Here is a 56,955-nt window from a genome sequence, read left to right on the forward strand (position 1 = left end):
GCCGCCGCCGCCGCGACGTCACCGTCGTCGCGCCGCGCAGCATGCACGCGTTCGCCGCGGTGTCCGGTGACCACAACCCGATCCACACCAGCGATGCCGCCGCCAAGCTGGCCGGGCTCGGCAGCCCGATCGTGCACGGCATGTGGCTGTCGGCCGCGGCGCAGCACGCGGTTTCGGCGGTCGACCCGGAAAGCACGGTCCCGCCCCGGACCGTGACGGCGTGGACCACCCGCTTCCTCGGCATGGTCCGTCCCGGCGCGGAAATCGACGTGCGCGTCGAGCGCATCGCCGTCGACGCGGGCAGCGAGATCGTCGAGGTCTCCTGCCGGACGGCGGGCGACCTGGTGATGACCGCGACCGGGCGCACCGCCGCGCCGAAGACGGTCTACGCCTTCCCCGGCCAGGGCATCCAGCGCAAGGGCATGGGCCTGGACGCGCGCACCCGCTCGAAGGCCGCGAAGGCGGTCTGGGAGCGGGCCGACAAGCACACCCGCGAGGCGCTCGGCTTCTCCATCCTGGCCGTCGTCCGCGACAACCCGACCTACCTCAAGGCCCGCGGCGTCGAGCACCGGCACCCCGACGGCGTGCTGCATCTGACCCAGTTCACCCAGGTCGCCATGGCGGTCCTCGGTGTCGCTCAGGTCGCCGAGCTGCGCGAGGCCGGTGCGTTCGTCGAGGGCTCGATGCTGGCCGGACACTCGGTCGGTGAGTACAACGCGCTCGCCGCGGTTGCCGGCGTGCTGCCGCTGGAGGCGGTGCTCGAGGTGGTGTTCCAGCGTGGCTCCGCGATGCACGAGCTGGTGCCGCGGGATGCCAACGGCCGCAGCGACTACCGGATGGCGGCCATCCGCCCCTCGCAGATCGGGCTGCCCGACGACGAGGTGATCGACTTCGTGACCCGCATCGGCGAGCAGGCGGGGGAGTTCCTCGAGGTCGTCAATCTGAACCTGCGCGGCTCGCAGTACGCCATCGCGGGCACGGTGGCCGGACTCGAAGCGCTGGAGACCGAGATCGACCGGCGTCGTGCCGAATTCGGTGGTAAGCGGGCGTTCATCCTGGTGCCCGGCATCGACGTGCCGTTCCATTCCACGGTGCTGCGCAAGGGTGTTCCGGAGTTCCGGCACAAGCTCGAGCAGCTGCTGCCCGAGGACCTGCACCCGGAGATCCTGATCGGCCGCTACATCCCGAACCTGGTGCCGAGGCCGTTCTCCCTGGAGCGCAAGTTCATCCAGGAGATCGCCGACCTGGTGCCGTCGGAGCCGCTGGCCGCGGTTCTCGCCGACTTCGAGGCGTGGTCGGCGCGACCGGTCGAGCTGTGCCGGGTCGTGCTGGTCGAACTGCTCGCGTGGCAGTTCGCCAGCCCGGTGCGCTGGATCGAGACGCAGGACCTGCTGTTCACCGACCCCGCGCACGGCGGCCTCGGCGTCGAGCGGTTCGTCGAAATCGGTTTGGGCGCAACGCCTACCGTGGCGAACCTGGCCACCCAGACACTGAAGCTGCCCGCGTTCAGCGGCGCGACGGTGGAGGTGCTCAACATCGAGCGCGAGGCCGCGATCGTCTACTCCACCGACACCGATCCCGCGCCGGTCGACGAACCCGCCGACGAGCCGAGCGAAACCGCTTCGGCCGCAACGCCTACCGCCGCTCCGACGGCGGCTCCGGCGCCCGCGCCGAGCTCCGGCGGACCGCGCCCGGACGACATCGCGTTCACCGCCGCCGACGCCACCCGCGTGCTCATCGCGCTGTGGACCAAGCTGCGGCTGGACCAGATCGGCCCGGTCGACACCATCGAGGGCCTGTGCGACGGCGTCTCCTCGCGACGCAACCAGCTGCTGGTCGACCTCGGCACGGAGCTGTCGCTCGGTGCCATCGACGGTGCCGCCGACGCGGACATGGGTGCGCTGTCGGTGACCGTGGAGCGGCTTGCCCGCACCTACAAGCCGTTCGGCTCGGTGCTCTCCGATTCGATCGGCGACCACCTGCGCAAGGTGTTCGGTCCGTCCGGCAAGCGGCCCGCCGCGATCGCCGAGCGGGTGAAGAAGGTCTGGGAGCTCGGCGACGGCTGGGCCAGCCACGTCACGGCCGAGGTCTCGCTCGGCACCAGGGAAGGCGCCAGCGTGCGCGGTGGCGACCTCGGCGGGCTGGTCCCCGGCACGCTGGGCGATGCCGCCTCGGTCGACGCCGCCATCGACGCCGCCGTCCAAGCCGTGGCCGCGCGCCGCGGTGTCGCGGTATCGCTGCCCTCGGTGGGTGGCGGCGGCGGTGGCACCGTCGACGCGGCCGCGCTCGGTGAATTCACCGAGCAGATCACCGGCCGCGACGGTGTGCTCGCCACGGCCGCGCGGGTGGTGCTGGAACAGCTCGGCCTGACCGAGCGGGTGTCCGCGCCCACGGCGACCGACGACTCGCTGGTCGACCTGGTCTCGGCCGAATTGGGTTCGGACTGGCCGCGTTTGGTCGCGCCCGCCTTCGACGCTCGCAAGGCCGTGTTGCTCGACGACCGGTGGGCCACCGCCCGCGAGGACCTGGCCCGGTTGTGGCTCGGCGACGACGCCGAGACCGCGGAACTGCCGGTCACCGGGTTCCTCGGCGCGGGTGAAGCCGTTGCGGCGCAGGCCAACTGGTGGCGTGAGCGGGCCAAGCACGAGGCCCGTTCGGTGCTGGCCGGGGTCTACGAGCGCATCGCGACCGCAGCGCTGAGCACCGAGGATCGCGGCATCTGGTCCGCGGATATCGCGGTGATCACCGGTGCCAGCAAGGGTTCCATTGCGGCGGCGGTGACCGGGCGGCTGCTCGGCGGCGGCGCGACCGTGGTGGTCACCACATCGAGCCTGAACGACGATCGCCTGAGCTTCTACCGGAAGCTGTACCGGGACAACGCCCGCCACGGTGCCGCCCTCTGGGTGGTGCCCGCGAACATGGCGTCCTACCAGGACATCGACGCGCTGATCGAATGGGTCGGCACCGAACAGGTCGACAACGCCGGTGGCGCGAAGATCAAGACCAAAGACGCGATGACGCCGACCCTGCTGCTGCCGTTCGCGGCGCCGCGGGTGGCCGGTGACCTCGCCGACGCCGGCGCCCGCGCGGAAATGGAAATGCGCGTGCTGCTCTGGTCGGTGGAGCGGCTGATCGGTGGCCTGTCCACCCTCGGCGCCGACCACGACGTCGACGCGAAACTGCATGTGGTGCTGCCGGGTTCGCCCAACCGCGGCCTCTTCGGCGGTGACGGCGCCTACGGCGAATCGAAGGCCGCGCTCGACGCGGTGGTCGCCAAGTGGCGGGCCGAGAAGTCGTGGTCGACCCGGGTCACCCTGGTGCACGCGATGATCGGCTGGGTGCGTGGCACCGGGCTGATGGGTCACAACGACCCGATGGTCGCGGCCGTGGAGAAGGCAGGCGTACACACCTGGTCCACCACCGAAATGGCCGACGAGCTGTTGAAGTGGTGCACCTCGCGGGCCCGCCAGGTCACCACCGCCGGCCCGCAGCAGATCGACCTGACCGGTGGATTGGCCAGGGCCAAGCTCGATCTGCCCGCACTGGCCAAGCAGGCCGCGGAGCAGGCAGCCGACGAGGACGTGACAGCCGATGCGGCGGCCACGATTCCGGCGCTGCCCGCGCCGCCGACCATGTCGTCGGTGCTTCCGGTGCCCGAATGGGGCACGGTCACCACCGATCTCGCCGACATGGTGGTCATCGTCGGTGCCGGTGAACTCGGCCCGTACGGGTCGGCGCGCACCCGGTTCGAGATGGAGGTCGAAGACCAGCTCTCGGCCGCAGGCGTGCTCGAGCTCGCCTGGACCACCGGCCTGGTGACCTGGGAGAACGAGCCCAAGCCCGGCTGGTACGACGCCGAAACCGGCGACTACGTCCCGGAACACGAGCTGGCCGACAAGTACCACGACGTGGTGGTCGCCCGCTGCGGCGTGCGCCGCTACGGCGACGACGGCGCCATGATCGACAACAGCGCGCCGCTGATGACGTCGGTATTCCTGGACCAGGACCTGACGTTCACGGTCGGCGGCGAGGCCGAGGCCCGCGCCTTCCACGAGGCCGACCCCGAGCACACGGTCATCGTGCCGGTGGCGGATTCGACCGACTGGACGGTAACGCGCAAGGCGGGCACCGAGATTCGGGTACCGCGCCGCGCCAAGCTGTCGCGCACCGTCGGCGGCCAGATCCCCACCGGCTGGGATCCGACCATCTGGGGCATCTCGGCCGAGATGGCGAATTCGGTGGACCGGGTCGCGCTGTGGAACGTCGTCTGCACGGTGGACGCGTTCATCAGCTCCGGCTTCAGCCCGGCCGAACTGATGAGCTGGGTGCACCCGAGCCTGGTCGCCAACACGCAGGGCACCGGCATGGGCGGCATGTCCTCGATGCGCTCGCTCTACGTCGACAACCTGCTCGGCGAGTCGCGGCCGAACGACATCCTGCAGGAGGCGTTGCCGAACGTCGCGCTGGCCCACGTGGTGCAGTCCTACGTCGGTAGCTACGGCGCCATGGTGCATCCGGTGGCGGCCTGCGCCACCGCCGCGGTGTCGGTGGAAGAGGGCGTCGACAAGATCCGCCTCGGCAAGGCCGAACTGGTCGTCGCCGGTGGCTTCGACGATCTCGGCATCGAGGGCATCGTCGGCTTCGGTGACATGTCGGCCACCGCGGACTCGGCGGCCATGCGCGCCAAGGGGATCAGCGACCGGTACTTCTCCCGCGCCAACGATCGCCGCCGCGGCGGGTTCGTGGAATCGCAGGGCGGCGGCACCGTGCTGCTGGCCCGCGGTGACGTGGCGGTGGAGATGGGTCTGCCGGTACTCGGTGTGGTCGCCTTCGCGCAGTCCTTCGCCGACGGCGTGCACACCTCCATCCCGGCGCCCGGCCTCGGCGCGCTCGGTGCGGGGCGTGGCGGCCGCGAATCCCGGTTCGCCGCCGAACTGCGCAAGCTCGGTGTCGGGCCGGACGATATCGCCGTCGTCTCCAAGCACGACACCTCCACCGCGGCCAACGACCCGAACGAGTCCGAGCTGCACACGCGGCTGGCCACGGCGATCGGCCGGTCCGAAGGCGCACCGCTGTTCGTCATCTCGCAGAAGAGCCTGACCGGGCACGCCAAGGGCGGCGCGGCCGCGTTCCAGCTGATCGGCCTGTGCCAGGTGCTGGAAAACGGTGTGGTGCCGCCGAACCGGAGCCTGGACTGTGTCGACGACAAGATGCGGGCGTACCCGCACCTCGTGTGGGCGCGCGAGCCACTGCGCTTCGGCGACCGGTTCGCGCTCAAGGCGGGTCTGCTGACCTCGCTCGGCTTCGGACACGTCAACGGGCTGCTCGCGGTGGTGCATCCGGAGGCGTTCATCCAGGCGATCGACCCGGAGCGGCGCGAGGAGTACCAGCGCAAGGCGCAGCAGCGTCAGCTCGCGGGGCGGCAGCGGTTCACCGAGGCCATGTGCGGCGGGGCACCGCTGTACGAGCGTCCGGCGGACCGGCGGCTCGGCGGCGACGGCACGCCCGCCAAGCAGGCGCGTCAGCTGGAAGCCGACGTGCTGCTGTCCACCGCGGCTCGGCTGAACGGCGACGGTGCCTACCGTGCCGACGGCTTCGGTTGCGGCGCCGGACAGCTCGCTGCGGACGGTTCGCGCGCGGGCGACCAGAGCACGTCGTAGGCTCCCCGCCTATGACGATCCTCGGTATCGGCCTGGACTTGGTGACCATCTCCGAGTTCGCCGAACAGCTCGAACGTGCCGGAACCACCATGCTCCGGGAGAGTTTCACCGCGGGCGAGCGGCGCTACTGTCAGAGCAAGGGGACCGATCCGGCGCGTAGCTACGCGGCACGGTGGGCGGCGAAAGAGGCGGTGCTCAAGGCATGGGCATCGTCTCGCTTCGCCCGCCGCCCCCAGATCGGTGACAATCCGTACCCGCTGATCGAGGTGGTCAACGACGCGTGGGGCCGGCCGAGCATCAAGCTGCACGGCCTGGCCGCCGAATTCCTGCCCCGCGCACGGGTTCACCTCTCGCTGACGCACGACGGCGATACGGCGGCCGCCATGGTGGTGCTGGAGGACCCCGGTGAGCTAGCGGACCTGATCGAGGGCCGCGAAGGACAAGGCTGACCGGTCACTCCCGGTGCGCGCGTTGCAGCCGCCTGCGCTGCAACGCCCACCACGCTTCGAGGGCGCGATCGGGATCGGCCAGATCGATCCCGATCAACTCTTGGAAGCGGCGCAACCGGTAGCGCACCGTATTGGTGTGCAACCGCATCTCGCGGGCCGTCTGATCGACCCGCATGCCATTGCTCAAATAATGCTCGGCCGTGTCGAGTAGCGCTGTGGCACTGTCATTTTCGCCGAGCGGCGTGATGTAGCGGCGGACCATTTCCTCGCCGACCTCACTATCGGCGAGCACGGCGGGCAACAGTCCGAGATCGGCCAGATCGTGTACGCCGGTGAGTTCGAAGGCATCGGCGGTCGCCATCGCCCGGGTGGCGCGCCGGAACGACGGCTCCATCCGGTCCAGCCGCGCGGCCGGGCCGATCCCCACCGCGGTCCCGATGTCCCCGGTGGGGGTGCACGCCACGATGCCCGCGATGTCCCCGTCGATCACCGCGAGCAGGCTGCGCGGCCGATCGCCGGTCGGCGGCTCGAGCAGCCGCACCAGCCGGTCGGCGGGCACCGCGGACCTGGGGCGGGCCCGGATCGCCCGGTATTCGCGGTCGGAGTCCACGCCGTACCGCTCCACCTGGATGCGGATCTCGCCGGGGCCGAGGGTGCCGAACAGGATCCCGCGGACCAGGTCGGCGCGGCGTTGCTGATCGTGGCGGGCCAGGTCGAATTCGGCATCCAGGTGACCGCGCGCCATCGCGAGAATCGCGGCATCGGTGAGCGCGACCAGTTCGTTGGTCAGCTCGAGCAGCCGCCGGTCGCTGATGCCGAGGCGACGGCCCGCGTCGACGACCTCGTCCAGCACCATCCGGACCGCGAGTCGCCAGCCGCGGAACATCTCGGTCACCGGAACCCCTTGGCGGCCACGGGCTTCCCCGTGCCCGGTGAACACGGCGAGCTCGCGCTCGGTGAGCTCCCGCCCCTCCGACGCCGTCCGGATCAGCTGTTCGATGGTGCGGACGGCGTCCGGCAGTAATAGCGCCGGATCCAGCCGCGCGTACGCGGGGATCTCGGCGCGCATTCGTTCGATCGCCGACGCCGTCAGCTCGGCGGCACGAGCGGATATCTGCGCGTAGAGCGCGGGCAGGCCCGCAGGCGGGTAACTGGCCATGATCGTCGAAGCATAAACCCCCACCTTTGGACTCAGCGACAAAGAGGCGCCCAGAACTTCGACTATCGCTCCATAGTCATCCGGCATAGCGCTGCGTAATCCTGAAGTTCAGGCAATGTGGCCTGGCTGTGCGGTTGGACAATCAGACAACGGTGTGGCTGGAACGCGCTACGCCGAGACAGTTCGAAGCACGCTGTAGGACCCTAGGAGTTGGCCGATGACCGGATGGAATCGCATCGAACGAGGCGACGGCCGTCCACTGGTTCTGCTGCACGGCGGTGGCGCGTCCGCCCGCTGCTGGCTTCCGGTCCTCGACCGGCTGAGTGCGCGGCACCGCGTGATCGCGCTGGACTTTCCCGGCTTCGGGCACACGCCCGCGCCGGCGTCCGACGTCCATCTCGACGTGAACTGGATCGTCGACGAACTGGCCGTCGAACTGCGGCGGCTCGGCATAGACGGCCCGGTCGACCTGGTCGGCAACTCCATGGGCGGTTTGATCGGCTTGGCAGCGACCAAGCGCGGCATGGCGAGCTCATTCGTGGGTCTGGCGCCGGTCGCGTTGTGGCACAAGGAGATGCCGCTGCCGTTGCGGATGCAGTTCCAGGTCGGACTCGCCGCGGCGATGCTCACCCGGACCGCCGCGCACGGTGTCGTCGGCCGGACTCGTGCGGTCGGCCTGTGGTTTCCGGTGGGTCATCCAAGCCGGATGACGGCCGAGGAGGCCGTCGAATTCGTGCGGGATTTCGACCGGTCCGCGCCGACTTTGCGGCGCGCGCTGCGCATTGCGAAGAAGCTGCGGTTCGAGGGCGGGCAATCGATCACCGTGCCGGTGACCATCGCGTTCGGCACGCTGGATCGGATGCTGCCGCCGAGCACCAGCCAGGTGCGCGATCAACTACCCGCGCACACCAAGTGGGTCACGCTGCCCGGCTGTGGTCATGTGCCCATGTGGGACGACCCGGAGCTGGTCGCGACCACCATCCTCGACGGAATCTCGCAACGATCAGCCGACGAGCGCACCGCCTGAACATTGAATCACCGAGCGTTGAATCACCGGGCGCTCGGCTGAATTCTCCGGCCGTCAGCGCCCGCTTGCCGAGCGCGACTCCTTTTCCGCGACCAGCAAATACGCGACCATCAGTCGTTTGAGTTCGGACACGGCCTCGGCGTTGCTCTGCTCGTCCTGGACGGAGAAGTTCAGCATCGAATAGACGACGTGCACCAGCACCTCGGCCATCATGGTGCGCCGTGCCCGCGGGGTCCGTGGCGTCAGCGGCCGCAGCATCTGCGAGACGACCTCGGCGAACTCCTTCTCGTGAATCGCGCCGGTCGCCCGGGTCGAGGGGGTGGATTGCATGGCAAGCCACACCTCGCGCCGGGACGGGTCGGTCATCCACAGATTCGCCAGGTGGTCGACGAACTGGTTCATGTGCCGCAGCCAGTCCAGCGACGGGATCTCACCGTGGAAATCGGCGAGCTCCTGCGAAACGGCAACGAGGTCTTGTCGATTCAGTTCGCAGACGATGACGTACTTGTTGGCGAAGAATTGATACAGCGTGCCGATCGGTACCTCGGCCCGCGCCGCCACCTCTTCACAGGTGAACGATTCGAATCCGACCTCTACGAGCAGTTCTCGGGACGCCTGCAAGAGGGCGTCGAACTTGCGTTTGCTGCGTTCCTGCGTCGGCCGTCGCCGCGGCATGAGCTCCTGTGGGTCGTCCTGCAGCTCCAACGCAGGGTCCAGACGTTGCTTCGACCTGGTCTCCGCGCGTACTTCCACGTATCCAGGCTAACGGTACGGACACGCGCACGACACGCGCACGGCTTCTGCGTGTTCGTGTTCTGTCCGATTTCACTACCCATCCGTAACGAATGTGGCGTCGAACACATACCGAGCGCGCGTGGCTTCGGACGCGCGAACGGACCAGGAAGGCGCGATCAGTGGTAGCTCGATCAGTGGTAACTCTCGGCGTTTCCACCGAACGTGGCGCCGTGCACGCGGTAGCTTTCGCCGATACCGGCGCCCGGCTACCCGAGCGCGTGCTGCTGCATCGGGTGAAACGGACGGTCGGTGACAGCAAGGCGGATTTGGCGGAAGCGGTCGAGACGGCGATGGACGACCTCGCCGCCGAACTCGGCCGGGACCAGGAGATCGCGGGCGCCGCGGTCACCTACCGGGATGCCGCCGAGCGGCGCGCCATCGTCACCCGCCTGGCGTCCGGACGGTGGCACACGGCCTCGCTCGTTTCGTCCAAGTCGGCCCACCTCAGTGTGGCCGGGATGATGACCTGGCTCGACGAATTCGACGACCTACTGGTCTGCGAGGTGGTGCCCGGGTATCAGGCATTCACGCTGATCGACGGCGACCGCCGCCGCATTCTCGCCTCGATGAGTCAGGCGGGCGGCACGACGGCGGAGTCGATGGGCGCCGCGGTGACGGCGGCTTGGGATCAGTTCGAGGCCGCGGCGGTCCGGCCGGACGCGGTGGTGCTGATCGGCTCGGCGGCGGGCAAACCCGCGGTCGTCGCGGCCGTGGACGGCTTCGGCGCGCCGGTGATCCCCTGCAAGACCGCGGCTGCCGCCTCGGCGGCCGGGGCGGCGCTGTACGCGATGGCCGACATCGACGGCCTCGGTGAGACCGAGGAACGGGTGCGTCGGGTGCGTGGCGGGGCCGCGGTGTTCGCGGCGGCCAGCGTGCTCGCGGGCGGGTTGGTGGTGGGCGGGGTCTACGTGGCGGGTGGTTCGTCGCGCGTCGCTCCTGGCGCGATCGTCAAGGACGCGCACGTCACCGCGGAGTCCAAGGTCGTCCGTAATGACGCCGCGGCCGCGGGCAAGCCGACCGAGGTTCGGGTCGAGACCGATTCGCACGCTGCCGACGGCCCGGTGGTGGACCGGGTGGTTCCGGTCGCTGTTCCGGTGGACGACATTTCGGTCGTCACGATCGATCCCGTCATATCGACTCCGCAGTACTCGGTCCAGCGGTGGGGTAGTGGTCCGCAGGAGCGGCCGGAGGCATTGGTACCCACCGAGCCGGCACACGAGGCCGAGGCGGGGGCCGCGGCACCGCCGCTGACGTCGGGATCGGGTGTCCCGGCAGCCACCAACAAGGTCGGTGCCCCGAATGCGGCGCTGCTCTTCCCCGGGGAGAAGCCGCCGCCCGCGGCCTTCACCCCCGAGTCCTACCACTGGTGGGACAACCACTTCCGGATGATGGTGCAGTGGGCGGCGCAGCAGATCATGCCCACCTGAACGGAACACCCCGATGATGAACAGGGTCCGGCGCCCGTGTGACACCGGACCTTTCATCGTGGGCTCAGCGTGCGGTGCGGCGCCGGAACAGGGCACCCGCGGCGAGATACCCCACCAGCGCGATCCCGGCGCACCACAGCACCGCCAGCAACGCGCTGTTCCCGATCGGCGTGCCCATCAGCAGACCGCGCATGGTCTCGATCACCGGAGTGACCGGCTGGTTCTCGGCGAACCAGTGCAGCGCGGTCGGCATCGACTGCGGTGGCACGAACGCGCTGCTCACGTAGGGCAAGAACATGAAGAAGAAGCTGAATCCGTTGGCGGCCTCGGGATTCTTCGCGAGCAGTCCGAAGGCGGCCGCGAGCCAGGACAGCGCGAGCACGAACATCGCGATGATGCCGTAGGCGGCGAGCCAGCGCAGCGGGTCGCCGGTCGGCCGGAAACCGACCGCGACGGCCACCAGGATCACCAGGGTGGTGGTGATCAGGTTGCGCAGCACACTTTCCACCACATGCCCGGTCAGCACCGACGAGCGGGCAATGGCCATGGTGCGGAATCGATCGATGATGCCGTTGGACAGGTCCGTCGAGAGGCTCACCGCCGTTGTCGCCGAACCGAATCCGGCGCACAGCAGAATGATGCCGGGCACGACGTAGTCGATATAGGCGCCGCCGACGTTCATCGCGCCGCCGAACACGTAGGTGAACATCAGCAAGATCATGATCGGCAACGCGACGGTCATGATCATCGTGTCCGGACTGCGCAGGGTATGGCGGAGATTGCGGCCCAGCATGGTGGCCGAGTCCTGTGCGGCGAGCCGCGTGCTCATGATGGTCACAGTGCTGCCGCCTGCTGCGTGGTCGGATGCCCGGTGAGTGCGAAGAACACGTCATCGAGGTCCGGGGTGTGGATGGCGAGTTGGTCGATGGTGATCGCCTGATCGTCGAACTGATCCAGCAATCGTTTGAGGTCGCCGACACTGCCGTCCGACGCAACCTGCAGCTCCAACTGCTCGGCGTCGACCTCCGCGCCGGGAACAGCCAGGGCCGCCGCGGCCAGCGCCTGCTGGTCGGCGAATCGCAGTTGGATATGGCCGCCGGGCGCGAGCTGCTTCAAGTCACCTGGCGTACCCGCGGCGACGATCCTGCCGTTGTGCAGCACCGCGATCTGATCGGCGAGCTGATCGGCCTCCTCCAGGTACTGCGTGGTGAGGAAGATCGTCACACCACTGGCCACCAGGTTCCGGATCACCTGCCAGAGTTCGCGGCGGCTGCGCGGATCGAGTCCGGTGGTCGGTTCGTCGAGGAAGATGATGCGTGGCTCGCCCATCAGGCTCATCGCCAGATCGAGCCGTCGGCGCATGCCGCCGGAGTAGGTCGCGACCCGGGCTTCGGCGGCGTCGGTGAGTTCGAATCGGTCCAGCAGATCGGCGGTTCGGCGGGCGATCTCCGGCTTGTCCAGATGCAGTAGGCGACCCATCAGCCGCAGGTTCTCCGCTCCGGTCAGCACGTCGTCTACCGCGGAGTATTGGCCGGTGACGCCGATGAGGCGGCGCACGGTGTCGGGTTCGTGCGCGAGATCGTGCCCGGCGATCCGGATCTCGCCGCTGTCGGCGTCGGTCAACGTGGCCAGGATGCGCACCATGGTCGTCTTGCCCGCCCCATTCGGGCCGAGTAGCGAAAAGACCGTTCCCGCTGCGACTTCCAGGTCGATGCCGGCCAGCACCGGCCGATCGCCGAAGGCTTTCGTCAACCCGCTGATACTGACGGCGGGAGTGGATGGGACTGTCATCGGGTTCCTCGAATCAAAACTGTGTATGGCCTAAACTTTGTTTAGACGGTACACAGTTTCTGGCGCGAGGGGCAAGAGGGTATCGAGAAGAAGGGTTCGACACTGATGGAAACGCCGGACAGCGGCGCTGAGGCGCTGGCCAAGTCCTTCGCAGTGCTGTGGGGGATGGACGAGCCGGGAACTCGCGGGCCGAAGCGCGGATTGAGTCTCGATCAGGTCGTCGACGCGGCGATCGAGGTGGCCGATGCCGAAGGGCCCGCAGCGCTGTCGATGAGCCGGGTCGCCAAGCAACTCGGCTTCACCACCATGTCGCTCTACCGGTACGTGGACAGTAAGGACACGCTGCTCGCCCTGGTGTCGGACCGGGTGCTCGGGCTGCCGCCGGAGCTACCGGTCGGCGTCGACTGGCGGACCGGGATCGAGGCGTGGGCCTGGGCGGTGGCCGCGGCGATCAAGCGGCACCCGTGGTTCCTGGAACTGCCCTTGGCCACGCCACCGGTGGGGCCGTGCAACATGGCCTGGTTGGACGCCGGGCTGGCGATGTTCGCGGAAACGCCCATCCCCGAGTCGACCAAACTGCAACTCGTGATGAACGTTTCGCTCTACCTGTTCGGGCGGATGCGGGTGGCCCGGGAGATGCCGACCGGCGACGAGAACGACGAGTACCCGACCCTGTTGAGCCGGGTACTCGATCCGCAGCGCTTCCCGGCGCTGACGCGCGCACTCGCCGGACGGGCCTTCGACGAGACCGAAGCGGACTGGGAGGACGTCGATGTGCGGTTCGGGCTGGATCGGCTGCTGGACGGATACGAACAGTTCATCCGCTCGTACGAGCAGCGGTCCTAGACCGAGAGGTCACGGCGCAGCTTGGCGACGTGGCCGGTGGCGCGCACGTTGTACTGGGCGACCGCGATCTTGCCTTGCTCATCCACCAGGAAGGTGGAGCGGATGACCCCGGTGACGGTCTTGCCGTACATGGTCTTCTCACCGAAGGCGCCCCAGGCGGTGAGCACCTTCTTGTCCGGATCCGACAGTAGCGGGAAGGTCAGCTGCTCGGCGTCGCGGAACTTGGCCAGCTTCGCGGGCTTGTCCGGCGAGATGCCGAGGACATCGATGCCCGCACCGTCGAGGTCGGCGAGGTTGTCGCGGAAATCGCAGGCCTCTTTGGTGCAACCCGGGGTGCTGGCGGCCGGGTAGAAGTAGACGATCACCTTGCGGCCGCGATAGTCGGCGAGCGACACGTCCTTGCCGTCGGCGTCGGGCAGCGTGAAATCGGGGGCGGTATCGCCGGGGGAGAGTCGTTGGTTGTCGGTCACGTCCTGCACGGTAACCGAAGGCTCGGACGCGGCGCCGCCGGACGGAACGACACTGTATGGACCGACAGGCCGACCCCGCGCACAGCCCCGGAGCACTGTAAGGACCGACAGAACACCGCGCGCCCGGGGACCAGCTCGCGTGGACCGATAGACTCGTCCGGGAGCTGAGGGTGACCCCGCGAAGGCCGAGGACGCACCGCGATTCGAGCCCTGGCGCGGCACATCAAACACAGGAGGCCTGAACGTGGCGAAGGATACCGAGCGGATCGAGCAGGAGATCGAGGCCGCGCGCACGCGGCTGGCGAGCACGCTCGACGAACTCGCGGTGCGCGCGGATCCGCAGCGGATCGCGAGCGACAGCAAGCAGATCGTGCTGCGGAAGCTGAACGAGCCCAAGGTGAAGTACAGCCTGATCGGCGCGGCCGCCCTGGTTCTCGGGCTGGTGCTGCTCAAGATCTTCCGCTGACTCGCCGCACGGCCGGACCGAGCCGAAAAAGCAGAACACCCGGTGTGCATGTCACACCGGGTGTTCTGGTTACACGGGTATCAGACCGTGGGGCAGGCGAACCCGTCGCCGTCCGGGTCCAGGTGCGGGCCGTAGCCCGGTTCTCCACGAAAGAGGGGAGCCCGGTTGGCCCGCTTGGCCTCTTCGCAGTTGGCGAACGCGCCGCCTGCGGAACCGGTCTGCGACAGACCGGCGGAACCGGTTGCGGCCGAGCCGGTGTCGACGGCGGACGAGCCGGTTCCTGAGGAACCGGAAGGAGGCTGGGCCAGCGCGGTCGGCGCCGCAAGGAGGGTCAGTCCCGCGACGGCAGCGCTGAGGGTGAGCCGGCGAACGTTCATGTATTCCTCTAGATAGTTGCTGCGGTGGAAAGGCGCCCGACCGGACGCCGCATCCACTGTTGTGACGGCTCGCCCTCTTGTCAACCGCATCGCCGCAGAACTAGGGCATTAGGGGATGCCCAAAACGGTCTCGATCACTCGCCGAAGCGATGGCCCGCCGAGGGCTCGGCGGGGATGCTTCCCATGCGTCCTGCCTGGTAGTCGTCTATTGCCTGGATGATTTCGGCGCGAGTATTCATGACGAAGGACCCGTAGCCGACCGTGCCACCGCCCGACAGTACGTAGGCCATCGCCGTGAACTGTTGCGGCCATGGCGTTTCCAGCTGTACGCCGGGGCTGATCGAGGCGTGCGCTTAGGCGATCGGCGGGTAGGTCGAGACGGGACCCTCGAAACCGCCGATCGCACCTGCGATGAGCCGGACCAGCGCGCCACCGTCGTGCGAGCTGGTGATGGCGGGCATCGAAACCTCCTGGAAGGGATTTGGTGTCCATGTCAACAAAACGTGGTTAGACTTCATTTCCATGGAGTGGCTGAGTGATGAGGAGCAGGCGACGTGGTCGGCCTACATTCGGCTGCGGCAGCGGCTGGATGCGGCGCTTGCCGCGGGATTGACCAGGGACGGGCTGTCCCCGGCGGACTATGAGTTGATGGTCGCGCTGTCGGCGGCGTCGGGTGACTGCCTGCGGGCGAAGGATCTGGCGGCGGAGGTGTGCTGGGAGAAGAGCCGGTTGTCCAAGCACCTGGCTCGGATGGCCGCGCGGGGGCTGGTCGACCGGCAGCCGGTGGCGGAGGATGCGCGGGGCGTGCTGGTCCAGTTGACGGCGGAGGGGCGCAGGCTGCTCGAACGCGCCGCGCCGAACCACGTGCAGCTGGTTCGGGGGGTGTTCATCGATTGCGTCACCCCCGCCGAGGCGGAGGCCATTCGGTCGCTAGCGGACAAAGTTGTTGTCGCAGTGGAGGAAACGCGCTCGGCCCTTGGTGCTTGACCTGTGAACGCTGTCCCAGCAAGGACTGCTATCGCGGGGTCTTCACTGAGTAGTGCTGGGCGCGTTGGGTGGGGTTCCCAACTTTCTCTTCCGCGGCGTTGGTTGTGGAGGTGGCGGTTCCAGCGGGGGGACTGACTGTGGTGCTGTTCTCGCGCTTGTATTCGGGGCAAGTGGGCGTCAGGTGGTGGCGGGGGCGCGTCGGAGTTGGTCTCACAGAGGCTTCGTACGGTTCACAGGAGGTACAGACCCTGTGAAGAGTGTGGACGGTCTGTGAGATCAAATGTGTGCGGCGGGTTGGGGTGCGAGGTGGTCCTAGGTGTGCGTGCGGAACAGTCGGTGCCACCAGCGGGTGGGAGCGGCGTCGGCACGATCGGGTGGCGGGGCAGTGGTCGTGGCTGCCGTCGCGGGTGCTCGGCTCGGTCGACGCTCCGCGCGCCACTGCGCGACGATCTCCTCGGTATCGACCGGCGCGACCCGAACGTACGGCCCGTGCGGCAGGCGCAACCACTCGACGATGCGCTTGTTGAGCTCGCGCACCGTTTCCCGGACGGCCTGTTCGGAACTCAGTTCGCGCACGGTGGCCGGTAGTCGCTCGATATCGCGGCGTAGCAGCAGTGACGGCGGCAGCAGTGCGTCGCCGCTGGCCCCTTCTTTTCGGAGGTAGCCCTTCAGCCACCAGTTCTCGTCATTGTTGCCGTGCGGGATCGGTTTGCCCGCTCCGGGCAAATTCTCGAATTCACCGCGTTCGGTCGCCTCGCGGATCTGCTTGTCGATCCACGATTCGAAGTCCAGATTCGACGGTTTGCGCTCGGTCATCGCGTCACCTTTGACGGCGGGTGCATACCACCAGTCTATCGAGCGCCGTCGGCGTGCTCGCCGAAGCTGCTGTCCGGCAAGAGGTTCGGCGTTACGACCACGGGGTGATCGGCGGCTTCACCCACATCAGCTTCTCGTCGGTGTGCGTGCGCCGCGCCGCGGGATGATCCGGATGCCGTGCGGCCCACTCGTCTTTCTCGGCCAGTAGATCCGCGACCGTCACCCAGGTTTCCTCGGTGCTCGGCGGGTTCGTGTCGGCTGCCCTGGCGAGTTTGCGCCGCACGGTCGCGGGCATCGCCAGCAACTCCGGTCCGGTGATGCCCAGGTGCCAGACATAGCTCGCGAGGCGCCGGGCCTTCTCGGCGCGGCTCTTGGCCGCCGCATCGCTGTGCGCGTAATCGGTCATCGCGGGAGTCCAAAAGGGTCGGGTGGTGAACGACCCTAGTCGGAAGCGGGGGTGTACGCGACGACGCCTCCCCGCGGCCGGGCGGGGAGGCGTCGTCGGTGCGTGGGTCAGTACGCGCTGTTGACGTTGTCCATCGAGCCGTAGTTGTGTGCGGCGTAGTTGCACGCGGCGGCGATGTTGGCGACCGGGTCGTAGATGTCCCAGGAGGTGCCCTCGACGTGGTATGCGCGGAAGGTCGGATCGATCACCTGGAGCAGGCCCTTGGACGGGATGCCCGCGGCGGCGTTGGAGTCCCACAGATTGATCGCCTGCGGGTTACCGGTCGACTCGCGCATGATGTTGCGGAAGATGCCCTCGTAGCTGCCGGGGATGTTGTTGGCCTGCAGGATGTCGAGGGCCTGGCGGATCCAGCCGTCGAGGTTGTCCGGGTAGACCGGGGCAGGGGCGGGCATGGGCGCCGGGATCGGTTCGGGCGCGGGCGCGGGGGTGGGCAGCGGCGCGGGCATGGGTGCGGGCGCGGCCACCGGTGCGGCGGTCTCGTGCTGGTCGGCGACCATGGCGATGCGAGACGGGACGCTGTCGTCGGCCACCGATACCGCGGAGGACGCGGCAACGGCGACGACGCCTGCGGCGGCGATCGCGAAGGTCACGCCCTCGCGGAGCGTCGAGCGGCGGAGCGGGAAAAGGCGTCTGTCAGGCATTACGAAATCGGTTCCTTCGTCGGGGGACAGCTTTCGATCCGGGCGCGCGGCAGCGCGGATCCGAGGCGGTGCGCGGTGGGCGCTCGCCTGGTACGGGTAGATGTGCTGTTGTGAGGTTTTGTTGTGGGGGACGCTTTGGTCCCCGGAACGCGACCTTCAGTGGTGCGGTGCCGGGGCGCTCACTGCGAGCCCGGCCGCGATGTCGCGCGGGACTCCGCATCCTCGATGCGGAGAGATAGGCGCTGCCTCGACTCAGCGAGGCTCGCCCATTCGGCGGAAGGTTAGGTTCGCGGGTCCGTTGCCGGATCCCGATCCGCCGACCGTGGCGGGAACAATGCCTGCCATTGCGGTCGTTTTCCGAATGTGGGTGAACAACTCCTCGGTGTAACCAAACTCCAGGTCGCTTTATGACCTGATTGCAGAATGGTCACAGTGGGTTAACGTGAGGTGAACGAGTGCTGAATGAGAGGTGCTGGTGATCTTGTAACAGCACCCTGGTCGTTGCCGAACCGTTACCTATGCAGGGAGTTTGCTGCTAAACCCAATGTGCGACACGTCACAGAAATATTCGGCTGACCAGCCGGATTTCTCCTGTCGCAACGGGGTGTTGGTCCGAGTTGGGACTCGTGATACTCCGTGAAATCGGCCGCAAGATTTCGCTCGGGAGAGTCCGATCCATGGTGTCCGCGGGACCGAATACAGGGAGCAGCTAGCCGCAGACGCCCCGCCGCCGGGGAGACAGGGAACCTCCGGACATGAACCGAAACAGCCTGGTGTGTCGTACGGGCGTCCTTGCCACCGGGACCGTTGTCGCGGTGCTGCCGTCACTCGGGGTGGCGACCATGACGCTCGGCACCATGGCCGCGGTGGATTTGCCCGAAGGCGCCGGACGCGACATCGCGGTTCGGCAATACCAGGTCATCCCGATCGAAACCGTCTCGGACTTCTGCGCGGGCCACAACAAAGGCGACGGTTACTACGCCCATCCGCATGACAAAGCCGTCTTCTACCGATGCATAGATTCCGGAAACCAACGCGTAGCCACATATCAGTTTCGTTGTCCCGATAAAGCCTGGTACGACGCGGAGCGGTTGGTATGCGTCGCCCGTCTTCCCCGGTGAGGACGACGGTGGCCCCCTGAGGCGGGCGTTAGGGTGGCCCTCTCCCGGCCTCCCTACGACCTGGCTGGGTGCCGCAGAATGCCTCGCATGATGCGATACCGACTTTTCGGCCGAACCGGACTGCGCGTGTCCGAACTCGTGCTCGGCACCATGACGCTCGACGACGCCGCCGAGTACAAGCGGGTGCTGGATACTTTCGCCGACGCCGGCGGCAACTTCCTCGACACCGCCTCGGCCTACGGTTCGAGCGAGGAACTGCTCGGTGCGGTGCTGGACCGTCGCGACCGGTTCGTCATCGGCACCAAGTACACGTTGACCCGGGATGCGGCCGACCCGAACGCGGCGGGCAACCATCGCAAGAACCTGGTGCTGTCGCTCGAGCAGAGCCTGCGACGGCTGCGCACCGACTACATCGATGTCTACTGGGTGCACGTGTGGGATCGGCTCACCCCGATCGAGGAAACCCTCCGCGCGCTCGACGACGCGGTCCGCGCTGGCAAGGTGCTGCACATCGGCATCTCCGACGCACCCGCGTGGGTGGTCGCGCAAGCGAATACCCTTGCCCAGTACCGTAATTGGACGCCGTTCGCGGGCTTGCAGGTACCCTACAACCTGCTCCAGCGGGATATCGAGCGAGAACTGCTGCCGATGGCCGAGGCGTTCGGGATGAGCGTCACGACCTGGGCGCCGCTGGCGCAGGGCGTGCTGTCCGGTGTCGCGGGACGCCGCTCCGATCCGGCCGAGCGCACCGAACGCGAGCAAGCCGCAGCCGCCGCCGTCGGCCGAGTCGCGGCCGAGTTGGGCGTCCCCGCGGCTCAGGTGGCGATCGCGTGGACGCGGCACCGTTCGTCCGCCGTGCTACCGATCATCGGCGTGAGTAGCGCCGACCAACTCGCCGCAAACCTGGCCGCAGTCGAGTTGGTGCTGCCGGCGGACGCCGTACACACCCTGGAGTCGGCCGTCCCCTTCGAACTCGGATTCCCCGGCGATTTCATCGCCGAATGCGACGAGTCCCCGTTCGTCTACGGCGATGCCGCGACCAGGGTCGGCCCGATCACCCGGTGAGTGTTTCCACTTGGGCCACAAGCGGTCGCGCGGCGGCGTCTCGGCCGCGGATCCGACCGGGCGGGCGACCATCGACCGGTGCCGCTCGAAGCAGCAACCGCCCCAACTGATCTCGTCTCGGAAATGAGCGCGATGTGGCGAGCGACACATCTGCGGGGAAGTGCCGACGACTTATCCATGTCCTGCCAGAATGTGTTCTACATCACAGCTGCAGCCGATTGCGAATCATGCGGTCAGCACTGGTAATTCGGGCAGCGCGACAGTGACGAGGGGACATGGCGACCGGTTTCACGCGTCAAGCGCAACGTGGAGAGGGTGCGACCCCGCTGATCGCGCTCGAGGTGGACGTGGCAGATGTTCGGCGGGTCATCTGGCTGAAGCTGGAAAGCAGCAATGTGCGGGGGTCGATCAAAGACCGGACGGCCGCCGCCCTGTGGAGCTCGGTGCGTGCGCGGGTGCATCCCGAGGAGGGTGTCATCGAATCGACGTCGGGAAACCTGGGTATCGCGCTTGCCGCGATCTGCGCCGGCCACGGGATCCCGTTCACCGCTGTCGTCGAGCCGCGGATCAGCCGGGCCGCTGTCGACATGATGCGTCGCGACCACGCTCGGATCGTGATGATCGATCGCCTGGACGCACGTGGCGGCTATTTGCTGAACCGGTTGGCCTACGTCCACGAGCAGCTGCAGGCAAGACCCCAGTTGATCTGGACCAATCAGTATGAGAATCCAGCCAACCCGCAGGCGCACCGCACCGGAACGGCGCCCGAGCTGTGGCGTCAACTCCCACGACCGGCGACAGTTCTGGTTGCCGTTTCGACCGGTGGCACGCTGGCGGGATTTCGTCAGTTCAGCCGGAGCGAGCAGGTGCCGTGGGATGTCGTAGGGGTCGATGTGGAGGGATCTGTCGCCCTGGGCGAAGGCGTCCCCGGCCCACGAGTCCTCCCGGGAATCGGGTCGAGCCGGCCGACCAGCTTCCTGCCGCCCGAGCAGCGGCCGCCACGAGAGGTGGTGTCGTCCGCTGAGGCGGTAGCGACGTGCCTGTGGCTCGCGGAGCAGACCGGCATCATGGTGGGAGGCAGTTCCGGGGCGGTACTCGCGGCGGCGCTGCGCCGAATCGAGGGCGGTCGGGACGAGACCGATCTCGTCGTAGTCTGCCCGGACGGCGGCGACCGCTATCAGGACACGATCTACTCCCCAGCGTGGCGCCAGGACAATATCGCCACGCCTGGCCTGGTGCGACCCGTGAAACTGATGGGCGTGCGGCGTCGGACACCGGGTGGTGCCCGATGACGGAGAGCATGTTGTTTCTGGACCGGTCCGCCGTCATGGATTGTGTCGCGGGCATCGACGTGGTGGCCGAGGTCGAGCAGGTACTGCGAGATCATTCCGCGCGGCGCACCAGGATGCCCGAGGAGGGATACCTCTCCTGGACCAATTCCACGGAAGCTCAGTGCCGTTCGCTGGCCATGCTGGGTGGCGTCCTGCGTGATTCCGGAGATCTCTACGGGCTCAAGGTGATCAACGCGGCGGTGGACAATCCCCGGCGCGGGCTCGAGCGTGCGGGCGGGGTGGCGTTTCTTTTCGATCCGGAAACCGCCCGCCCGCGGTGCATGGTGGAAGCGAGCTATCTCAGCGCGGCGCGAACCGCCGGGTACAGCGTGTTGAGCATCGAATTGCTCGGGCCGTCGACGTGGAACTCGGCAGCGTTTATCGGCTGCGGCACACAGGCCGCGATGCATATAGAGCTGATGGTCGGTCGATTTCCGACGTTCGGCGTCGTGTACGTGTTCGATGTTGATCGTTCGCGGGCCGAGGCTTTCGCGGCCGCGACGGCGCGGAAGTTTCCGCAACTGCGGATTGTCGTCACCCAGACGGTCGAGCAGGCCGTGCGGTCGGCTCCGGTGATCATCACCGTGACCACCAGCACTACGCCTTACATCCCTGGCGATTGGATCGCCGACGGCAGCTTCGTGGCGCACGTGTCCCTCGACGACCTGACCGAGGACGCGCTCGTCGGTGCGCGGGCGCTGTACGTCGACGACATCGACCTCGTCCGCGACAACCCCAGGCGCATCCTGGGGCGGATGCTGTCGCAGGGACCCACGATCGGTGTCACCGGAACTCTCGGCGAGGTGCTCGCCGGAGCCTGCCCGGTGGTGCGGCCCTCGACGAGCGGGTACGTGGTCAGCAATCCGTTCGGGATGTCGATCCTCGACGTCGGCCTGATCGCGGCCGTGGAACGTCGGGCGCGGCAACTGGGTTCGGGTCGAATACTGGAACTGCGGTAAGGAGCACGATGAGAGCCATGCGGGGCGCGCCGGAGGTCGGCGTCGAGACCGGGCTGCTGTCACTGCGCGACCTCGACGAGGCCGAATTGCAGCGACTCGTCGAGCGGTCCGTCGAGTTGCACGAAGACGCGCGTGCGCATGATCGCCCGTTGGCGGACAGTGTGATCGGGGTGTTGTTCACCAAGACGTCCACTCGGACGCGGACGGCGTTCTCCGTGGGGGCGCGCCGGCTGGGCGCCGCGGTCATGTCCTATGGCCCCGGCGATCTCCAGCTGAACACCGGTGAGTCGCTGAAGGATACGGCGCGCATCCTCGGATCCATGTTGGACGCCGTGGTGGCCAGAACTGCCGGGCCCTTGCACGACCTACGCGAGTTCTCGCGGCACGGCCGGATTCCGGTGGTGAACGCGATGGCGACCGAGGAACATCCGACCCAGGGAGTATGCGATCTGGCCACGATGCGACTGCACCTCGGCACGGTGCGCGGTGTGAAAGTCCTTTACATCGGTGAGGGGAACAACTCGGCGACGGCGCTGATGCACGGTTTGGCGAAGGTGCCGGCGAGCACCCTGACCATCGCGGCGCCGGACGGTTACGGCGTTCCCCCCGGGGACCTGGCCGCGGCGCGCGCCGCCGGTGCCTCCGTGGTCACGACCACCTCGATGGACGAGCTACCCGCCGACGTCGACATCGTCTACACCACGCGCTGGCAAACGACCGGCACGTCCAAGAGCGACCCGGACTGGCGAGAAGCGTTCCGCGCCTTCCACATCGACGAAGCCCTGCTTGCCCGGTGGCCGTCGGCATTGTTCATGCACGATCTGCCGGCCTGCCGCGGTGACGAGGTGTCCGGCGCGGTGCTGGACGGGCCGCGATCGATCGCCTGGAGCCAGGCCGCCATGAAACTCAGCAGTGCGATGGCCATCTTGGAACAGTGCGTGGCACCCGGTCGGGCCGCCGCCCCCGTATCGGCGCAGCGGGCCGCCCGGTGAACGCACCCGCCCGCGACATTCTCCGGATCACCCGGTTCCGTCACCTCACGCCACCGGACCTGCGCCGACCGCGCCTGCCCAATGTCTTCTTCGACCCGGTCGACACCGAGGTCGGGATCTGGGCCACCGTCGACCTCGTCGAACCCGGTTGCACGGTTCTCGACCTCGGATCGGGTAGCGGCGCCGCGGCGCTCGCGGTCGCGCGCGCCGGAGCAGGCCAGGTGCACGGCGTGGACATCGCCGAAGACAGCGTCCGCTGGGCCACCGACCATTACGCGGCGGCGACGGACGGCGCGCAGGTCAGCTTCTCGGTCGCCGACTACAGCGCGCTGACCACGCGACAACTCCAAGCCTGTTGCCCGTTCGGAACGGCACCCACCGTCGTGACCAGCAATCCTCCCTACGTTCCGCTCGCAACAGCCGAAAAACGGGTCTCCATCGACGGCGGACCCGACGGGCTGCGCCTTGTTCGGCACGTCGTTCGGCACGCCGGAACCTTCGACTCGGACCTGGCCATCACCATCGGCAGCTACACCACGCCCCGCGCGGCGATCGCGCTGCTGTGCGCGTCCGGCTATCGAATCGCCGGTGTCACCCTCGGCGCGCTGCCACTCGGCGACCACACGGTGCAGAATTTGCAGCGAGTCACCGAGTTGGCGGCCAGCGGGGAAGGGCCGCTGCTCGACGTTCACGGAGTTACGCACTATCTCGTTATGGGCTTGTCGTGCCGGCGGATCCGGGATTCGGCGCAGCAGGGTCCCACTGCGGAGGACGTGCTGGCTCTGCTCCACCTCGCGTGCACGTCTACCACGACACGACTGGAAGCACTCGACAACGCTTCCCTTGCGGGCCTGGTGCCGTTGCGCGTGGTGACGCTGAGCGACACGATCGGCCGCCATCACCATTGACCGACCGAAGAAGGGCCACTATGTCAGAGCTGCTGACGATCGGGGTCGAAGAGGAATTCTTCGTCATCGATCCGCGGAACCGACGTCCGGTGAACGACATCACCGCGTTGTTGGAGTCCGCCCATGGGCTCTCGGATGGCTCGGACAGCTACAGCGCCGAGTTGCGCACCTGCATGGTCGAGAGCAAAACCGGTGTGTGCCGGACCCTTACGGAGATACGCGACCAGGTGGGGCACCTGCGATCGGGATTGGCCCGCGCCGCGGCGGAGACCGGCACTCGCATCGCCGCCGCCGGCACCTTCCCGCTGGCCGACTGGCGACATCAGGGTTTCGACACCCAGCCACGGACCAAGTTCATCGTCGATCGCTATGCGCGCATGGCCCGAACACACGTGATGTGTGCCTGTCAGGTGCATGTGGGGGTGGCTGACCCGGACACCAGGATCCGGGTGATGAACCGGGTCCGGCCGTGGCTGCCGCTGCTCAGCGCGTTGTCGGCCAGCTCGCCGTTCTGGATGGGCGAGGACACCGGATATGCCAGCTATCGGAGCACCGTGTGGCAGAGCTGGCCGATGGGGGGCATACCGCCGACATTCACCTCGGATAAGGAGTACCGCGAGCGTATGCGGACCCTTGTCGCTACCGACACTATCGCCGATATCGGGCAGATCTATTGGGACGTCCGTCCAGGTACCAACTACGACACCGTCGAGTTCCGATCCGCCGATGCCTGCACCACCGTCGACGACACCGTCCTACAGGCCGCTCTCTGCCGCGCGTTGGTGGTGCACGCCCTGGGCGAGCTCGATCGTGGTGACCAGGAGCTCGACGTCCGCGACGAGTTGCTGCGCGCGGCCAAATGGCGCGCGGCCCGGTATGGCCTCGCGGCCGATCTACTCGACCCCCTCGCTGCCGAACTGGTGCCGGCTGGTTCGCTGATCGACCGCATGCTGCGCATGCTGCGACCCGCGCTGGAGGATGTCGGCGACTGGGACGAAGTGCTTCACCTCGTCGACCGCAAGAAGATCGAGGGCACCTCGGCGGAGCGGCAACGAGCGATCATCACCGGCGGCGGCACTGTCGAAGACGTTGCCGATTCGCTTGTCCGGCAGACGGTTTCACAGCAGCGATAAGGGAGCGTGCGAGTCGATGAGTAGCGACGACACACCGGTGATCATCACGGCCTACCCGGACGGGCCGTTACTCGTGCGCGGGCCGTTCCGGCTGGTGGACGGCGACGATCAGGAGATCGCCGTACCGCGCAAAACCGTAGCGCTGTGCCGCTGCGGTCGCTCCGGCCAAAAGCCGTGGTGCGACAGCTCGCACAAGCTGGGACGCCGATCCCGGAAACCGACCGGTCCAACTGAGTCTTCCAAGGGGTGAGAGCCATCATGGCTGTCTCGACATTCGAGTCCTCGTCCAATGCCTCGCAGCGCTGGGAGCCGAAGCTGCCGCGGCCGCGTGGTCCCATCACCGAGATGCTGCTGAAAACCCTGGTGGGCGCCCCGGGCACGCTCAGCGATGTCGCGATCCCTACGGGAAACCCGCTATCGGACGATGATCTGCACCTTGCTCTTTATCTCTGCTACGAACTCCATTACCGGGGTTTCGCCGGAGTCGACCCGCGTTGGGAGTGGCATCCGGGGCTGCTCGCGCTGCGTGGGCAGCTCGAGGCGCCGTTCGAGGCCGCACTCCGCGAGCAGTTCCTCGATGACACGTGCCGCGGCAATCCTGACGTGCGTGCGGCGCTCACCGAAATCGCCGACCGCCCTGGGCCCGCGCTTTCCCGATATCTGCGAGACAACGCAACCGCCGAGCAGTTCCGCGAGGCGATGGTGCTGCGCTCGGCCTACCGGCTGAAAGAGGCCGACCCACACTCCTTCGCGATCCCGCGGCTGGAGAACAAGGCCAAGGCCGCACTGGTAGAGATCGAGTACGACGAATTCGGGTCCGGCCGACCGGACCGCATCCACGCGGTCCTGTACCGGACGAGCATGGCCGCCATCGGCCTGGACGCGCGTTACGGCGCCTACCTCGACGCGATCCCCGGGATAGCGCTGGCCACAGTCAACCTCATGTCGCTGTTCGGGCTGCACCGTCGCCTGCGCGGAGCGGCCGTCGGGCACCTGACCATCGCCGAGATGACGTCGGCGTTGGCGAACAAAAAGCAGGGCGACGGCCTCCGCCGACTGGGGTTCGACACCGACGTAACCGGCTTCTTCGACGAGCACGTGCTCGCCGACTCGGTCCACGAACTGATCGCGCTGAACGACATGGCGGGTGGCCTCGCGGCGCAAGAACCCGACCTCACCGAAGACATCCTGTTCGGAGCCTCGGCAGCCACCGGATTGGACAACATCCTGGCCCAGTACGTCCTCGATCGCTGGGCGGCGGGCCAGTCCGCTCTCGACACGAAGTCGTCGAACGCGACGGCGCGGCGGTAACCGCGCTGCTGAACATCACCGGCGCGCGCGACCGCACAGGATGCTCAGCAGAGCGTCGAGCAGCGCGCGCGGAACTCGGCGGGCGCGGTCGAGTCGGCCCCTACGACTAGCAGGTCGCGGCATCACTCACTCTCGTCAACTATGGCCAGCCTGTTCGATGGGTAGGCCAGTCCGCGGCTCGAGTGGCAGTGGCCCCCGATAATCGGGCCTGTTCTTATGGTGTGCCGGGTGGGTACGTTCCCACGCGTGTTTGTGCGTGCGGGGGATCCCGGGTTCAGTCGGCGGAAGTTGTTGCAGGGTGGGGCTTTGCTGGCCGCGGCCGGGGTTGCGGCGGCGTGTGCGACGCAGGCGCGGGGCGAGCAGGCCGAGCCAGGGACGGTGGCGTGGCGTTATCCGGTCGAGGGTCAAATGCTGGCCGGGCTGCGAGTAGTCGGCGGGGTAGTGCTCGTTCAGACGCTCGACTCACTATCGGGGCTCGAGGCCAGCAGCGGTAAGCGGCTCTGGCAGGTGCCGATCACGATCGCACCTTCGGGGATCGATTACTACGGGGGCCTCGGTGACGGGACGCTGTATGTGTGTGGTGGGGATCCGCCGTACTCGAACGAGCGGGTGCTGGGCGTCGATATCGCCACCGGGCAACGGAATTGGTCGTTCGAACCGCCGGAGGACGCCGTGCTCAACGGTGTCTTCGGCGAGCGGGACGGAGCGGTCTTGCTCACCGTGCTCAATCAGACGACCAGGCGCCGCGAAGCCATGGCAGTGGATCGCGCCACCAACGCCGTGCGCTGGCGCGCGGAATGCCCTGGTGATAACACCCGTCTGCATCTTCCCGCCGCCGGACCGCTCGTCTACAGCGCGTACAACAACGGCGACAACCTGCTCGCGCTCGACGCCGCCACCGGCGCAACGGTGTGGTCCCGTGCGGGCGATGTCGATATCCAACACTCCGCCGTGGCCTTGGGTCCGCTGGGCGGTGTCATCCTGGGCACCGACTTCGGGCACGTCTTCGGCCTGGACCCGGCCACCGGCGCGACCATGTGGAAAACTCGGAACCTCGGCTTCGCCATCTACGAGATCTTCGCCGTCGAGGACGCCTTCTTCGCCTGCGACGGCTCCGCGGTCCACGCCTGGCGCACCGGCATGGAAGCCACCTCCCTGTGGAACCTTGCCGTCTCCGACAAGCGCGAGGCCCTCGACGCCAGCTTCCGCGCCAGCGCCGGTGTCCTCTACCTCCTTGCCGCCGGTGCCGTCCGAGCCATCGACGCCGGCACCGGCAACCTTCGCTGGATCCACACCGACCCCGGTTTCGATAACGGCCAGAATCTGAGATTCGCCGTCGGCGACACCCACTGCTATGTCGAATCCGACAGCACGACAACCAATCCCGCCGTCGTGGCCCTGGTCTGCTGAGTCAGGGAACAATGCTCCGCGGTACCCGGATCAGGGTGAAAGGTGGAGCTGGCCAATGAAACGATCACGGGCACAGGAATTCTCGACGCCAACAGGACAGGGGGCCGAGTGTTCATTCTCGTCAGCCCTGACGACCCAGGCGACAGCGACCGCTACGGCACGGTAGTCGAGTCCGCCCTTCCCTACATCCTCCATTGGTTGAAAGCGGGGGCCTGCACCTCTGGATCGTCCCGATCCGTGTCTCGCGGTACCTGGAACATCCTCTGAACGAAAGTCCACCACAAAATCCGGTGTGCAGATGCAAGATTGAGCGACAAGTGGGCGAGGGGGGTGACGGGCCCCCTGGGCATTCCGGCCCGTAAGGAGCCCCACCATCCGCTGTTAGGGCGAATATGAGACACACGAGCGAGATCCCTCAGATGCTGTGGAACGAGACGATCGGTCCCGCGGCCTACACCGGTGATGGTGCAGAGAAGTATCAAGATCGAGGGGTCGACCTGAGTCCCGACGAACATCCGATAGTGCCGATTATGTGGCGCTGTTCAAGGATGGGCAGGGTTGGGTCAGGGATGTGGGTAGACCCCTGGTTGTGCGAGGTGTTCGATCGTTTGCACGATGTCGCCGTCGGCTCGGCCGAAGGCCAGGTCGAAATAGGTGCGCAGGTAGGTCCGTTGTAGATCGATGGAGCGGTTCGGGTCGACGCGGCCGACTATCGATTCGGTGGTGGCTGGCGAGAGTAGCCCTGCCGTGGTGAGCTGGGGCAGGATGACTTGCACGTCATTGAAGGACATGTGCTCGGTTCCCGACAGTCTCAGCGGGATCTTTACCCCAGTGTTTCTGGGCCACAGCGGTTCCCAGTTCTCACGGTTGAGCCATCGAGGATTGTCGTTGCCGAGCATCAGCAGCGGCCGGTCCAGTCCCTCGACGACAACAGAACCCAGTAGCGGGCCGTCCAGATTTACTCCTGCGCGGATACGAGAATCATCGTGCATCGCCTGGGCGGTAGTGGACCCGCCGAGAGAATGCCCGAACATTCCGATCCTCGACAGATCCAGGCTGTGGGCCAGATCCACAGTGCCGACGCGGTCATCACCCGCATGACGTCCGGAGGCGATTTCGGCCAGCTGGTCCACGACGAACCTGGTGTCGGCAACCCGGACCGGCAGGAGGATATCGCGCAGCACCTCCGGTGGTGAGTCCAGCGGTATGACAGTTCGTTCGACGCGCCCGTCAGGGAATTGCACGGCGAAGGCTTCGTGGGTGTGGTTGATCGTGGCGACGATGTAGCCGTGGCTGGCGAGGTCTTCGGCCTGAGCGGTGTTCAATCCCGCGGGGTCGTCCATACCGGGCGAGAACAGCAGGATCGGAAACGGTCCGTCGGCTGAACGCGCAGGGGCGTCGTAGCGACCATGACTGGGCCCGAGAGCCCACTGACTCGGGGACACGCCGAGGTCGGTGAGGTCGCTGGTCTGGAGTTGGAGACCGCCCGGCGTTGTCCACGGCGCAGCGGGCGCGGTGTCGGAATCTGTTGCCGGATACCAGATCCGGACCATCAACTCGCGGCGCTGGTAAGGATTCCAGGGATCCGGGCGATTGCGGTCGATCAGGTGCACGTCGGTGACACCGACCGGCAAACTGCCGGTGGGCGCGGGCAGCGAGACCGTCACCATGGGCATCGGCTCCGCCGTCGCGTCCGCACCGCAGATGCTCGCGGCTACCGCGATCGACACCGCTGTGACGGCAATGGCACACTGGCGCAGCTTATTTGAAGAAATGTCAGTCCCCCATTTCGAAGTATTTCCTCCTGGAAACATTACAAGATCGGGGACGACTCGGGCGTAAGGCCAGCCAACTGTTGTGCCCGAACATCCTCTTCTGCCGCTGGGCGCGCGTTCCGCCCGGTGACAGTTGCGATCTGTATGTGACAGAGAAGGCCTGTCGTCACAGCGGCCTTCTCGAGGACTTGACGGAGTAGACGAGTGTCTGGCGATGGTCCTATATTTCGTCAAGCCCCGGTTGGGCAGGTGATGGGGTCCGGTTCCTCCTTGGTTGCTACGCAGAACCTGCCGCACTGTTCCAACGCACGCTACTTAACTGCGAAGGATCGGACTCGCCACCGAGATCCCTTAACGCACGAGGGGCTTGAAGCCCTGGCATGAGACCGCGGACGGATCGGTGTGCGACGGCGGCCGGGGTGCATTGGCACGGTGTGTCTTCGGTGGTCCGGCCGCCGTTATCGGTTGAGATTGCACGTGGTTCGAGCCCGCTCACACGGCTGGACGCCCGTTACTCGACGAGAGCCTTGGAGCTCTGGCACAGACCGGCGCCGTGGGGGTGCGTTGGGATCGCGAACAGCTCATCGGAGGCCAGCCCACAGAGGCTTGTAAGTAGGGCGCTGCGCGTTCTCTCCCGGGGTTCTGACCAGCCGAAACACCGTGATCTGATGGAGGACGGATTGAACCGATACTGCGGCATCGACTGGGCCGAGGACCACCACGACATCGCGGTCATCGACAGCGACGGCACGCTGCTGGCCAAGAAACGGATCGACGACGACCCCACGGGTTTCGCCGAGCTGACCCAACTGCTGGCCGATGTCGGCGACACCGCCGAGGACCCGATCCCGGTCGCGATCGAAACCTCTCGCGGCCTGATGGTCGCCGCGATCCGCGCCTGCGGGCGACCCGTATTCGCGATCAATCCGATGGCCGTGGCCCGCTACCGCGAACGCCACAGCGTCGCCCGGGCCAAATCCGACCATGCCGACGCGGTGACCCTGGCCAACATCCTGCGCGTCGACGCCCACCTCCACCGCAGGATCCCATCCGATACCGAACTTGCCCAAGCCGTTTCGGTGCTCGCCCGCGCCCAGCAGGATGCCGTCTGGCGGCGCACCAAAGCCGGAAACGAGCTGCGGTCATTGCTGCGCGAGTACTACCCGGTGTTCCTCCAGGCCTTCAGCGTCAAGTCAGCCACCAACCTCGCCAAACCCGAGGCCCGCGCCGTCCTCGCCATCGCCCCGACCCCGGCAGCAGCCGCGAAGCTCACCAAGGCTCGCGTCGCCGCGGCACTGCGCCGCGCCGGCCGTCAGCGAAGCGTCGACGAACTGGCCAGCGAGATCCTCGGCAAGCTTCGCAAACCCCAACTGCGGCAGCCGGACATGGTCGAGAAAGCGATGGGCCGCCAGGCCCTGGCTCTGCTGGCCATGCTCAACGCGGCCTGCGACGGCGCCGACGACCTCGAGCAAGCAGCCACCGAACAGTTCCGCACGCACCCGGACTACGCCATCATCACCAGCTTTCCCGGACTGGCCGATCTGACCGGCGCCCGGATGCTCGGCGAGCTCGGCGACGATCGCCTCCGCTTCATCGACGCCCGAGCACTGAAGGCCTACGCCGGATCCGCTCCGGTCACCAGGGCATCCGGCAAGGTCATCTCGATCACCCACCGCCGGATCAAAAACAACCGACTCGCCGCCGTCGGCTGGGTCTGGGCCGCCGCCATGGTCATGAATCCCAGCCCCGCACAACAGCATTACCGACAACGCCGCGACCACGGCGACCCGCCACGCACCGGCAGTGCGGCATCTGTTCAACAAGATGCTCGGCCAGCTCTACCACTGCCTGCAAACCCGACAAACCTACGACCCGACAAAAGCTTTCGGACAACCACCAACCAAGCCAACAGAAACCGCCGCCGCTTGACTCTTAGGAGTATCGGAGGTCTCATGCCGAAGAGCGTGCATACGATCTGCGGCAGTAGACTGCGGCGGTGATGGTCGGCTCGACGTTCTCCTGCTCCTCCTGTGCCGAATTGCATGACGGGCCTCCCCTCAGCTATGGCACCCTTGCACCCGTCTATTGGAATGCCGACCTCGCGGATCAGCAAGGCAGCGTGCTGGGGGAAGAACAATGCGTGATCGCCGGGGCGCACTTCTTCGTGCGGGCGCGTCTGGTGCTTCCGATCACAGATACCGATGGTGAGTTCGACTGGGGTGTCTGGGTATCGCTGAGCGAGGCCAGCTTCCACCGCCTGTCAGCCTTGTGGGACAACCCTGCGAGGGTCGAGGAGCCGCCATATTTCGGGTGGTTGTCCACAGAGCTTCCCCTGTATGAGCCGACCACGGTGAACCTCGCGACCAAGCTGCACACTCAACCCCTCGGCGACCGCCCACTGGTGGAGTTGGAGCCCACCGATCATCCGCTCGCCGTTGAACAGCGAGCCGGGATCACTATGGCCCGAGTTCAGCGGTTTGCCGAGCAACTCTTACACGCCGAACCAAAGGTCGACTGAGCCGCGAACATCCGATATTGCCGCTTATCGCATATTGCTCGGGAGATCAGTTACCGGCGGCCCGCGATGTCGGATGTACGGGCCATCGCCGAATTGGACGAGGCGAGGATCGAGGCGATCGTGCGGCAGGCCGAGGCAGGATGCTCACTCGCGGGCCCCTCGGCGGACCGATTCCGGCACGTCCGCGCTGCCTCTGGCTGAAAACTGGATACCCTCCGCGGGTGCGTATTCGGCAGTACGTCTACTTCGCGTTGTTCAGCAGCGAGACAACAGCGGACGAGATGACCACACGATTGTCCATCGCCCCGGACGAGATCGGCATCGCAGGAAGCAAACGGACAAGTCCGCCAATCCCAGCGGAGCACGCCTGGATGGTGAGTTGCCGAGATTCTGGCTTGTGCGTCGATGAGCAGATCACCAAGGTGATGGACCGACTCTTGCCACGCCAGGCTCAGATCGTCGCCCTCGCTCGCGAACTCGAGCGGAACGACCCGGTGCATGGCGGCGCGAAGCTCAGTGTGGTGCGCTATTTGAACGACGAGGACGGCGATGAGGAGCAGTTGAACCCACCGGACGCTCGGTTCCAGAAACTGCCGGGCCAACACCAGCTGTTGGGCTGGGCGCTCGAGCCGGTCGTGATGAGGTTCCTCGTCGCTGCGAATGCCGCTGTCGATGTCGACGAATACAGCTGAACGCTTCCGGCGGCCTTCGGTTCTCCTCATCGGCATTTGCGCGCGTCCGACTGATTGAGATGATTTCTATCCGTTGATCTTTCGGTAATACCGGGTGGCGCTTCGCACCGAGCCGTAAGCGGCATGCGGGTGTATTCGTTCCGATCAGCCTTCGCGGCGCAGTTCGACCGTGCGCGTGACTCGCACTGCACCCCAGGGTTCGGGCGTGATGACCGAGTGCAGCCGTCGTGGCACCCCGTCGCCCGTGCAATCGAGCGCTTGCAGCTTGAATTCTTCCACCGATTCGAACGTATAACCGCCGGTCTCATACTCTCGGGCGGTGCGAAGGTCCTGCACTTGGAGTGGGTGGACACCGGACGGGATGACCACGGTTTTACGGGTCCGCGCTTTGAACTGGACACGGTGCGGGTTGCTGTTCAGATCGAGTACGTAGCCACTCGCGTACTCGATCTCGTTGTACACCACGTCCGCCCAGTAGTCGGCGATACCGGCCGACTTCTTGCCGTAGGAGAACTTCACCCCCATATCGTTCTTTCCGTCATACAGATTGGTCAGATAGGCACGTACCTTGGCCAGGTCACCACCAGTACTGTCGATCAACTTCCGGTCGATTACCACATTGAACAGATGCTCCCAGGGGTCGCTGCTGAACACACCGGCGTAGGGGTCGTTCTCCTGGCCACCTTCTTCCCACTCCTTGATTTCCCGGACCTCCTCCGCGACACTCTCGACCCATTCCTCGTCGACCTTCTGTGTGACCTGGCCCTGATAGGTGCCGAAGTACAGATCGCGTTTGCCGCCACACGGGGGACTCTCGGCGAGCACCGGGCCAGCCAGCAGGCCGGATCCGGTCAACGCCGTGACGGTCGTGAGTGTCAAGACCAGGATGCGTCGACGAAGGCGCCGGGGCTCGGAGCTCATATGCTCTCCTGTCGCTGTGGTGAAGGGGTGAACGACCCACCGACGGGCCGGTCGATCCGCGCACACAGAATTCGGAGCCGGGTAGGCGTGCAGATGGGTTGCAATGCACGGAGTTCCACAGCCACCCCTATTCGGCAATACCGGATGTTCTGTGCCGCAGCGCGTCTCGCTCGGTCAGCTGCGCGATACGCGGCAATACCGGACGCTCAGCGCCGCAGCCGATCTCGCGGCGTAGACCGCCTGGCCCTGCGGCATGCGAGAGTGTTCGCGAGCGGATGCGTCACGATTTCTGGTGGAGTTAGGAACGTATCTGTCCTATCTCCGCGACACACTCGAATCATGAGTGAATCCGAATCGACTGCGGGACAGTTGGGTCAGGCCGATATCACCGACTACAACGATCCGAACGCGCCGTGGAATCAGGCGTGGGACCAGGAGGGCAGCATCGCCAACTGGAACGATGATGTGATCAGGGAGTTCCGGGAGAACTCGGGCAAGGTGGGCGGTGCTTATGCGGGCGGGGATCTCATCCTGCTCACCACGACGGGAGCCAAGAGCGGAAAGCCACACACGGTTCCGCTGGGACCCGGGTACCGGGGCGACATCATGTACGTGAGCTCGTTCATGGAGGGCAAGTACCCGGCGTGGTGGTACAACATCAAGGCGAATCCTCAGGTCACCATCGAGCTCCGGGACAAGATCTACCAGGGGACCGGCAAGGTGCTCGAAGGGGCGGACTACGACGAGTTCGCGGCCTGGGTGCTAGCCAACAACCCGCTGCTGGCGGACTTCCAGTCCAAGGTCGACCGGCCGATGCCGCTGGTCGTGCTGACCCTCGACGGCGAAGGCTGAGCGCGCCCAGAGATCGAGCACCCGGGCTCGGCATCAACTTGCTGGCGCCAGCACTCTCCACTTCTTTCTGGAACGCGAGCGGGCCTGCGGAGCCGCGTATTCGATTCGCCGACGCGCTTCGTAGGCACTGATCCGCAGCAGATCAGTCAATAGCTCCACGGTATCCCGATAGCCGGTGTCTGCGGCGAGGCCGCGACGCTCGGCTTCGGCGACGGCCGCGCGCATGGCAGCATCCAGTCGCCTCCGGCGGCGTTCGATTTCGACGAGGGTGCGCAGCAAGTCGACATCGGCCAGTTCCGGCCATCCCGGCGCTGGAGCATCCGGCGCCAGCGCGGTCGAATGTATGTTCACCCGAACCAGCCTACCTCAGGGTAGAACGTATGTTCGATAGTTTGGCTCTCTGGCGCGTCAAACTTTCTGGCAGGCTGGCTCGGTCTACGCTCCGGGCACATCGAGCCAGGAAGGATCAGGTCCCTTCGCTGACCTCGAAGCCTGAGAGCGGCAGAGGGACTGCCGGTTTCGACGTTCGCTCGTTTGACCGGCATCCCGGAACGCACCTACCGGCGGCGGCTGGCGCGGCTCCGTGCTGGCGACCCACCGTATGGTCCGTCGCCGAAGGTCGACCGGTTCGAACCGATCGTGGCCAAGTACGACGACGAATGGCCGGTATGGGGGCACCGCAAGATCGCGGCATTGATGCGCCGACGGCTACGAGGTCTCCACCTCGACCGTGCAGCGGGCCCTGCGGCGGCGCGGGCTCCTGCTGCCGCTCGGCTATCGTGCCGACCGCAAGTCGTCGGCAATGCTGCGGCGCAAGGTTTTCCACGATCCACCGACCCAGCGCAACCGGGTCTGGCAAACCGACTTTTCGGAGTTCGAAACCAGCGGGGGCGGCATCTGGCGGATCTGCGCGGTCATCGACTACGCCTGGAAATACTGCCTGGCTATCACCGTCACCCGGACCGCCCGTGGCGCCGACGCGCTCTCTTGCCTGCGGCTGGCGGCCACTGCCGAAAACGTTCTCGGACTGGAGGATCTACGTGCCGATCGTTGGGAGGCCGAGGTAATCGGTCCTGCCGGGAGCTATTCGGCACAGCACCGGCACCGATCGCGGTGGTATCGGGCAACGGACCCTGCTTTCGAGCGGAGGTGTTCAAGACCGCATTCGCCGGGCCGGATCCGCTGCTGCGGCATGTCCGCACTCGGGTGCGGTCGCCGCAGACCGATGGTGTGATCGAGCGGTTTTGGCACCTTCAAGTACGAGCACCTGTTCCGCGGTGTCGTCGCCGGTGGCGATGCCCTGGACATGGAGGTTCACCAATTCCGGCTGGTGCCGTCCTGCACCGGATAGTCGATGATGACCGCACCGCCGGTGGCGTAGTTGGCGACATCGGCGGCCGCCCGCTGGCCTTGCGGCGACGCCGACGCCGCGGCCATGGCGGCGGCGTCAGCGTAGTCGGCTTCGAAGATCGCGAAATACGGCGATTCTCCGTTGGTCGCTGCTACGTCGAAGCTGTAGCGCCATGCGAGCAGGCCGGGCATCTCCATGACCAGTGGAAGGTGGTTGGTCACGTAGTAGTCGCGAAAGTGGTCAGGGTCAGCGGGCTTGGGATATAGGACTACCAACTTATGCACGACTTCCTCCTGCGTCGCTAAGTGTGAATGCGGTGTCCGGTACCGCGGTCGGTTGAATCGTCATATTCGCAGGTTAGGGCTTGATGTGTGGTCGGGGGAAAGACCGGGACGGGATAGACTCAGAACGGATCGTTATCAATCGAGGGGAGCGCATGTGGCGCCGGATACGGTGAGTCTGCGGTACTTTCTGGTGCTGGCGCAGGAGTTGAACTTCACCCGCGCGGCCGCACGGATCGGTATCGCGCAGCCCGCACTCAGTGCCCGGATGCGCCGATTGGAGGCGGAACTCGGTACGAGCCTGCTGGTTCGTAACACCCGTAGCGTCGTATTGACCACGGCCGGTGCGGTTTTGGCGGAGTCCGCGCCGCCCGCGCTGGCAGCGCTGGACCGGGCATGGGACACCGCCCGGAGTGCGGGGGCCGGTGAACTGGGCACGCTGCGCATCGGATACAGCCTCAGCACGGGGGCCGAGACGGCACCGGCGCTGGTGGACAGGCTCATTCGCAGCAGCCCGGGACTCGAGGTCGGCGCGGTCCCGATGGCGACACCGGAGATCTCCCCCGCGGTCGACGACGGCCGCATCGATGCTGGGATCACCCGCGGTGAACAGCCGGGTCGTGGCGTGCGCCGGTTCCTGCTGCGGCGTTTGCGCGTCGGGGTCCAGTTGGCACAGCATCATCCGTTGGCCGAACACCCGGAGATCGAGATCGCCGATGCGGCCGCGTATCCGCTGCGACTCCCGGACCGTGCGGCCAACCCCGTGATCCACGATCAGCTGTCCGCACTGTTCCGCGACACCCGGCCGAGCCCCCGATTCCACACGCCCGCAGTCTCTTTCGACATGTCTCAGCGCGACCTGCGCGACGGGCTCACCCTTGCTCCGTCCGGTGAAGCCGCGGTCGCGACACAACCAGCCGGTCTCACCTGGCGACCGCTGCGGGGCGCACGCCCCTTGACGATCCACCTGGTCCTCCCGCGCGTGCAGTCACCACTACACCGCCGCATCCGTACCGTCGCCAAAACCCTGGCACACGAGCTGCACTGGCTGCCGGACTGACGCGGAGCAGGTCACGCGAAACGGACGTCGGCGGTGGCGAGGTCGACCCACAGGGGATCCGCAATTCCACAGCGGATGTACTCGGCCAACGTCGCTAGGTGACCTTGTAGATCCAGATTCGTTGATAGCCCAACTCACCGTTGCCGGTCCATTTGTAGCTGCGCGCCACGCCGACGCCGTCATAGGCGCGCAGGTAGGTCAGCAGGTCCGCGCGCGTGACCCGGCCGGCCGCAATGCCTTTCAGCACGATGGTGGTCAGATCGTAGGCCTCCACGGAATAGAGGTATGGGCTCTGACCGTTCGATCCCTGGTAATCCGTGACGAACTGGTTGGTGGAGGGTCCGCATGGGCACGACAGGAATGCGCCTCGGGCCGCATCGCCACCCTGAGCGACGAACTCCGGGTCGAAGCTGCCGTCGCCGGAGGCGAATGCCGCGGTTATGCCCGCTTGCCGGAGTTGCTGGACGAGGGGGGCGGCCTCCTGGTAGTAGCCGACATAGAAAACCGCGTCCGGTCGGACGGCGGCCACCCTCGCCACGCCGGTGGAGAAATCCCGCTTTCCGGTCTTGACCGTTGCGGCACAGCTCGGCTCGGCGATGGGACCGAGCGCCTCGACGACGGCCCGCGCCACGCCGGAGCTGTAGTCGCTGTCGTCTTGCACTACGCAAATCTTGCGGAAATGGGCGGACTCGACCAGATAGCGCGCCAAGCCCTGACCCTGGACCTTGTCATTGGGCAGGCCGCGGAAGAAGCTGCGCCAGCCCTGGGCGGAGAGCAGCTGTTTGGTGGCCGATGGCGTCAGGAACGGCAGGCCTGCGTTATCGAATGTCTTTCCGGCGAGCACGACCTCGCTGGACACCATCGGGCCGATGAGCGCGATGATCGAGGGATCGTCCGTGATCTGCCGCGCGATTTGGGTGGCCACTTGCGGGTCTCCGGTGGTGTCGAAGTCCTTCAGGGTTATCCGGCAGCCTGGATTGGCTCTGGTGAACTGGTCGACCGCAAGTTTGGCACCGCGCTCGGCGCTGGTGCCGAACTTCGCGGTCGGTCCTGACATTGGCCCGGCAAAGGCGATGGTCAGGGGCTGGCAGGTCGCTTTCCCGTCGCCAGCCGGATTTGCGGGGTCCGCGGCGGGGACGACGCTGTGCCCCTCGAGATCGACCTGCGTAACCGGCAAGATTTGTCCCGGTGCTGGCGGTGGTCCGGAGAAGTCGGTCGTCGGAGCGGTCCTCGTCGTCGCAGCCGTGGCCGTTGTGGCCGCGGTGTGTGCGGGCTCCTGCAAGTTGGACCTCGCCCAGGTGATCCCCGCCGCGATGGTGAGCACCGACACCAACATCAACGCGCCGAGTGCGGCGAAGCGCCGGGTCCGCAGGGTGGCGGCTGGGCAGGCTGTTGCGCGCCTCTCGGCGAGTGTCGGTGTCGCGGCCGGCTCGGCCGCCGACGGTGCGGCGAGGTCGGCGGGAGATGCACTGGGCGTCAATGCCGCCCGCGCGGCTGCGGCGAATTCCGAGCACGACCCGAACCGGTCGTCGGAGTCCTTGGCGAGCCCCTTGGCCAGCACCGCATCCAGTTCAGTCGGCAGACCCGGGCGGCGGCAGCTCAGCGGCGGCACCGGCCGATGCAGATGTCCGGCGATCACGGCCGCGGAATTGTCCGCGTCGAACGGTGCGGCACCGGTGAGCAGCTGGAACAGGCTGCACGCCAACGAGTACTGATCTGATCCATGGTCGAGGGCGAGACCGGACAACTGCTCCGGCGAGCCGTACGCTACGGTCGCGGTGATCGTCCCGGTCTGCGTCAGATGCTTCGTATCGTCGCGCAGCCGGGCAATGCCGAAGTCGGTCAACAGGACTCGCTCGTCCTGGCCGGAGATCGCGCGGGCCAGCAGGATATTCGCCGGCTTCACATCACGATGCAGCACCCCTACGGCGTGCGCGTAGTCGAGGGCCTTCGCGATTTCCTCGATGATCGCGATCGCGCGGTTCGGTGCCAGTGTCCGCCAGTCCAGGGTGCCGGCGTCGACACCGTCGACGTACTGCATCGAGATCCACAGCCGACCGGCATCGACGCCGCGGTCGTACACCGTCACGATGTTCGGATGATCGAGCCGCGCGGCCAAGTCCGCTTCGCGCTCGAACCGGGCCCGAATCTCGTTGTCGGTATACAACTCCGGGTTCAACAGCTTCAGCGCCGTCAGCCGCGGCAACCGTGGGTGCTTAGCCAGATACACCGCCCCCATGCCACCTCGACCCAGCTCGCATTTGATCACGTATCCGGCAAAAACCTCACCAGCGCGCGGCATCGGGTCCCCCTACTCAGACCTCCGTGTAACGAACGTACACGGTTGGCCCGGGTCGATGTCGACGGTTGGCCGCCCGGTACCCGCAACCCAGTGCTATCACGACGAGTCCTCAGTTCTGCCTGAGACATGTTGGTAGGCAAGGGTTGTATCAGTCCGAGATGCGGGGGAGTGGGTGCACGGTCATCGGCAGTAGCGAACCTGCCGGGTTCTGAGACGGCGAAACTGCATCACCAGATGCACGCCATGCGGCAATACCGGACGTTCGTGAGGCGCCGAGTTGCTGTCACTAAACGTGGCAACACTCAGCTGCCGGTTGTGTCGTTGCCACGCTAGCTCGTCGCGGGCTCACTCGTCTCGGGCCGGTGCTGCCGTTGGCTCAGCACGAGCGCGCCCGTTGCCAGCAGGTAGAACGGCGACGGGATCAGCAAATCCCATCCCGCCGTGTCGTTGTGCTCGAGCGTCTTCATCCCGAGATATCCGTCTACCGTGCCGAGAACGGCCAGGATTCCTGCGGCCCAGCGTGTTCCGCGCCGGACATGCCTGCGCGGCAGCGCGAAGACGACCGCGGGCAGCAGCACCACCAGGCCGGACTCCGCGACGAATACGAGCCATTGCTCGAGCAGCGGCCGCGCCGGCAGGTAGCCCACCTCGACGAGGGTCTGTGTGAGGACCGCCGTGTCCTCGCTGTGGATCGCCCCGGCGTCGCTGTCGGGCAGCTCCGGGAAGTGCGCATGTAACACGCGTGGTAATGCGACCAGGACCAGGGCCACCACGCGCCAGCAGGTGACACAGCGCCACCACCGCCCCAGCGACACCATCATGCCACCCTCCGACCGACCTTTACGTGGGCGACGCTACCCGCGCAGCCCATCCGCAGCGAAATCCTGTCGCGCCTTCGGCCGAAACCCGCAGGCCGACAACGCATCCCGCCAGAACGCATGCCGCGATGATGAAGATGGGCGCTGGAGACCGCGAACGCCCGGGACGCTGCTCTCGATGCCATGCTGTCCATGCTTCACGGCCTGATGGGTACTGCTTGATCGTTCCCCGACAGCCGGTAATCGGCAGATGCGGACGTTCGCGAACGCGCGGGTCGCGGCATTATGGGGCGTCGGGTGTTTGGTTCATGAGTTCAGCTTCGCTTCGGTCCACCCACCGCCGAAACCACTGTGCAAAGTGGAGCCGGATGCTAGGCCCGCGGCGGTCCAGACCGGCGGACGGGCAACGTCACACAGGGGCACCGAGCGGTGGGTGCTCGAGCACGCGGGGCTTGTACTCGACCAGCTGGATGCGGCCGTCGAAGGTGCGGTGCTGGATCATCTCGAGGGCAACGTCCGGATAGCCGTCGTAGATGCGTTCTGCGCCCGTGGCACCGGTGATCACCGGGAACATCACGACCCGGAATCGGTCGACGAGTCCGGCTCGTAGTAGGGACCGGCACAGGCTCAGGCTGCCGATCGTGCTGAGGAGCCCCGAGCCACTCGACTTCATGGCGCGGACCGCTTCGACGGCGTCGTCGCGGACGAGCGTGGAGTTGGCCCACCTCAGTGGCTCCTCGAGTGAGGAGGAGAACACCACCTTGGATGCTTGGGTGAGCTCGTCGACGGACGCCTCTTCTTCGGGCCTGAACTCGTCTTGGCCATCCGGGACCTCGTCGGCGGCGAAGCCCGACATCAGGCGGTAGGTGTTCGCACCCATCAGGTAGGTGGCCTCGGGCTGCTCGCCGAGCCATGCGAGGTACTCCGGGCCCTCGAGGCCCCAAAACCCGGGCCATCCCTCTCCCGATGCGTGGCCGTCGAGGGAAGTGATGAAGTCGACGAGAAGCTCCGACATGGCGATGTCCTTTCCTAGGGTGTCACGAGCTTTGACCGGCCGGGAGCCACAAACTCATCGGCCGCGCTGTGGGCAGCGGTGAAACCCATGACGCTGCAGCCGATCGTCTCGTCCGAGGAGTGGGAGGCAGCGAGGCAAGCGCTGCTGGTCGAAGAGACGTCGAGATGTGCGTGCATTGGAAGTGCTGTCGGCCAGCCAGTTTGACCGATGGCCAACGCGCGCCGCGCGGCAGAATCGGACGTTGCTACTGCTATATGACCGATAGCAACCGGCAGCGGTTCAGTGCTGGACCAGCCCGCCGACCGGAGTCGAGCTGACATGGCCGGTCATCGGAAGAGTCTGCGCCAGAACCAAACCGGTGTCGACTAGCGATGATCGACGCAAGAGAGGCACGTCAGCAAGAGGGGTCCACGTCGGTTCGAGGGTGGCACCATCCAGTTCACCTCTGAGTCGACCACCCGTGACGCGGACACGATAGAAGATCCCCACGTTCTGATGCTCGACTCCCGCACGCGCCACAGCTGCCGGAATCACCCGAGAGTCCACCCCCAGCAACCGATCGACCATACCTTCGTAACCGGTCTCCTCCCGCAACTCGCGCGTCACCGCATCGAAGGGATCCTCAGCGTGTTCGACTCCACCACCCGGCAACGTCCACGTAGTTTCCCCGCTCCCGACCACATGGCGAACAAGCAAAACCCGACTCCGCACCATGCAGACCCCGTACGCCGCGATCCTGAAACTCACCCACGAACCATAGACCCGACGGGGGACGACTGGTCCTGGTGCGGTGCTCTCTTTGATCGAGAGCCCCGGCGGGTTCGCGAACCACGCAAACCGGCGCCGGAGGGCTCGTTGCTTGCGCAATCGTCGATCAGCGGGCGTCGCCCGGTATTGCCGATGTGCGAGCTGCCGGTATCGCGCGATTTCGGTAGGCGACCAATCCTGGGCCAGCTCTGGATCGAATACCTGGGGACCGTTGTGCTTTGATCGACCAGGCTCGCACCCGTGCTCGCTACGTCGAGGGTCGCACCAGAGTAGTAGCCTCCTTTCTCACGCCCAAGGAATGTGAGGATCCCGAGCGCGAGGCCAAAAAAGCTGTCAAAACCGCGGTCGAGGCGGCTGATTCGGCTGAGGACGCGGCATCGGCATCCCGCGCCGCTGCCGATGCCGCCGAGGCCGCCCTCCCTGCCTACACCTGCCTCGTCGGCGTCCTTCCTCAGATGATCGAGGATGCCCTGCACACGCGCGCAAAGGAGGAAGCCGAAGAAGCGCTCCCACGGGCCCGCGCAGCCGAAAAGTCGGCTCGTGCCGCCGCCGACGCCGAAGCTGCCGCAGCGGAGTCTTCTACCGATACGAAGCTGGCCAATGACGCGGCGAAAGCTGAGGAGGCCGCCACATGGGCCACTGTCCGTATCCGGTATCCCGACAAAGAGGCACCTCCGGAAATCGAGAAAATCGACGAGTGACGCAGTAGACATCGCTGCGAACGCACTGTAATCAGCGTAAGGCGTTATAAGTCAAGCGGTTTGGTCGGTGCTCCGTGATCTGTCGTCGTCCCGGCATAGCGTTGATGGGGTTGGTGCCCGGCAGCGTGTAATCGGGTTGTGTGACGACAGGTCGGGGCTGCCCATGATTACCGGCGAGATCACCAGGGTGGTGTCTCGATGCCGCGTGGGGCTCGTCCCGACCGACCGCTCGTCAACATCCGGTCTGCCACGGTGGTCACGCACGGAGACCGGGTTGATGCGACGATTGCCGGCATGGGACTCGCACGCGTGGTCTGGTTACTGTTGGCTGGAGCGACCGCCGTGTGGGGGGTATTCGTTGCGTCCGAACCGCTGAACCAGATCTCATCGTGTGAGGTCGTGCAGCTAGACGCCACGTGCGGCGACTCGATAATCGCCCGCTACGGAGTGGGGCTCGTGCTCCTGCTTGCGGTCCCGGTTGTTCTATGTGTGCTGCCCGCGCTGCGCGTTACCCATGGTCTGTCGTGGCTAGTCGCCGGCGTGCTGGTGATCGGTTCACTTCTTGCGTGGCCCGCGACCGATACCGTGTTCGCCGCGTTGGTGTATTACCTGCCGGTCGGCGCGATCGCGGTTGTGGTTGCGGGGTTTCAGATCTGGTTCGACCGGCGCAGCGTGGCAATCCTCATCGGTCACTCGGAGCAGGCGTTGCGAACTGGTCGGGATGCTGCGAGGTTCACGGGTACTTCGTCACCCATGAGGATTTCAAGATGTCCCGCGGATATACGCCGTAGCCACCGTCCCCGTCCAGATCTATCGTCTTGTCCGAATTCGTCGAGTTTTCCGACGCCCATTTATATGCCGCCCATAGAGGACAACCCCGCCGCCGCCCGGAACCGGACGTGCCGCAGCGCGTTCTCTTGGGGATTCAGACCTGTGGCGTGATGTTGTGTCGCAGACACTGCGGCGGAGTTTTGCGACAGTTCTCTGGGGTGTTGCAGTTCAGGTGGCTGGGTGCCGTGACTGTTCGTCGACCTAGGTCTTCGACACCATCGACGAGGCGTTGCGCGGCGCGGCAACCTAGCCGCGGCCTACAGCAATTCTGGTGCGAGATAGGTGGCGGCCAGGGCGACGAAGGTCTTGGCGTCTTCCTCCGATACGGCGTACTCGTAGGTGACGCGGCGGGCCACGAAGACTTGTTGCGGGCCTCGGTCGCTGTTGGGATGGGCGGCGATTTCGGTTCGCAGGTCGGCGACGACGGCTTTGGCGAGGTCCACGCTTTCTCGCCGGTATTTCCACGCCATGACGGAGAGTTGGCCGTCGTAGGAGTCGAGCCCTTCGAGGAACATCTTCTCCTCGGCGGTGTACTGCTGGATGCGCGGAATTCGGTCACCGTAGACGTTGAGGGTCAGGCCCGCGGAGAAGCCGAGGGAAGCGCCGAAGAGGAAGACCGCCGCGGCGATGAGGAGGCGACGGGTACCTGGTGAGGCTGCGATCACCTACCGAATTGTATTGCGTGACAGGGGGCTTCGAAGTCGAGTTGTAGCGGCTCGCTGGCGATCGCGGGTACCGCTGTGCCGGGTCACCGCCGACACTGTTGCGATTCGCGTTAGATGCCGCGAAGGCCGGTGAACTGCTCAAACCTCTGGCTGAACCGCTTCGGACCCCGGTGACCCGGCACCGATGATGGTGATGTGAGGGGTGTTCCTGATGGTCCTGTTCCGGGCGGGATCGGGCCCACGCCTGGCGCGGACGTGGTTGCTGCGCGCCGGGGCCACGCGTCGGGTCAGGACAGGGGCGGCTGCGACAGATCCGCGGCGATTTTCGTGAGGAGGGCCTGCAGGGTGGCCCGCTCTGCCTGGTCCAGCGGGGCCAGGATCGTCTCCTCGACCCCGGTCATCGCGGTGTCGAACCCGGCGATCAGTTCGCTTCCCGCCGGTGTCGCGTAGACGCGTTTGCTGCGCTCGTTGCCGGGCTCCGTGCGCCGTTCGACGAAACCGCGGCGCTCGAGCCCCTGCAGGAGGCTGGATACGCTCGCCGCGCTGGTGCGGCTCATCTGGGCTATGTCACGCTGGATCACACCGGGGTTCCGGACCAGGTAGACCAGCGCGGCACTCTGCTCATGGGTGAGCCCGCGCTCCCGGATCCAGTCCTCACCGGCTTTCCGCTGCGCCCAGACGATCCAGCGCATCAGATCAAGGCTGCTGGTCGGTGTCGTCGCCTGCGTCTCCATGTTTCGAACCCCTCAACTGGACGAGACGATGTGCACCGGCGTCCGGACGCCCCATTCCTCAGAGCCGTCGGCGACGAGGTCGGCGATCCGTTGGTGCCCTTGATCGAGCCGCCCTTCCTGGAGCGCCGAGCTCGAGTAGTGGCGGTCGAACGACGCGTCGTCGCGATAGAACTCGAAGGCCCACATGAGGTCGGGATCTTCGTCCGAGCGAGCAAGGATCCAGTCGACCGGGCCGTCCGGGTCGCCGTTGAAGTGGAGTTCGTGGCATGCCTTGAACAATTCGTCCCCCATTCCGGCCTTCGCCTTGACCTTCAGCACCATTCCCGGCTGATTCGCATGCATCTCGTAGTCCTTTCGGTGAGTTTTGGCGGGTCACTCCCGGGTGTCCGCTCTGCCAAGCAAACACTTAGGACTCTAACTGTTAGAAGCCTAAGAGTCAAGTGCGCCGCCCCGCGCAGGTGCCCGGCGCATGGTCAGGCGGCTCACTCCCGGGTTTCGTGTAGTTCGGTCCAGCCCCCCGTTTGGCGAGTGATGGTGGCATGCTGATCGCCCGGATGATCGTGGCGGCTACCGGCACCTGACCATCCGCCACGAAGGCAAACCCAGCCACGCCTCGACTTCCTCACCCTCGACGCCGCCATCACCTGCCACAAGAAACTCCAAAACTCACCACATGAGACAAGCTCTTAGCGAACCATTCGTCCGAAATTTATGCTCGGCGGCCCACCCGCACACCATGCGCAGGCGCAAGGGAAAGCCGCAGACCATCGAACGGGCCGCTTGGACTCCTTGCGTTCCCAGCTTCGGGAGTGGTTGGCAGGGAACGCGATTCCGGGAACTTCCGCGTATACGCATGGCCCGAAGCGTGATCGGCTCGTGGTCGACATAGCCGACTTGGTCCTCGGCTCTGGGGTGCGCCCGGGGGGAAGCGCTGGCGGCGTCCTGGGATCAGTTTGACCTCGAGGCGGAGCCGCGACGTTCACGGTGTCGGCGACCGTCGTCAGGGTCACCCGAAGAGGGTTGTTCCGGCAGGAGTGGGCGAAGTGCGATGCCGGGTATCGAGTCGTCGCGCTCCCCGAGTTCACGACCCGCATGTTGAAGCGGTTGCGCGCCGACCCAGCGCACGGATGTGTGAGGTGAAGGCGATTCGGGAGGTGGGAGGCGGTGCCGTCGAGGTTGAGGACAGGGTTCCGCTGGTGTTTCCCGGACGGGAGGAGTGCTTCGCGATCTCGCCGGAACAGGCGCTGGACTCATCGGCCGTGCTGGAACTCGGGCTCGGGACGGCGGTCCGGTAGGAACAGTGGTCCTGATAGTTGGCGTATTCTTGGTAAACGCCCAATACGGCAAACCGGGCCTGGTTTAGATACCGGTTCTGACCTGGTGTCTTAGGTGCGCCATCAGGGACTCGAACCCCGAACCCGCTGATTAAGAGTCAGCTGCTCTGCCAATTGAGCTAATGGCGCTTGCTCCGTGTTCCGGTGCGGGACAAACCTTAACAGGCCGAGGCGGCAGATGTGAAATCGTGTCCTGAGCGGGGGCGATGGGCGGATCGGCGGGGGTGTTAACAAGGGGAGGGGTTGTTCGTATCTATCCCGTGTAACACGACTGTGTCGACGGGGCATTCGCGTTGGTGCGAGCGCTTCCTACTGGCAGAATGACGGAACGTGGTCTCGACCGCTCCGCAGGCACGGCGGGTTGAGCTGTAAGCGGTTGGGATCCGAAGCCATCGGTGTGCTTCTGATGCACCGAGACTTGAAACGGGGTTGAGATGAGCGTTGGTCAGGGTCGGCGTCGGTGGATACGACATATCACCGCACCTGTCGTCTTGTTCGCGGTGGCCGCGCTGGCGTTATCGGGGTGCTCTTCGTCGAGTTCGGACTCGGCATCGGTTGCGATAGACCGCAATCCGATCCTGGAGTTGATCAAGCCGAAGTTGTTGTCCCCCATCAAGGATGGCGACGTGGGGGTGTCGCCGGGCGTGCCGCTGGCATTCCAGGTCGAGGACGGCAAGCTCACCAACGTGACGCTGGTGAACGCGCAGGGCAAGCCGGTGGGCGGCAGGCTGGCCGCCGACGGTCGCTCGTGGGAGACCACCGAGGTGCTCGGTTACGGCAAGACCTACCGGCTGAAGGCCGACGCGATCGGTCTCGGCGGCGCCAACACCACCACGCTGAGCTTCACCACCAGTTCCCCGGACAGCCAGACCAAGCCGTATCTGCTGCCCGGCGAGGGCGAGGTGGTCGGTATCGGCCAGCCGGTCGCGGTCCAGTTCGACGAGAACATTCCGGACCGCAGGGCCGCTCAGGATGCGATCAAAATCACCACCGAGCCCGCCGTCGAGGGCGCCTTCTACTGGGTGAGCAACCGTGAAGTCCGGTGGCGCCCGGAGAATTTCTGGGCACCGGGCACCAAGGTCACCATCGACGTGAACGTGTACGGACGTGATCTCGGCAACGGTCTCTACGGCCAGGACAACATCCACTCGTACTTCACCGTCGGCGACGCGGTGATCTTCACCGCCGACGACAACACCAAGCAGGTGGTGGTGGAGCGCAACGGTGAGGTCATCAAGACCATGCCGACCTCGATGGGCAAGAACAGCACCCCCACCGACAACGGCATCTACATCGTCAGCGACCGCCTCGAGAAGATCATCATGGACTCCTCGACCTACGGTGTGGCGGTGAACTCGCCGGACGGCTACAAGACGCCGGTCGACTTCGCGACCCGAATCTCCTACAGCGGCATCTTCTTTCACTCGGCGCCGTGGTCGGTCGCGCAGCAGGGCTACAGCAACACCAGCCACGGCTGCTTGAACCTGAGCCCCGCGAACGCGCGCTGGGTCTATGAGAACGCCAAGCGCGGCGACATCACCATCATCAAGAACACCGTCGGTGGAACCCTGTCGGGCACCGACGGTCTGGGTGACTGGAACATCCCGTGGCCGGTCTGGAAGGCAGGCAACGCCGACCCGAGCTGACCGACACTGTAAACGGGCCACCAGTGCGAACCGGTGGCCCGTTTCGCTGTCTTCGGGCAAAGAAAAAGCCCGGGAGGTCCGATTTCTCGGAGCCTCCCGGGCTATCCGGGTGACCGACGGGACTCGAACCCGCGACAGCCAGGATCACAACCTGGTGCTCTACCAACTGAACTACGGTCACCATCACCGGCTGAACACCGGCGCCGTCGATATTAGCGTGTTACCCCTTCGTCTCCCTAATCCGTTTCCGACACGGCGTTGACCTGCGGTGATTCGAGGGGTGTCGCGGTGCCGCCGCCACCGGGTGCCGCGCTGCCACCGATCTCGGCGGCGATCTCGGCGATCTCGGTGGTGGACGGGCCGGGCGGCGCGACGAACGCGGTACGGCGGTAGTACTCCAGCTCGCGGATGGATTCCTTGATATCGGCCAGCGCGCGGTGGCTGAGGCCCTTCTCCGGCTGACCGAAGTAGATGCGCGGATACCAGCGGCGGCACAGCTCCTTGATCGAACTCACATCGATCATCCGGTAGTGCAAGTGAGCGTCGAGCAGCGGCATGTCGCGGGCGATGAAACCGCGGTCGGTGGCTATCGAGTTACCGGCCAGCGGCACGGTGCGCGGGGTGGGCACGTACTGGCGGATGTAGTCGAGCACCTGCTGCTCGGCCTCGGCCATGGTGACGGTGGAACGGCGCACCTCTTCGGTCAGTCCGGAACGCGCGTGCATGTCGACGACTACGGCGGGCATCGCGGCCAGCGCCGCGTCGTCGGCGTGGATCACCACGTCGACGCCCTCGCCCAGGATGTTGAGGTCGCTGTCGGTTACCAGAGCGGCTACCTCGATCAGCTTGTCGCTGTCCAGGCGTAGCCCGGTCATCTCGCAGTCCATCCACACCATGTATTTATCCGACACGCGAGCAACATTAGCTCTGTCCAGTTTGCGATGCCTGCGGCGGTGTTTGTTTGGCGGGGTTGCGGGCTGGGGGTTTGCCCTGTGTTTTCGGCCGCGTGGCCGCGGCGTGTTCGCGGCCCGGGAAGTCTCGCGGACGATGCTCGGTCTCGCTTCGCTCGAAAGGCTGGGGTGGGCCATCGGGGTTGCGTAGGAGGGTAGTCGAGTACTGGATGTCCGTGATCCGGCGTGTGGAGACCACTGGCTCGCGGGGAGGGGAGCCCACATTGGGGCACTTGCGGGGATACAGTTCCTGGCAGATCGGCACAGGCGTTTTCGGTACGACAGCAAACACTGCGTAATGCAGTTCGAGTCAGACCAGACGGAGGACGTGCGATGAACACCCCCCAGGAGAAGGCGGCTGCGGCGCGTAAGGCTGCCGAGGAGGCGGCGAAGGTCGCGGCGGAGGCGGCGGCTGCCGCGGAGGCTGCGGAGCGCGAGTTGGCGGAGCAGCAGGCGGCGGGTTCGGGCGAAAGTGGGGCGCACGCGTCGGCGAAGGCGGAGAGTGCGGCGGCTAAGGCCGATCAGACCGCGGCGGCCGCCGCCGAAGCGGCGAACAAGGCGAAGCAGAAGAAGGCCGATGCTGCGGCGGCCAGTGCGGCGGAGCAGTCAGGCGCACCCGCGGGGTCCGCGGCGGCGCAGGAGATCGCCGCCGGTTACGCGTTCGAGGGGGTGGCGCTGGAGCTGGGTACCGTGGTGGTCGACGGGGAGGTGGATCCCGCTGCGCGCGTGCGTATTCCGATGCGGACGATGAACCGGCACGGGCTGGTGGCCGGTGCGACGGGTACCGGTAAGACGAAGACGTTGCAGGGCATCGCCGAACAGCTTTCGCGCGCAGGCGTTCCCGTGGTCCTCGCTGACATCAAGGGCGACCTGTCGGGTCTGTCACAACCGGGGGCGACCAACGACAAGCTGAGTGCGCGGGCCGCCGAAACCGGCGCCGACGACTGGACACCGACCGGCTACCCGACCGAATTCGTCTCGCTCGGCACCAATGGCATCGGCGTGCCGATCCGGGCCACCATCACCTCGTTCGGCCCGATATTGCTCAGTAAGGTGCTGGGACTCAACGAAACTCAGGAATCCACCCTGGGGCTGATCTTCCACTGGGCGGACAAGAACGGCCTCGCGCTGCTCGACCTGAAGGACCTGCGCGCCGTCATCACCCATCTCACCAGCCCCGAGGGCAAGGAAGATCTCAAGGGTATCGGCGGTGTCTCCGCGGCCACCGCGGGCGTGATCCTGCGGTCACTGGTGAATCTGGAGTCCGACGGCGGCGACACGTTCTTCGGTGAGCCGGAACTGGATCCGAGCGATCTGGTGCGCGTCCAGGGTGGTCAGGGCGTGATCACCTTGTTCGAGCTCGGTGCGCAGGCGGCTCGGCCGGTGATGTTCTCCACCTTCCTGATGTGGGTGCTGGCCGACCTGTTTCAGACGTTGCCCGAAGTGGGTGATGTGGACAAGCCCAAGCTGGTATTCATCTTCGACGAGGCGCACCTGCTGTTCGCGGACGCGTCGAAGGCTTTCCTGGACCAGGTGGAGCAGACCGTCAAGCTGATCCGCTCCAAGGGTGTCGGCGTGTTCTTCTGCACCCAGCTGCCCACCGACATCCCGAATCAGGTGCTGTCCCAACTGGGTGCGCGCATCCAGCACGCGCTGCGCGCGTTCACCCCGGACGATCAGAAGGCACTGTCCAAGACCGTGCGCACCTACCCGAAGACCAGCACCTACGACTTGGAGAAGGCCCTCACCTCACTGGGCACCGGCGAGGCCGTCGTGACGGTACTTTCGGAGAAGGGCGCGCCGACGCCGGTGGCCTGGACCAGGATTCAGCCGCCCCGCTCGCTCATGGACACCATCGGCGACGACGCGATCAAGTCGCGCGCACTCTCCAGCGGGCTGCACAACAAGTACGGCCAGACCATTGACCGCGAATCGGCCTACGAAATCCTCGCCGCGAAAGTCGCCGCGGCAGAACAGGGCCCGGAGGCCGCTCCGGCGCCCGGTCGCTCGTCGAAGGCCGAAGAGGATTCCACCGCCGAGCGCATCATGAAGAACCCTGCGGTGAAGAGCTTTTTGCGTTCCGCCGCCACCGCCGCGGGACGCGAGATCAGCCGCAGCATCTTCGGGACCCGAAAGCGCTGACCCGCCCCCGGATTCCCGCACACCCGATCGGATGTGCGGGAATCACCAGGTATTCAGCTCGCGTCGCGGTCCAGGAGATTGGGCTGGCGAGCGACGAGCTGCGTGTAGTGGCCGTCGCGCACCGCGATCACCGGAGTGCGGGTGGCGCCGGGTTGGTAGGCGCCGGTGCACGGCACGGCGAGCAGTTCACCTGCCCGCAGGTCGGCGGGCAGCCGGACGTCGGTGGCGAGGATGACATCACCCGCCCGCCCCGCGACGGTCGCGTTCATCTGTGGACCGGTCGCCCGCCGATTCGCCACGACCATGCCCGCGCAGTTACCGGCCCTGCCGCGAGCCGCGCTATCGATCACGACCGAGGCGTGCCCGCCATCGTTCTGCTTGACCGACAACACCCGATACAGGGTGACTCCGGCTCGCGCCACGATCCCGCGACCCGGTTCGAGCGCGACGTTCGGCCGAGGGAAATGCTGACGGGCACAAGCCGCGTCGAGGGCGTCCTCGATGATCGCGGACAGCTCGGGAAGATTCATTTCGGCATCGCCGCTGCGGTAGGCGACCGCGTGCCCGCCGCCGAGGTCGAGATCGGTCAGAATCCGGTCATGCTCCCGACGAACCAGTGCCATCTCGGCGACCAACCGGCGGATCGCCTCGCCGTAGTGGTCCGGGTTGTAGATCTGTGAGCCGAGATGGCAGTGGAAGCCGATCAGCTCCAGCATCGGCGAGTCGAGCACTCGCGCCACACCCGCGGCAACCTCATCGAGCGGGAACCCGGCGGCTTGCCGGGGCAGGTCCTGCTCGATGCCGGGCGACACCCGCAGCAGCACCCGTTGCGGCCGGGCGGCGACCGTGGCTAGCAGGTCGATCTCGGCGGGCGAACCCACCACGATCCGGCCGACCCCGCGAGTGACCGCGGCTTGCAGCGTGTCGCGAGACAACCCATTGCCGTGCAGAATGATTCGCCTCGGCTCGACCCCGGCGGTGAGCGCGGTGGTCAGCCCCTCGGACGAGCACACGACCACCGCGAGCCCTTCCTCGGCGACCCAGCTCGCGACCGCCCCGATCGGCAATGCCGCTGCGGCGTAACCGATCTCGAACTCGGGAAAGGTGTTGCGATACGCGCGGCAGCGCTGTCGGACTTCCCGCTCGTCGAGCACCCGCACCGCCGTGCCGTAGGTATCGGCGATGTCGGCGAGCGCGACGTCACCGACTACGATCCTGCCGTCCGCGGCGTACCGCGCGTCGCCGGGCCATACCGCGGAATCCAGGTTCGCGGCCGTTCCCGACCGAGGTGGCGAGAAGAAGTCCACTAGCGTCACGGGTGCTCTCCTGATCCGCTCCCCGTTTTCTCCGTCTGCGGGGCCTCCCAACAACTACGCCCGCGCGCGGGCGGAAGCGGGCCGCTTAGCGCAACATTGATCGCCGCCGACCGGATCTTGACGGATCGCTGACGGACCGGCCGCACGACGGGAGCGTCGGCGGCCGGCCGTGGCTCAGCAGCCGACGTCGCGGCTCATCAGGTCCGCGGTGGTTTCCCGGCGCACCAGTTCGCGGCACTGGCCGTGGCGCACCGCGACGATCGGGGGACGGCCGACGCTGTTGTAGGACGAGGCGAGGCTGTGGTGGTACGCGCCGGTGCACGGCACCGCGAGCACCTCGCCGGGGCGCAGATCGACCGGCAGTTGCACGTCGGTGGCCAGGATGTCCCCGGCCTCACAGAACCGGCCCGCCACCGTCGCGGTCATGCTCGCGCAGGTCGGGTGCCGGTTCGCGACGACGACGCTGTAGCGCGCGCCGTACAGCGCGACGCGCGGGTTGTCGCTCATCCCGCCGTCGACGGTGACGTAGGTGTGGCCACCCTCGACGTGCTTGACCGACAGCACCCGATACAGCGTCACCCCGGAGCGGGCGACGATGGCCCGCCCGGGTTCGAGCGAAATGTGCGGGCGCGGGAAATGCTGCCGCGCGCAGGCCGCGTCGAGGGCGTCCTCGATGATGGCGGCGAGTTCGGGGAGGTTCATTTCGGCGTCGCCGGTGCGGTAGGCGACCGCGTGCCCGCCGCCGAGGTCCAGCTCGGTGAGCAGGTGGCCGTGCTCTTGCCGGACCCGCGCCATCTCGGCGACCATTCGGCGCACCGCCTCGCCGTAGTAGTCCGGGTCGCAGATCTGCGAGCCGAGGTGGCAGTGGAAGCCGATCAGGTTCAGCTTGGGCTGCCGAAGAATCCGCGCGACCGCCTCCGCGGCCGTGTCGCCACCGAGCGGGAAGCCGAATTTCTGGTCGGTGACACCGGTTTTCACCGCCGGGTGCCCGTGCACGTCGATGCCGGGGGACAGGCGAAGCAGCACATTCTGCGAATCGGTGACCAACGCCGAGAGCAGGGTGATCTCGGCAAGCGAGTCCACCACGATCCGGCCGACCCCGGCCTTGACCGCGGCCGTCAGTTCATCGAACGATTTTCCGTTGCCGTGCATGATGATTCGTCGCGGAGCGACCCCGGCGGCCAGCGCGATGGCCAGCTCACCGGACGAGCAGACGTCCACCGACAGCCCCTCCTGGGAGACCCAGTTGGCGACCGCGCGGATCATCAGCGCCTTGCCCGCGTAGATGATCTCGGCCTCCGGGAAGGCCTTGCGGTAGGCCCGGCAGCGCTCCCTGACCTCGCGCTCGTCGAGGACATAGGTCGGAGTGCCGTACTGATCGGCGATGTCGGCCAGTGCCACCCCGCCGATCGTGATCCGCCCAGCATCGTCGTAATGCGTGTCGCGCGGCCATACGGCCGAGTCCAGGCGCGAGGGCATTCCCGACTTCAGCGACGGGAAGATTTCCAGCAGCGTCACGGTGTCTCCTGTGTGCGCCCCCGCTATTCCGTATGCGGGGCCGATGTCAGGACTACGCCGATTCCTCTTGGGCAAACGTCCAGCTTACGACTGCTTGACGACCGGAAGGCCGATCTTGACGGAACGTTGACCAGGCCGTGAGCTGGGTCTCCGCCGCCGCTCAGCCGCCCAGCTTCTTGTAGAAGGCGCCCGCGATCGGCGCGGTGACGGCGCGCGGACCGTACTGCCCCGCGACGCTCATGCCCTTGCTGATCAGCCCCGGGACCACCCGCATCTTGTTGCGGGCCAGCGCGTCGATGGAGACCTTCGCGGTGTACTCGGACGACACCCACATGAAGTCGGGGACCAGGCGGTCGACGATCGACGCCTCGGCCGGGTCGGGCGCTTCCGTGCGGACCGGCCCCGGCGCGAGCAGCGTGACATGGACGCCGGACCCCTTCAGCTCACCCCGCAACGACTCGGAGAACGTATTGGCGAACGCCTTGCTCGCCGCGTAGGTGGCGTTGTTCGGGATCGGCATGTTCCCCGCCGCCGACCCGCTGATCAAGATGCCGCCACCGCCACGGGCGATCATCCCCGGCAGCACGGCAAGCGTGAGATCGTGCACCGCAACAGCATTGAGTTCCATCTGGGCGCGTTCGTAGGCCAGATCCAGCTCGGCAACCGCCCCGAACGTCGCGATCCCCGCGTTGTTGCACAGGATCGCGATATTGCGCGCCGACAACTCCTCGACCAATGCGCCGCGCTGGTCCCGATCGGCCAAATCGACCGCCCGCACCTCGGCGGCAACCCCGTGCGCCAACGTCAACCGCTCCGCGAGCTCGGACAGCACCGCACCGCGCCGGGCAACCAAAATCAGCGAATAGCCGCGCGCGGCCAGTTCAGCGGCCAGCGCGGTACCGATGCCGGACGATGCGCCGGTAACCACCGCGCGATTCTCAGAAGTAGGGGAGGGCAGGCTCACAAGTGGAGCCTATGCGATGCATGGCCGGTCCAGACGAGCACCATCACCCGTCCTACGGCCGGTCACGATGGTCGGACAGCGCTCCCATCGTGGTCAACGGGACATGACGGCGGCGCCACTCGCGAAATGCCGCAGCCATGTGCCGTTGATCGTGAAGGCGGTTACCCGGAGGGTGCCGTTGCCGTTGCCGTTGCCGTTGCCGTTGCCGTTGCCGGTGTCGTTGTCGGGCACGGCGGCAACGACACCGGCGCACGCTCAGAGACGGGCCGCGAGGCGGGTGCCCTGATCGATCGCGCGCTTGGCGTCCAGCTCGGCGGCGAGTTCGGCGCCGCCGATGAGGTACAGGTTCACGCCCGCGGCGCGCAGCTCGTCCTCCAGGTCGCGGACGGATTCCTGGCCCGCGCAGATGATGACGTTGTCTACCGGGATCAGTTGCGGGCGTTGGCGTTTCTCGCCGAAGCTGATGTGCAGGCCGTTGTCGTCGATGCGCTCATAGTTGACGCCACCGATGTGCTCGACGCCCTTGGCCTTGAGCGCGGCGCGGTGCACCCAACCGGTGGTCTTGCCGAGGTCCTTGCCGAACGCGCTGGCCTTGCGTTGCAGCAGAACGACTTCGCGGGCGGCGGGCGATGGCTTCGGCGTGCTGAGCTGACCACGAACCTGCTCGTCGTCGGCCGTGACGCCCCACTCTTCCTTCCACTCGTCGAGCTTCAACGTGGGATGTCCGTCGACAGTGAGGAATTCGCTCACGTCATAGCCGATGCCGCCCGCGCCGATGACCGCGACGCGCTTGCCGACCGGGCGCTCCTCCCGAACCAGCTCGGCATAGGACAGCACCATCGGGTGGTCGATGCCGGGGATGTTCGGGATGCGCGGCTTCACGCCGGTGGCGAGCACCACCTCGTCGTAGCGGGCCTCGATGAGTTCGGCGGCGGTCACCCGCTTGTTCAAGTGCACGGTCACGCCGGTGATTTCGAGCATCCGGCGGTAGTACCGGATCGACTCGTTGAACTCTTCCTTGCCCGGAATGCGGCGGGCGATGTCGAACTGGCCGCCGATCTTGTCGTCGGCCTCGAACAAATCCACCTGGTGCCCGCGTTCGGCGAGGTTGACCGCCGCGGACAACCCGGCCGGTCCCGCGCCGACCACCGCGACGCGCTTGGTGCGCCGGGTGGGCAGCAGCTTCAGCTCGGTCTCGTGTCCGGCGCGCGGGTTCAGCAGACACGACACGGTCTTGTGCTGGAAGGCGTGGTCCAGGCAGGCCTGGTTGCAGGCGATGCAGGTGTTGATCTCGTCGACTCGGTCCTGCTTGGCTTTGTTCACCCACTCCGGGTCGGTGAGGAACGGGCGGGCCAGTGACACCAATTGCGCGTCACCGCGAGTCAGGATTTCCTCGGCGATCTCCGGCATGTTGATCCGGTTGGACGCGCACACCGGAATGTTCACCTGCTTGGTGATTTTCGCGGTGAATTCGACGAAAGCCGCCCGCGGCACCGACGTCACGATGGTCGGGACGCGTGCCTCGTGCCAGCCGATGTCGGTGTTCAGGATGTTCGCCCCGGCGGCTTCGAGTTCCTTTGCCAGCGTGACGATTTCGTCGAATGTCTGGCCCTTCTCGACCAGCTCGGCCATGGACAGCCGGAACACGATGATGAAGTTCGGGCCGACCGCGGCGCGGGTTCGGCGGACGATCTCCACCGCGATCCGGCGCCGGTTCTCCGGCGAGCCACCCCACTTGTCGGTGCGCTTGTTGGTGCGCGGCGCGAGGAACTGGTTGATGAAATAACCTTCACCGCCCATGATTTCGCAGCCGTCGTACCCGGCGAACTGGGCCAGCCGCGCGCAGCGCGCGTAGTCATCGATGGTTTGCTCGACACCCTTGGCCGAGAGCTTGCGCGGCCGGAACGGATTGATCGGCGCCTTGATCGAGGACGCGGAAACGCTGCCGGGCATGTAGGAGTAGCGGCCCGCGTGCAGGATCTGGATGGCGATCTTGCCGCCCTCCTTGTGCACCGCCTTGGTGATCGCCCGGTGCCGGTACGCCTCGGTCTTGTTGGTCAGCTTGGCGCCGAACGGCAGCAGCCAGCCGGTGCGGTTGGGCGCGTAGCCCCCGGTGATGATCAGACCGACGCCGCCACGGGCACGTTCGGCGAAGTACGCGGCCAGCTTGTTGGTGTCCCAGGCGCGGTCCTCC

The 56,955-nt window shown here is 66.5% G+C and carries 52 protein-coding genes, 2 tRNA genes and 1 pseudogene (2 of these 55 cut by a window edge); 26 read left to right on the plus strand and 29 right to left on the minus strand.

Annotation, left to right across the window (positions count from 1 at the left end; translation table 11 throughout):
• On the plus strand, positions 1–5,660 hold the 3' portion of the coding sequence (locus tag ACFK0J_RS08695; RefSeq protein WP_378738234.1) for a fatty acid synthase subunit beta domain-containing protein. 3,706 nt of this gene lie to the left of the window's left edge; 5,660 of the gene's 9,366 nt are visible here — the last part of the coding sequence; its start codon lies off the left edge, out of view; its stop codon occupies positions 5,658–5,660.
• 11 nt (positions 5,661–5,671) lie between these two features.
• Complete coding sequence (locus ACFK0J_RS08700) at positions 5,672–6,109, plus strand: holo-ACP synthase (protein WP_378738236.1); 438 nt, start codon at positions 5,672–5,674, stop codon at positions 6,107–6,109.
• A gap of 4 nt (positions 6,110–6,113) precedes the next feature.
• Here ACFK0J_RS08700 and ACFK0J_RS08705 read toward each other — a convergent pair whose 3' ends face one another.
• A complete protein-coding gene (locus tag ACFK0J_RS08705) occupies positions 6,114–7,268 on the minus strand; it encodes a PucR family transcriptional regulator (protein ID WP_378738237.1) in 1,155 nt (384 codons plus the stop codon).
• Between the two features lie 217 nt (positions 7,269–7,485).
• Here ACFK0J_RS08705 and ACFK0J_RS08710 point away from each other — a divergent pair, with 217 nt between their 5' ends.
• On the plus strand, positions 7,486–8,295 hold the full coding sequence (locus ACFK0J_RS08710; protein ID WP_378738240.1) for an alpha/beta fold hydrolase: 810 nt from the start codon (positions 7,486–7,488) through the stop codon (positions 8,293–8,295).
• A 54-nt stretch (positions 8,296–8,349) separates the two neighbouring features.
• On the opposite strand, the gene ACFK0J_RS08715 is transcribed toward ACFK0J_RS08710, so the two are convergent.
• Positions 8,350–8,970 (minus strand): TetR/AcrR family transcriptional regulator, encoded by a 621-nt coding sequence (locus ACFK0J_RS08715; protein WP_246634704.1) that lies wholly within the window; start codon positions 8,968–8,970, stop codon positions 8,350–8,352.
• A gap of 239 nt (positions 8,971–9,209) precedes the next feature.
• Between ACFK0J_RS08715 and ACFK0J_RS08720 the strand changes: the two genes are divergently transcribed.
• On the plus strand, positions 9,210–10,517 hold the full coding sequence (locus ACFK0J_RS08720; protein WP_378738242.1) for a hypothetical protein: 1,308 nt from the start codon (positions 9,210–9,212) through the stop codon (positions 10,515–10,517).
• Positions 10,518–10,581: 64 nt separating this feature from the next.
• Here ACFK0J_RS08720 and ACFK0J_RS08725 read toward each other — a convergent pair whose 3' ends face one another.
• Both ACFK0J_RS08725 and ACFK0J_RS08730 read right to left on the minus strand, forming a co-directional pair.
• On the minus strand, positions 10,582–11,346 hold the full coding sequence (locus ACFK0J_RS08725) for an ABC transporter permease (protein ID WP_378738244.1): 765 nt from the start codon (positions 11,344–11,346) through the stop codon (positions 10,582–10,584).
• Between the two features lie 5 nt (positions 11,347–11,351).
• Positions 11,352–12,308: an ATP-binding cassette domain-containing protein gene (locus tag ACFK0J_RS08730; RefSeq protein WP_378738246.1), complete on the minus strand. Its 957-nt coding sequence runs from the start codon at positions 12,306–12,308 to the stop codon at positions 11,352–11,354.
• 105 nt (positions 12,309–12,413) lie between these two features.
• Here ACFK0J_RS08730 and ACFK0J_RS08735 point away from each other — a divergent pair, with 105 nt between their 5' ends.
• Positions 12,414–13,154, plus strand: coding sequence for a TetR/AcrR family transcriptional regulator (locus tag ACFK0J_RS08735; RefSeq protein WP_378738248.1), 741 nt, complete (start codon positions 12,414–12,416; stop codon positions 13,152–13,154).
• Here the strand turns inward: ACFK0J_RS08735 and bcp are convergent.
• Entirely contained in the window at positions 13,151–13,624 is a 474-nt protein-coding gene (bcp, locus tag ACFK0J_RS08740; protein WP_378738250.1) for a thioredoxin-dependent thiol peroxidase, read from the minus strand. The two genes, ACFK0J_RS08735 and bcp, sit on opposite strands and share 4 nt — an antisense overlap.
• A gap of 244 nt (positions 13,625–13,868) precedes the next feature.
• Here bcp and ACFK0J_RS08745 point away from each other — a divergent pair, with 244 nt between their 5' ends.
• A complete protein-coding gene (locus ACFK0J_RS08745; protein ID WP_378738252.1) occupies positions 13,869–14,090 on the plus strand; it encodes a DUF3618 domain-containing protein in 222 nt (73 codons plus the stop codon).
• A gap of 80 nt (positions 14,091–14,170) precedes the next feature.
• Here the strand turns inward: ACFK0J_RS08745 and ACFK0J_RS08750 are convergent, their stop codons facing one another.
• On the minus strand, positions 14,171–14,467 hold the full coding sequence (locus ACFK0J_RS08750; RefSeq protein ID WP_218474888.1) for an excalibur calcium-binding domain-containing protein: 297 nt from the start codon (positions 14,465–14,467) through the stop codon (positions 14,171–14,173).
• 134 nt (positions 14,468–14,601) lie between these two features.
• The gene (locus tag ACFK0J_RS08755; RefSeq protein ID WP_378738255.1) at positions 14,602–14,757 is read right to left on the minus strand and encodes a pirin-like C-terminal cupin domain-containing protein; all 156 of its coding nucleotides are present in this window, start codon (positions 14,755–14,757) and stop codon (positions 14,602–14,604) included.
• A 232-nt stretch (positions 14,758–14,989) separates the two neighbouring features.
• On the opposite strand from ACFK0J_RS08755, the gene ACFK0J_RS08760 reads away from it, so the two are divergent.
• On the plus strand, positions 14,990–15,454 hold the full coding sequence (locus ACFK0J_RS08760) for a MarR family winged helix-turn-helix transcriptional regulator (RefSeq protein WP_378738257.1): 465 nt from the start codon (positions 14,990–14,992) through the stop codon (positions 15,452–15,454).
• 312 nt (positions 15,455–15,766) lie between these two features.
• On the opposite strand, the gene ACFK0J_RS08765 is transcribed toward ACFK0J_RS08760, so the two are convergent.
• From ACFK0J_RS08765 to ACFK0J_RS08775, 3 genes are all read right to left on the minus strand, one after another.
• Positions 15,767–16,270: a DUF1992 domain-containing protein gene (locus tag ACFK0J_RS08765; protein WP_378738259.1), complete on the minus strand. Its 504-nt coding sequence runs from the start codon at positions 16,268–16,270 to the stop codon at positions 15,767–15,769.
• A 91-nt stretch (positions 16,271–16,361) separates the two neighbouring features.
• Complete coding sequence (locus ACFK0J_RS08770) at positions 16,362–16,676, minus strand: hypothetical protein (protein WP_378738261.1); 315 nt, start codon at positions 16,674–16,676, stop codon at positions 16,362–16,364.
• A gap of 107 nt (positions 16,677–16,783) precedes the next feature.
• The gene (locus ACFK0J_RS08775; RefSeq protein ID WP_378738263.1) at positions 16,784–17,377 is read right to left on the minus strand and encodes a transglycosylase SLT domain-containing protein; all 594 of its coding nucleotides are present in this window, start codon (positions 17,375–17,377) and stop codon (positions 16,784–16,786) included.
• Positions 17,378–18,132: 755 nt separating this feature from the next.
• On the opposite strand from ACFK0J_RS08775, the gene ACFK0J_RS08780 reads away from it, so the two are divergent.
• The 10 genes from ACFK0J_RS08780 (at position 18,133) to ACFK0J_RS08825 (ending at position 27,607) form a co-directional block, all read left to right on the plus strand.
• A complete protein-coding gene (locus ACFK0J_RS08780; protein WP_378738265.1) occupies positions 18,133–18,498 on the plus strand; it encodes a chitin binding peritrophin-A domain-containing protein in 366 nt (121 codons plus the stop codon).
• 87 nt (positions 18,499–18,585) lie between these two features.
• Entirely contained in the window at positions 18,586–19,563 is a 978-nt protein-coding gene (locus ACFK0J_RS08785; RefSeq protein WP_378738267.1) for an aldo/keto reductase, read from the plus strand.
• A gap of 275 nt (positions 19,564–19,838) precedes the next feature.
• Positions 19,839–20,855, plus strand: a complete 1,017-nt coding sequence (locus ACFK0J_RS08790) for a pyridoxal-phosphate dependent enzyme (protein ID WP_378738269.1) — start codon at positions 19,839–19,841, stop codon at positions 20,853–20,855.
• Positions 20,852–21,853: a hypothetical protein gene (locus ACFK0J_RS08795; protein ID WP_378738272.1), complete on the plus strand. Its 1,002-nt coding sequence runs from the start codon at positions 20,852–20,854 to the stop codon at positions 21,851–21,853. The genes ACFK0J_RS08790 and ACFK0J_RS08795 overlap by 4 nt, the downstream gene beginning before the upstream one ends.
• A gap of 8 nt (positions 21,854–21,861) precedes the next feature.
• Positions 21,862–22,845: an ornithine carbamoyltransferase gene (locus ACFK0J_RS08800; protein ID WP_378738274.1), complete on the plus strand. Its 984-nt coding sequence runs from the start codon at positions 21,862–21,864 to the stop codon at positions 22,843–22,845.
• Positions 22,842–23,753 (plus strand): methyltransferase domain-containing protein, encoded by a 912-nt coding sequence (locus tag ACFK0J_RS08805; RefSeq protein WP_378738277.1) that lies wholly within the window; start codon positions 22,842–22,844, stop codon positions 23,751–23,753. The genes ACFK0J_RS08800 and ACFK0J_RS08805 overlap by 4 nt, the downstream gene beginning before the upstream one ends.
• A 20-nt stretch (positions 23,754–23,773) precedes the next feature.
• A complete protein-coding gene (locus ACFK0J_RS08810; protein ID WP_378738279.1) occupies positions 23,774–24,886 on the plus strand; it encodes a glutamate--cysteine ligase in 1,113 nt (370 codons plus the stop codon).
• Positions 24,887–24,902: 16 nt separating this feature from the next.
• The gene (locus tag ACFK0J_RS08815) at positions 24,903–25,136 is read left to right on the plus strand and encodes a CDGSH iron-sulfur domain-containing protein (RefSeq protein WP_378738282.1); all 234 of its coding nucleotides are present in this window, start codon (positions 24,903–24,905) and stop codon (positions 25,134–25,136) included.
• Between the two features lie 8 nt (positions 25,137–25,144).
• Positions 25,145–26,197 carry an iron-containing redox enzyme family protein gene (locus ACFK0J_RS08820; protein WP_378738284.1) on the plus strand — a complete coding sequence of 351 codons (1,053 nt, stop codon included), beginning with the start codon at positions 25,145–25,147 and terminating at the stop codon, positions 26,195–26,197.
• 246 nt (positions 26,198–26,443) lie between these two features.
• The gene (locus ACFK0J_RS08825) at positions 26,444–27,607 is read left to right on the plus strand and encodes a PQQ-binding-like beta-propeller repeat protein (protein WP_378738286.1); all 1,164 of its coding nucleotides are present in this window, start codon (positions 26,444–26,446) and stop codon (positions 27,605–27,607) included.
• Positions 27,608–28,170: 563 nt separating this feature from the next.
• On the opposite strand, the gene ACFK0J_RS08830 is transcribed toward ACFK0J_RS08825, so the two are convergent.
• Entirely contained in the window at positions 28,171–29,337 is a 1,167-nt protein-coding gene (locus ACFK0J_RS08830; RefSeq protein WP_378738288.1) for an alpha/beta hydrolase family protein, read from the minus strand.
• A 710-nt stretch (positions 29,338–30,047) separates the two neighbouring features.
• On the opposite strand from ACFK0J_RS08830, the pseudogene ACFK0J_RS08835 reads away from it, so the two are divergent.
• From ACFK0J_RS08835 to ACFK0J_RS08845, 3 genes and pseudogenes are all read left to right on the plus strand, one after another.
• A pseudogene (locus ACFK0J_RS08835) lies at positions 30,048–31,311 on the plus strand (IS110 family transposase).
• A gap of 70 nt (positions 31,312–31,381) precedes the next feature.
• The gene (locus ACFK0J_RS08840; RefSeq protein WP_378742709.1) at positions 31,382–31,900 is read left to right on the plus strand and encodes a DUF2199 domain-containing protein; all 519 of its coding nucleotides are present in this window, start codon (positions 31,382–31,384) and stop codon (positions 31,898–31,900) included.
• 221 nt (positions 31,901–32,121) lie between these two features.
• Positions 32,122–32,592, plus strand: a complete 471-nt coding sequence (locus ACFK0J_RS08845; RefSeq protein ID WP_378738290.1) for a DUF4279 domain-containing protein — start codon at positions 32,122–32,124, stop codon at positions 32,590–32,592.
• A gap of 144 nt (positions 32,593–32,736) precedes the next feature.
• On the opposite strand, the gene ACFK0J_RS08850 is transcribed toward ACFK0J_RS08845, so the two are convergent.
• Positions 32,737–33,513, minus strand: coding sequence for a hypothetical protein (locus ACFK0J_RS08850; protein WP_378738292.1), 777 nt, complete (start codon positions 33,511–33,513; stop codon positions 32,737–32,739).
• 339 nt (positions 33,514–33,852) lie between these two features.
• On the opposite strand from ACFK0J_RS08850, the gene ACFK0J_RS08855 reads away from it, so the two are divergent.
• On the plus strand, positions 33,853–34,365 hold the full coding sequence (locus ACFK0J_RS08855) for a nitroreductase/quinone reductase family protein (RefSeq protein ID WP_378738295.1): 513 nt from the start codon (positions 33,853–33,855) through the stop codon (positions 34,363–34,365).
• Positions 34,366–34,398: 33 nt separating this feature from the next.
• On the opposite strand, the gene ACFK0J_RS08860 is transcribed toward ACFK0J_RS08855, so the two are convergent.
• Together ACFK0J_RS08860 and ACFK0J_RS08865 are read right to left on the minus strand one after the other, a co-directional pair.
• Complete coding sequence (locus ACFK0J_RS08860; protein WP_378738297.1) at positions 34,399–34,716, minus strand: DUF222 domain-containing protein; 318 nt, start codon at positions 34,714–34,716, stop codon at positions 34,399–34,401.
• 963 nt (positions 34,717–35,679) lie between these two features.
• Positions 35,680–36,000: an EthD family reductase gene (locus ACFK0J_RS08865; RefSeq protein ID WP_378738299.1), complete on the minus strand. Its 321-nt coding sequence runs from the start codon at positions 35,998–36,000 to the stop codon at positions 35,680–35,682.
• A 154-nt stretch (positions 36,001–36,154) separates the two neighbouring features.
• Here ACFK0J_RS08865 and ACFK0J_RS08870 point away from each other — a divergent pair, with 154 nt between their 5' ends.
• Positions 36,155–37,057: a LysR family transcriptional regulator gene (locus tag ACFK0J_RS08870; protein ID WP_378738300.1), complete on the plus strand. Its 903-nt coding sequence runs from the start codon at positions 36,155–36,157 to the stop codon at positions 37,055–37,057.
• Between the two features lie 94 nt (positions 37,058–37,151).
• On the opposite strand, the gene ACFK0J_RS08875 is transcribed toward ACFK0J_RS08870, so the two are convergent.
• The 4 genes from ACFK0J_RS08875 to ACFK0J_RS08890 form a co-directional block, all read right to left on the minus strand.
• Positions 37,152–39,359: a bifunctional serine/threonine-protein kinase/ABC transporter substrate-binding protein gene (locus ACFK0J_RS08875; protein ID WP_378738302.1), complete on the minus strand. Its 2,208-nt coding sequence runs from the start codon at positions 39,357–39,359 to the stop codon at positions 37,152–37,154.
• A gap of 329 nt (positions 39,360–39,688) precedes the next feature.
• Entirely contained in the window at positions 39,689–40,180 is a 492-nt protein-coding gene (locus ACFK0J_RS08880) for a hypothetical protein (protein WP_378738304.1), read from the minus strand.
• A 406-nt stretch (positions 40,181–40,586) separates the two neighbouring features.
• Positions 40,587–41,192 carry a dihydrofolate reductase family protein gene (locus ACFK0J_RS08885; protein ID WP_378738307.1) on the minus strand — a complete coding sequence of 202 codons (606 nt, stop codon included), beginning with the start codon at positions 41,190–41,192 and terminating at the stop codon, positions 40,587–40,589.
• Positions 41,193–41,471: 279 nt separating this feature from the next.
• Entirely contained in the window at positions 41,472–41,939 is a 468-nt protein-coding gene (locus ACFK0J_RS08890) for an NUDIX hydrolase (RefSeq protein WP_378738310.1), read from the minus strand.
• 239 nt (positions 41,940–42,178) lie between these two features.
• On the opposite strand from ACFK0J_RS08890, the gene ACFK0J_RS08895 reads away from it, so the two are divergent.
• Positions 42,179–42,661 (plus strand): hypothetical protein, encoded by a 483-nt coding sequence (locus ACFK0J_RS08895; protein WP_378738312.1) that lies wholly within the window; start codon positions 42,179–42,181, stop codon positions 42,659–42,661.
• 1,088 nt (positions 42,662–43,749) lie between these two features.
• Here ACFK0J_RS08895 and ACFK0J_RS08900 read toward each other — a convergent pair.
• The 3 genes from ACFK0J_RS08900 to ACFK0J_RS08910 form a co-directional block, all read right to left on the minus strand.
• Positions 43,750–44,157 carry a hypothetical protein gene (locus ACFK0J_RS08900; protein WP_378738315.1) on the minus strand — a complete coding sequence of 136 codons (408 nt, stop codon included), beginning with the start codon at positions 44,155–44,157 and terminating at the stop codon, positions 43,750–43,752.
• A gap of 287 nt (positions 44,158–44,444) precedes the next feature.
• Positions 44,445–44,891 carry a MarR family winged helix-turn-helix transcriptional regulator gene (locus tag ACFK0J_RS08905; protein ID WP_378738317.1) on the minus strand — a complete coding sequence of 149 codons (447 nt, stop codon included), beginning with the start codon at positions 44,889–44,891 and terminating at the stop codon, positions 44,445–44,447.
• 12 nt (positions 44,892–44,903) lie between these two features.
• Positions 44,904–45,233, minus strand: a complete 330-nt coding sequence (locus tag ACFK0J_RS08910) for a putative quinol monooxygenase (RefSeq protein ID WP_378738319.1) — start codon at positions 45,231–45,233, stop codon at positions 44,904–44,906.
• 794 nt (positions 45,234–46,027) lie between these two features.
• On the opposite strand from ACFK0J_RS08910, the gene ACFK0J_RS08915 reads away from it, so the two are divergent.
• Positions 46,028–46,186: a hypothetical protein gene (locus ACFK0J_RS08915; protein WP_378738320.1), complete on the plus strand. Its 159-nt coding sequence runs from the start codon at positions 46,028–46,030 to the stop codon at positions 46,184–46,186.
• 95 nt (positions 46,187–46,281) lie between these two features.
• On the opposite strand, the gene ACFK0J_RS08920 is transcribed toward ACFK0J_RS08915, so the two are convergent.
• Positions 46,282–46,354: transfer RNA gene (locus ACFK0J_RS08920), tRNA-Lys, on the minus strand.
• Positions 46,355–46,659: 305 nt separating this feature from the next.
• Between ACFK0J_RS08920 and ACFK0J_RS08925 the strand changes: the two genes are divergently transcribed.
• The gene (locus ACFK0J_RS08925) at positions 46,660–47,871 is read left to right on the plus strand and encodes an Ig-like domain-containing protein (protein ID WP_378738322.1); all 1,212 of its coding nucleotides are present in this window, start codon (positions 46,660–46,662) and stop codon (positions 47,869–47,871) included.
• A 108-nt stretch (positions 47,872–47,979) separates the two neighbouring features.
• On the opposite strand, the gene ACFK0J_RS08930 is transcribed toward ACFK0J_RS08925, so the two are convergent.
• Positions 47,980–48,052 (minus strand) — tRNA-His (locus ACFK0J_RS08930).
• Positions 48,053–48,107: 55 nt separating this feature from the next.
• Positions 48,108–48,767, minus strand: a complete 660-nt coding sequence (gene orn, locus ACFK0J_RS08935) for an oligoribonuclease (protein WP_378742711.1) — start codon at positions 48,765–48,767, stop codon at positions 48,108–48,110.
• Between the two features lie 387 nt (positions 48,768–49,154).
• Here orn and ACFK0J_RS08940 point away from each other — a divergent pair, with 387 nt between their 5' ends.
• Positions 49,155–50,963 carry a helicase HerA-like domain-containing protein gene (locus ACFK0J_RS08940; protein ID WP_378738325.1) on the plus strand — a complete coding sequence of 603 codons (1,809 nt, stop codon included), beginning with the start codon at positions 49,155–49,157 and terminating at the stop codon, positions 50,961–50,963.
• 53 nt (positions 50,964–51,016) lie between these two features.
• On the opposite strand, the gene ACFK0J_RS08945 is transcribed toward ACFK0J_RS08940, so the two are convergent.
• The 5 genes from ACFK0J_RS08945 to ACFK0J_RS08965 all read right to left on the minus strand — a co-directional run.
• Positions 51,017–52,279 carry a diaminopimelate decarboxylase family protein gene (locus ACFK0J_RS08945; protein ID WP_378738327.1) on the minus strand — a complete coding sequence of 421 codons (1,263 nt, stop codon included), beginning with the start codon at positions 52,277–52,279 and terminating at the stop codon, positions 51,017–51,019.
• 174 nt (positions 52,280–52,453) lie between these two features.
• The gene (lysA, locus tag ACFK0J_RS08950; RefSeq protein WP_378738329.1) at positions 52,454–53,797 is read right to left on the minus strand and encodes a diaminopimelate decarboxylase; all 1,344 of its coding nucleotides are present in this window, start codon (positions 53,795–53,797) and stop codon (positions 52,454–52,456) included.
• Positions 53,798–53,957: 160 nt separating this feature from the next.
• On the minus strand, positions 53,958–54,761 hold the full coding sequence (gene cmrA, locus ACFK0J_RS08955) for a mycolate reductase (RefSeq protein ID WP_378738330.1): 804 nt from the start codon (positions 54,759–54,761) through the stop codon (positions 53,958–53,960).
• A 93-nt stretch (positions 54,762–54,854) separates the two neighbouring features.
• Positions 54,855–54,992: a hypothetical protein gene (locus ACFK0J_RS08960; RefSeq protein WP_378738331.1), complete on the minus strand. Its 138-nt coding sequence runs from the start codon at positions 54,990–54,992 to the stop codon at positions 54,855–54,857.
• 24 nt (positions 54,993–55,016) lie between these two features.
• A protein-coding gene (locus ACFK0J_RS08965; protein WP_378738332.1) for an FAD-dependent oxidoreductase crosses the window boundary here: on the minus strand, positions 55,017–56,955 show its 3' portion. Its footprint extends 92 nt past the window's final position; only the last 1,939 of its 2,031 coding nucleotides appear in the window; its start codon lies beyond the right edge, outside the window; the stop codon is at positions 55,017–55,019.

The sequence above is a fragment of the Nocardia brasiliensis genome (assembly GCF_042691675.1).
Taxonomy (GTDB): domain Bacteria; phylum Actinomycetota; class Actinomycetes; order Mycobacteriales; family Mycobacteriaceae; genus Nocardia; species Nocardia brasiliensis_D.

Coding starts and splice junctions, on each gene's coding strand:
- ACFK0J_RS08700 (WP_378738236.1), top strand. CDS start 5,672: ATGACGATCCTCGGTATCGGCCTGGACTTGGTGACCATCTCCGAGTTC.
- ACFK0J_RS08705 (WP_378738237.1), bottom strand. CDS start 7,268: ATGGCCAGTTACCCGCCTGCGGGCCTGCCCGCGCTCTACGCGCAGATA.
- ACFK0J_RS08710 (WP_378738240.1), top strand. CDS start 7,486: ATGACCGGATGGAATCGCATCGAACGAGGCGACGGCCGTCCACTGGTT.
- ACFK0J_RS08715 (WP_246634704.1), bottom strand. CDS start 8,970: ATGCCGCGGCGACGGCCGACGCAGGAACGCAGCAAACGCAAGTTCGAC.
- ACFK0J_RS08725 (WP_378738244.1), bottom strand. CDS start 11,346: ATGAGCACGCGGCTCGCCGCACAGGACTCGGCCACCATGCTGGGCCGC.
- ACFK0J_RS08730 (WP_378738246.1), bottom strand. CDS start 12,308: ATGACAGTCCCATCCACTCCCGCCGTCAGTATCAGCGGGTTGACGAAA.
- ACFK0J_RS08735 (WP_378738248.1), top strand. CDS start 12,414: ATGGAAACGCCGGACAGCGGCGCTGAGGCGCTGGCCAAGTCCTTCGCA.
- ACFK0J_RS08750 (WP_218474888.1), bottom strand. CDS start 14,467: ATGAACGTTCGCCGGCTCACCCTCAGCGCTGCCGTCGCGGGACTGACC.
- ACFK0J_RS08755 (WP_378738255.1), bottom strand. CDS start 14,757: ATGGCCTACGTACTGTCGGGCGGTGGCACGGTCGGCTACGGGTCCTTC.
- ACFK0J_RS08760 (WP_378738257.1), top strand. CDS start 14,990: ATGGAGTGGCTGAGTGATGAGGAGCAGGCGACGTGGTCGGCCTACATT.
- ACFK0J_RS08765 (WP_378738259.1), bottom strand. CDS start 16,270: ATGACCGAGCGCAAACCGTCGAATCTGGACTTCGAATCGTGGATCGAC.
- ACFK0J_RS08770 (WP_378738261.1), bottom strand. CDS start 16,676: ATGACCGATTACGCGCACAGCGATGCGGCGGCCAAGAGCCGCGCCGAG.
- ACFK0J_RS08775 (WP_378738263.1), bottom strand. CDS start 17,377: ATGCCTGACAGACGCCTTTTCCCGCTCCGCCGCTCGACGCTCCGCGAG.
- ACFK0J_RS08780 (WP_378738265.1), top strand. CDS start 18,133: ATGAACCGAAACAGCCTGGTGTGTCGTACGGGCGTCCTTGCCACCGGG.
- ACFK0J_RS08785 (WP_378738267.1), top strand. CDS start 18,586: ATGATGCGATACCGACTTTTCGGCCGAACCGGACTGCGCGTGTCCGAA.
- ACFK0J_RS08790 (WP_378738269.1), top strand. CDS start 19,839: ATGGCGACCGGTTTCACGCGTCAAGCGCAACGTGGAGAGGGTGCGACC.
- ACFK0J_RS08795 (WP_378738272.1), top strand. CDS start 20,852: ATGACGGAGAGCATGTTGTTTCTGGACCGGTCCGCCGTCATGGATTGT.
- ACFK0J_RS08800 (WP_378738274.1), top strand. CDS start 21,862: ATGAGAGCCATGCGGGGCGCGCCGGAGGTCGGCGTCGAGACCGGGCTG.
- ACFK0J_RS08810 (WP_378738279.1), top strand. CDS start 23,774: ATGTCAGAGCTGCTGACGATCGGGGTCGAAGAGGAATTCTTCGTCATC.
- ACFK0J_RS08815 (WP_378738282.1), top strand. CDS start 24,903: ATGAGTAGCGACGACACACCGGTGATCATCACGGCCTACCCGGACGGG.
- ACFK0J_RS08820 (WP_378738284.1), top strand. CDS start 25,145: ATGGCTGTCTCGACATTCGAGTCCTCGTCCAATGCCTCGCAGCGCTGG.
- ACFK0J_RS08840 (WP_378742709.1), top strand. CDS start 31,382: ATGGTCGGCTCGACGTTCTCCTGCTCCTCCTGTGCCGAATTGCATGAC.
- ACFK0J_RS08850 (WP_378738292.1), bottom strand. CDS start 33,513: ATGAGCTCCGAGCCCCGGCGCCTTCGTCGACGCATCCTGGTCTTGACA.
- ACFK0J_RS08855 (WP_378738295.1), top strand. CDS start 33,853: ATGAGTGAATCCGAATCGACTGCGGGACAGTTGGGTCAGGCCGATATC.
- ACFK0J_RS08875 (WP_378738302.1), bottom strand. CDS start 39,359: ATGCCGCGCGCTGGTGAGGTTTTTGCCGGATACGTGATCAAATGCGAG.
- ACFK0J_RS08880 (WP_378738304.1), bottom strand. CDS start 40,180: ATGATGGTGTCGCTGGGGCGGTGGTGGCGCTGTGTCACCTGCTGGCGC.
- ACFK0J_RS08885 (WP_378738307.1), bottom strand. CDS start 41,192: ATGTCGGAGCTTCTCGTCGACTTCATCACTTCCCTCGACGGCCACGCA.
- ACFK0J_RS08905 (WP_378738317.1), bottom strand. CDS start 44,891: ATGGAGACGCAGGCGACGACACCGACCAGCAGCCTTGATCTGATGCGC.
- ACFK0J_RS08910 (WP_378738319.1), bottom strand. CDS start 45,233: ATGCATGCGAATCAGCCGGGAATGGTGCTGAAGGTCAAGGCGAAGGCC.
- ACFK0J_RS08925 (WP_378738322.1), top strand. CDS start 46,660: ATGAGCGTTGGTCAGGGTCGGCGTCGGTGGATACGACATATCACCGCA.
- orn (WP_378742711.1), bottom strand. CDS start 48,767: ATGGTGTGGATGGACTGCGAGATGACCGGGCTACGCCTGGACAGCGAC.
- ACFK0J_RS08940 (WP_378738325.1), top strand. CDS start 49,155: ATGAACACCCCCCAGGAGAAGGCGGCTGCGGCGCGTAAGGCTGCCGAG.